This window comes from Amycolatopsis sp. VS8301801F10 (assembly GCF_046195355.1).
In the GTDB taxonomy this organism is placed as follows: Bacteria; Actinomycetota; Actinomycetes; order Mycobacteriales; family Pseudonocardiaceae; genus Amycolatopsis.
This window is the reverse complement of the sequence record NZ_CP176065.1, coordinates 5,390,650-5,445,851: the sequence shown is the minus strand read 5'-3', so window position 1 is coordinate 5,445,851 and position 55,202 is coordinate 5,390,650. Positions and strand designations below refer to the sequence as shown.

General features: G+C 71.1%; 58 protein-coding genes (2 of these 58 only partly in view). 21 read left to right on the top strand and 37 right to left on the bottom strand.

All coding sequences use genetic code 11. The annotated features are described in order from the left end of the window. Window positions 1-519 carry the 5' portion of a S41 family peptidase gene (locus F9C11_RS25735; protein ID WP_409179917.1) on the bottom strand. It extends 432 nt beyond the left edge of the window, so only the first 519 of its 951 coding nucleotides appear in the window; it begins with the start codon at window positions 517-519; its stop codon lies beyond the left edge, outside the window. After that, a complete protein-coding gene (locus tag F9C11_RS25730; protein WP_409179916.1) occupies window positions 516-881 on the bottom strand; it encodes a VOC family protein in 366 nt (121 codons plus the stop codon). Before F9C11_RS25730 ends, F9C11_RS25735 begins: the two co-directional genes overlap by 4 nt. 98 nt (window positions 882-979) lie before the next feature. Between F9C11_RS25730 and F9C11_RS25725 the strand changes: the two genes are divergently transcribed. The 3 genes from F9C11_RS25725 (at window position 980) to F9C11_RS25715 (ending at window position 5,389) form a co-directional block, all read left to right on the top strand. Then, a complete protein-coding gene (locus F9C11_RS25725; RefSeq protein WP_409179915.1) occupies window positions 980-1,603 on the top strand; it encodes a TetR/AcrR family transcriptional regulator in 624 nt (207 codons plus the stop codon). Between the two features lie 46 nt (window positions 1,604-1,649). Further along, complete coding sequence (locus tag F9C11_RS25720; RefSeq protein ID WP_409179914.1) at window positions 1,650-3,383, top strand: ABC transporter ATP-binding protein; 1,734 nt, start codon at window positions 1,650-1,652, stop codon at window positions 3,381-3,383. Between the two features lie 101 nt (window positions 3,384-3,484). Continuing rightward, window positions 3,485-5,389: an ABC transporter ATP-binding protein gene (locus tag F9C11_RS25715; RefSeq protein WP_409186978.1), complete on the top strand. Its 1,905-nt coding sequence runs from the start codon at window positions 3,485-3,487 to the stop codon at window positions 5,387-5,389. Between the two features lie 324 nt (window positions 5,390-5,713). Here the strand turns inward: F9C11_RS25715 and F9C11_RS25710 are convergent, their stop codons facing one another. Continuing rightward, window positions 5,714-7,462 (bottom strand): pyruvate dehydrogenase, encoded by a 1,749-nt coding sequence (locus F9C11_RS25710; RefSeq protein WP_409179913.1) that lies wholly within the window; start codon window positions 7,460-7,462, stop codon window positions 5,714-5,716. A 127-nt stretch (window positions 7,463-7,589) separates the two neighbouring features. On the opposite strand from F9C11_RS25710, the gene F9C11_RS25705 reads away from it, so the two are divergent. Then, on the top strand, window positions 7,590-8,336 hold the full coding sequence (locus F9C11_RS25705; RefSeq protein ID WP_409179912.1) for an SRPBCC family protein: 747 nt from the start codon (window positions 7,590-7,592) through the stop codon (window positions 8,334-8,336). A 2-nt stretch (window positions 8,337-8,338) separates the two neighbouring features. On the opposite strand, the gene F9C11_RS25700 is transcribed toward F9C11_RS25705, so the two are convergent. The 3 genes from F9C11_RS25700 to F9C11_RS25690 form a co-directional block, all read right to left on the bottom strand. Beyond that, window positions 8,339-8,707, bottom strand: a complete 369-nt coding sequence (locus tag F9C11_RS25700) for an SPW repeat protein (RefSeq protein ID WP_409179911.1) — start codon at window positions 8,705-8,707, stop codon at window positions 8,339-8,341. Between the two features lie 60 nt (window positions 8,708-8,767). Further along, window positions 8,768-9,112: an STAS domain-containing protein gene (locus tag F9C11_RS25695; protein WP_409179910.1), complete on the bottom strand. Its 345-nt coding sequence runs from the start codon at window positions 9,110-9,112 to the stop codon at window positions 8,768-8,770. Window positions 9,113-9,188: 76 nt separating this feature from the next. Beyond that, window positions 9,189-9,887, bottom strand: a complete 699-nt coding sequence (locus F9C11_RS25690) for a DJ-1/PfpI family protein (RefSeq protein ID WP_409179909.1) — start codon at window positions 9,885-9,887, stop codon at window positions 9,189-9,191. Window positions 9,888-9,985: 98 nt separating this feature from the next. Between F9C11_RS25690 and F9C11_RS25685 the strand changes: the two genes are divergently transcribed. From F9C11_RS25685 to F9C11_RS25675, 3 genes are all read left to right on the top strand, one after another. Further along, window positions 9,986-10,963 carry a GlxA family transcriptional regulator gene (locus tag F9C11_RS25685; protein ID WP_409179908.1) on the top strand — a complete coding sequence of 326 codons (978 nt, stop codon included), beginning with the start codon at window positions 9,986-9,988 and terminating at the stop codon, window positions 10,961-10,963. 59 nt (window positions 10,964-11,022) lie between these two features. Beyond that, window positions 11,023-12,735 carry a YibE/F family protein gene (locus F9C11_RS25680; protein ID WP_409179907.1) on the top strand — a complete coding sequence of 571 codons (1,713 nt, stop codon included), beginning with the start codon at window positions 11,023-11,025 and terminating at the stop codon, window positions 12,733-12,735. A gap of 69 nt (window positions 12,736-12,804) precedes the next feature. Next, the gene (locus tag F9C11_RS25675; RefSeq protein WP_409179906.1) at window positions 12,805-13,053 is read left to right on the top strand and encodes a hypothetical protein; all 249 of its coding nucleotides are present in this window, start codon (window positions 12,805-12,807) and stop codon (window positions 13,051-13,053) included. 178 nt (window positions 13,054-13,231) lie between these two features. Here F9C11_RS25675 and F9C11_RS25670 read toward each other — a convergent pair whose 3' ends face one another. Together F9C11_RS25670 and F9C11_RS25665 are read right to left on the bottom strand one after the other, a co-directional pair. Beyond that, window positions 13,232-13,870, bottom strand: a complete 639-nt coding sequence (locus F9C11_RS25670) for a hypothetical protein (protein ID WP_409179905.1) — start codon at window positions 13,868-13,870, stop codon at window positions 13,232-13,234. After that, window positions 13,867-14,451: an MBL fold metallo-hydrolase gene (locus tag F9C11_RS25665; protein ID WP_409179904.1), complete on the bottom strand. Its 585-nt coding sequence runs from the start codon at window positions 14,449-14,451 to the stop codon at window positions 13,867-13,869. The genes F9C11_RS25670 and F9C11_RS25665 overlap by 4 nt, the downstream gene beginning before the upstream one ends. 137 nt (window positions 14,452-14,588) lie before the next feature. Between F9C11_RS25665 and F9C11_RS25660 the strand changes: the two genes are divergently transcribed. After that, window positions 14,589-15,470 (top strand): peptidylprolyl isomerase, encoded by an 882-nt coding sequence (locus F9C11_RS25660; RefSeq protein ID WP_409179903.1) that lies wholly within the window; start codon window positions 14,589-14,591, stop codon window positions 15,468-15,470. Between the two features lies 1 nt (window position 15,471). Beyond that, window positions 15,472-16,257, top strand: coding sequence for an aminotransferase class IV (locus F9C11_RS25655; RefSeq protein WP_409179902.1), 786 nt, complete (start codon window positions 15,472-15,474; stop codon window positions 16,255-16,257). A 211-nt stretch (window positions 16,258-16,468) separates the two neighbouring features. Here the strand turns inward: F9C11_RS25655 and F9C11_RS25650 are convergent, their stop codons facing one another. Further along, window positions 16,469-17,248 (bottom strand): enoyl-CoA hydratase/isomerase family protein, encoded by a 780-nt coding sequence (locus tag F9C11_RS25650; RefSeq protein WP_409179901.1) that lies wholly within the window; start codon window positions 17,246-17,248, stop codon window positions 16,469-16,471. 55 nt (window positions 17,249-17,303) lie between these two features. Next, entirely contained in the window at window positions 17,304-18,326 is a 1,023-nt protein-coding gene (locus F9C11_RS25645; protein ID WP_409179900.1) for a LuxR C-terminal-related transcriptional regulator, read from the bottom strand. Between the two features lie 88 nt (window positions 18,327-18,414). On the opposite strand from F9C11_RS25645, the gene F9C11_RS25640 reads away from it, so the two are divergent. Continuing rightward, window positions 18,415-18,864, top strand: coding sequence for a cupin domain-containing protein (locus tag F9C11_RS25640; RefSeq protein WP_409179899.1), 450 nt, complete (start codon window positions 18,415-18,417; stop codon window positions 18,862-18,864). Continuing rightward, window positions 18,861-19,262 carry a DUF1304 domain-containing protein gene (locus F9C11_RS25635; protein WP_409179898.1) on the top strand — a complete coding sequence of 134 codons (402 nt, stop codon included), beginning with the start codon at window positions 18,861-18,863 and terminating at the stop codon, window positions 19,260-19,262. The genes F9C11_RS25640 and F9C11_RS25635 overlap by 4 nt, the downstream gene beginning before the upstream one ends. Before the next feature lies 1 nt (window position 19,263). Here the strand turns inward: F9C11_RS25635 and F9C11_RS25630 are convergent, their stop codons facing one another. The 8 genes from F9C11_RS25630 to ruvC all read right to left on the bottom strand — a co-directional run bounded on the left by F9C11_RS25630 (window position 19,264) and on the right by ruvC (window position 28,481). After that, window positions 19,264-21,603: a RelA/SpoT family protein gene (locus tag F9C11_RS25630; RefSeq protein WP_409179897.1), complete on the bottom strand. Its 2,340-nt coding sequence runs from the start codon at window positions 21,601-21,603 to the stop codon at window positions 19,264-19,266. 312 nt (window positions 21,604-21,915) lie between these two features. Beyond that, window positions 21,916-22,434: an adenine phosphoribosyltransferase gene (locus F9C11_RS25625; RefSeq protein ID WP_409179896.1), complete on the bottom strand. Its 519-nt coding sequence runs from the start codon at window positions 22,432-22,434 to the stop codon at window positions 21,916-21,918. A gap of 5 nt (window positions 22,435-22,439) precedes the next feature. Then, complete coding sequence (gene secF / locus F9C11_RS25620; RefSeq protein WP_409179895.1) at window positions 22,440-23,690, bottom strand: protein translocase subunit SecF; 1,251 nt, start codon at window positions 23,688-23,690, stop codon at window positions 22,440-22,442. Window position 23,691: 1 nt separating this feature from the next. Further along, a complete protein-coding gene (gene secD / locus F9C11_RS25615) occupies window positions 23,692-25,422 on the bottom strand; it encodes a protein translocase subunit SecD (RefSeq protein WP_409179894.1) in 1,731 nt (576 codons plus the stop codon). A 218-nt stretch (window positions 25,423-25,640) separates the two neighbouring features. Next, entirely contained in the window at window positions 25,641-26,072 is a 432-nt protein-coding gene (gene yajC, locus F9C11_RS25610) for a preprotein translocase subunit YajC (protein WP_409179893.1), read from the bottom strand. Window positions 26,073-26,190: 118 nt separating this feature from the next. After that, the gene (gene ruvB / locus F9C11_RS25605) at window positions 26,191-27,279 is read right to left on the bottom strand and encodes a Holliday junction branch migration DNA helicase RuvB (protein WP_409179892.1); all 1,089 of its coding nucleotides are present in this window, start codon (window positions 27,277-27,279) and stop codon (window positions 26,191-26,193) included. Between the two features lie 6 nt (window positions 27,280-27,285). Continuing rightward, a complete protein-coding gene (gene ruvA, locus F9C11_RS25600) occupies window positions 27,286-27,882 on the bottom strand; it encodes a Holliday junction branch migration protein RuvA (protein ID WP_409179891.1) in 597 nt (198 codons plus the stop codon). Then, the gene (gene ruvC, locus F9C11_RS25595; RefSeq protein WP_409179890.1) at window positions 27,879-28,481 is read right to left on the bottom strand and encodes a crossover junction endodeoxyribonuclease RuvC; all 603 of its coding nucleotides are present in this window, start codon (window positions 28,479-28,481) and stop codon (window positions 27,879-27,881) included. The genes ruvA and ruvC overlap by 4 nt, the downstream gene beginning before the upstream one ends. Window positions 28,482-28,633: 152 nt before the next feature. Here ruvC and F9C11_RS25590 point away from each other — a divergent pair, with 152 nt between their 5' ends. Continuing rightward, entirely contained in the window at window positions 28,634-29,083 is a 450-nt protein-coding gene (locus F9C11_RS25590; protein WP_409179889.1) for a cupin domain-containing protein, read from the top strand. Between the two features lie 5 nt (window positions 29,084-29,088). Here the strand turns inward: F9C11_RS25590 and F9C11_RS25585 are convergent, their stop codons facing one another. From F9C11_RS25585 to pdxT, 3 genes are all read right to left on the bottom strand, one after another. Continuing rightward, window positions 29,089-29,610, bottom strand: coding sequence for a DUF4262 domain-containing protein (locus F9C11_RS25585; protein WP_409179888.1), 522 nt, complete (start codon window positions 29,608-29,610; stop codon window positions 29,089-29,091). Window positions 29,611-29,768: 158 nt separating this feature from the next. Beyond that, a complete protein-coding gene (locus tag F9C11_RS25580; protein WP_009079324.1) occupies window positions 29,769-30,524 on the bottom strand; it encodes a YebC/PmpR family DNA-binding transcriptional regulator in 756 nt (251 codons plus the stop codon). 59 nt (window positions 30,525-30,583) lie between these two features. Beyond that, window positions 30,584-31,219: a pyridoxal 5'-phosphate synthase glutaminase subunit PdxT gene (gene pdxT, locus F9C11_RS25575; protein WP_409179887.1), complete on the bottom strand. Its 636-nt coding sequence runs from the start codon at window positions 31,217-31,219 to the stop codon at window positions 30,584-30,586. 401 nt (window positions 31,220-31,620) lie between these two features. On the opposite strand from pdxT, the gene pdxS reads away from it, so the two are divergent. Together pdxS and F9C11_RS25565 are read left to right on the top strand one after the other, a co-directional pair. After that, complete coding sequence (gene pdxS, locus F9C11_RS25570; RefSeq protein ID WP_009079327.1) at window positions 31,621-32,532, top strand: pyridoxal 5'-phosphate synthase lyase subunit PdxS; 912 nt, start codon at window positions 31,621-31,623, stop codon at window positions 32,530-32,532. Between the two features lie 206 nt (window positions 32,533-32,738). Continuing rightward, entirely contained in the window at window positions 32,739-32,909 is a 171-nt protein-coding gene (locus tag F9C11_RS25565) for a hypothetical protein (protein ID WP_409179886.1), read from the top strand. 53 nt (window positions 32,910-32,962) lie between these two features. On the opposite strand, the gene F9C11_RS25560 is transcribed toward F9C11_RS25565, so the two are convergent. Together F9C11_RS25560 and F9C11_RS25555 are read right to left on the bottom strand one after the other, a co-directional pair. After that, a complete protein-coding gene (locus tag F9C11_RS25560) occupies window positions 32,963-33,688 on the bottom strand; it encodes an alpha/beta fold hydrolase (protein WP_409179885.1) in 726 nt (241 codons plus the stop codon). Between the two features lie 87 nt (window positions 33,689-33,775). Beyond that, window positions 33,776-34,759: an AraC family transcriptional regulator gene (locus F9C11_RS25555; RefSeq protein WP_409179884.1), complete on the bottom strand. Its 984-nt coding sequence runs from the start codon at window positions 34,757-34,759 to the stop codon at window positions 33,776-33,778. Between the two features lie 136 nt (window positions 34,760-34,895). Here F9C11_RS25555 and F9C11_RS25550 point away from each other — a divergent pair, with 136 nt between their 5' ends. Next, window positions 34,896-35,744 (top strand): NmrA family NAD(P)-binding protein, encoded by an 849-nt coding sequence (locus F9C11_RS25550; protein WP_409179883.1) that lies wholly within the window; start codon window positions 34,896-34,898, stop codon window positions 35,742-35,744. A gap of 570 nt (window positions 35,745-36,314) precedes the next feature. Here the strand turns inward: F9C11_RS25550 and F9C11_RS25545 are convergent. The 3 genes from F9C11_RS25545 to F9C11_RS25535 form a co-directional block, all read right to left on the bottom strand. Further along, window positions 36,315-37,211, bottom strand: a complete 897-nt coding sequence (locus F9C11_RS25545) for a phosphotransferase (RefSeq protein WP_409179882.1) — start codon at window positions 37,209-37,211, stop codon at window positions 36,315-36,317. 41 nt (window positions 37,212-37,252) lie between these two features. Then, window positions 37,253-38,461 (bottom strand): SEFIR domain-containing protein, encoded by a 1,209-nt coding sequence (locus F9C11_RS25540; protein WP_409179881.1) that lies wholly within the window; start codon window positions 38,459-38,461, stop codon window positions 37,253-37,255. A 196-nt stretch (window positions 38,462-38,657) separates the two neighbouring features. Then, a complete protein-coding gene (locus F9C11_RS25535) occupies window positions 38,658-38,975 on the bottom strand; it encodes a helix-turn-helix domain-containing protein (protein WP_409179880.1) in 318 nt (105 codons plus the stop codon). A gap of 134 nt (window positions 38,976-39,109) precedes the next feature. Between F9C11_RS25535 and F9C11_RS25530 the strand changes: the two genes are divergently transcribed. The 3 genes from F9C11_RS25530 to F9C11_RS25520 all read left to right on the top strand — a co-directional run bounded on the left by F9C11_RS25530 (window position 39,110) and on the right by F9C11_RS25520 (window position 41,744). Then, window positions 39,110-39,388, top strand: coding sequence for a hypothetical protein (locus tag F9C11_RS25530; RefSeq protein ID WP_409179879.1), 279 nt, complete (start codon window positions 39,110-39,112; stop codon window positions 39,386-39,388). Between the two features lie 367 nt (window positions 39,389-39,755). Further along, window positions 39,756-40,187: an Hsp20/alpha crystallin family protein gene (locus tag F9C11_RS25525; RefSeq protein ID WP_409179878.1), complete on the top strand. Its 432-nt coding sequence runs from the start codon at window positions 39,756-39,758 to the stop codon at window positions 40,185-40,187. 315 nt (window positions 40,188-40,502) lie between these two features. After that, on the top strand, window positions 40,503-41,744 hold the full coding sequence (locus F9C11_RS25520) for a flavin-dependent oxidoreductase (RefSeq protein ID WP_409179877.1): 1,242 nt from the start codon (window positions 40,503-40,505) through the stop codon (window positions 41,742-41,744). A 6-nt stretch (window positions 41,745-41,750) separates the two neighbouring features. Here F9C11_RS25520 and F9C11_RS25515 read toward each other — a convergent pair whose 3' ends face one another. Next, on the bottom strand, window positions 41,751-42,227 hold the full coding sequence (locus F9C11_RS25515; RefSeq protein ID WP_409179876.1) for a cupin domain-containing protein: 477 nt from the start codon (window positions 42,225-42,227) through the stop codon (window positions 41,751-41,753). Window positions 42,228-42,321: 94 nt separating this feature from the next. Beyond that, window positions 42,322-42,885 carry a helix-turn-helix domain-containing protein gene (locus tag F9C11_RS25510; protein WP_409179875.1) on the bottom strand — a complete coding sequence of 188 codons (564 nt, stop codon included), beginning with the start codon at window positions 42,883-42,885 and terminating at the stop codon, window positions 42,322-42,324. A 70-nt stretch (window positions 42,886-42,955) separates the two neighbouring features. Here F9C11_RS25510 and F9C11_RS25505 point away from each other — a divergent pair, with 70 nt between their 5' ends. Then, a complete protein-coding gene (locus F9C11_RS25505) occupies window positions 42,956-43,651 on the top strand; it encodes an AzlC family ABC transporter permease (protein ID WP_409179874.1) in 696 nt (231 codons plus the stop codon). Beyond that, a complete protein-coding gene (locus F9C11_RS25500) occupies window positions 43,651-43,971 on the top strand; it encodes an AzlD domain-containing protein (protein ID WP_009079357.1) in 321 nt (106 codons plus the stop codon). The genes F9C11_RS25505 and F9C11_RS25500 overlap by 1 nt, the downstream gene beginning before the upstream one ends. A 136-nt stretch (window positions 43,972-44,107) precedes the next feature. Here the strand turns inward: F9C11_RS25500 and F9C11_RS25495 are convergent, their stop codons facing one another. After that, window positions 44,108-45,700: a M4 family metallopeptidase gene (locus F9C11_RS25495; protein WP_409179873.1), complete on the bottom strand. Its 1,593-nt coding sequence runs from the start codon at window positions 45,698-45,700 to the stop codon at window positions 44,108-44,110. Window positions 45,701-46,144: 444 nt separating this feature from the next. On the opposite strand from F9C11_RS25495, the gene F9C11_RS25490 reads away from it, so the two are divergent. Beyond that, window positions 46,145-48,256 carry an elongation factor G-like protein EF-G2 gene (locus F9C11_RS25490; RefSeq protein ID WP_409179872.1) on the top strand — a complete coding sequence of 704 codons (2,112 nt, stop codon included), beginning with the start codon at window positions 46,145-46,147 and terminating at the stop codon, window positions 48,254-48,256. 95 nt (window positions 48,257-48,351) lie between these two features. On the opposite strand, the gene F9C11_RS25485 is transcribed toward F9C11_RS25490, so the two are convergent. The 8 genes from F9C11_RS25485 to thrS form a co-directional block, all read right to left on the bottom strand. Next, a complete protein-coding gene (locus F9C11_RS25485) occupies window positions 48,352-48,864 on the bottom strand; it encodes an XdhC family protein (protein ID WP_409179871.1) in 513 nt (170 codons plus the stop codon). Between the two features lie 15 nt (window positions 48,865-48,879). After that, window positions 48,880-49,365, bottom strand: coding sequence for an NUDIX hydrolase (locus tag F9C11_RS25480; protein ID WP_409179870.1), 486 nt, complete (start codon window positions 49,363-49,365; stop codon window positions 48,880-48,882). Then, window positions 49,362-50,504: a glycosyltransferase family 4 protein gene (locus F9C11_RS25475; protein WP_409186977.1), complete on the bottom strand. Its 1,143-nt coding sequence runs from the start codon at window positions 50,502-50,504 to the stop codon at window positions 49,362-49,364. Before F9C11_RS25475 ends, F9C11_RS25480 begins: the two co-directional genes overlap by 4 nt. Window positions 50,505-50,521: 17 nt before the next feature. Next, complete coding sequence (locus F9C11_RS25470; RefSeq protein ID WP_409179869.1) at window positions 50,522-51,424, bottom strand: phosphatidylinositol mannoside acyltransferase; 903 nt, start codon at window positions 51,422-51,424, stop codon at window positions 50,522-50,524. Next, window positions 51,421-52,068, bottom strand: a complete 648-nt coding sequence (gene pgsA / locus F9C11_RS25465; RefSeq protein ID WP_409179868.1) for a phosphatidylinositol phosphate synthase — start codon at window positions 52,066-52,068, stop codon at window positions 51,421-51,423. The genes F9C11_RS25470 and pgsA overlap by 4 nt, the downstream gene beginning before the upstream one ends. A gap of 100 nt (window positions 52,069-52,168) precedes the next feature. Next, on the bottom strand, window positions 52,169-52,699 hold the full coding sequence (locus F9C11_RS25460) for a MarR family winged helix-turn-helix transcriptional regulator (protein WP_409179867.1): 531 nt from the start codon (window positions 52,697-52,699) through the stop codon (window positions 52,169-52,171). Window positions 52,700-52,749: 50 nt separating this feature from the next. After that, a complete protein-coding gene (locus tag F9C11_RS25455) occupies window positions 52,750-53,292 on the bottom strand; it encodes an HIT family protein (RefSeq protein WP_409179866.1) in 543 nt (180 codons plus the stop codon). Then, window positions 53,289-55,202 carry the 3' portion of a threonine--tRNA ligase gene (gene thrS, locus F9C11_RS25450; protein WP_409179865.1) on the bottom strand. The gene runs 114 nt beyond the window's last position, so the window shows 1,914 of its 2,028 coding nt (coding positions 115-2,028); its start codon lies off the right edge, out of view — the gene reads right to left on this strand; its stop codon occupies window positions 53,289-53,291. Before thrS ends, F9C11_RS25455 begins: the two co-directional genes overlap by 4 nt.

The window sequence follows — 55,202 nt, the reverse complement described above, 5'->3', positions numbered from 1 at the left end:
CAACGGGGCCAGCACCGTCAGCATTGGCCACATGTCGCCGCCATTGTCGTCGCGGAGGTCGACGATCCATCCGCACGAGGCCCGCGCTTCGACCGCCCGCAGCGCCGCCACGCCCGCCTTGACGTAACGACGCTCGCCCGTCGCGTCGGCGATGAGGCCGGGAATGGTCAGCACTGCGACGCCGTTCTCGGCGCGGCTCGACGGCACCTCTATCGTCTCCGCCGCTGGGGGCCGCGCTTGCGCCGGGCTGAGCAGTTTGGTGTGCGCATTGCCCAGTTCGGCGATCACTGTCTGGATCGCTGGATAGGTCTCGGAGAAGGTCGAAGCCCCCTCTGCGGCACGCAACGCCTCGTCCTCCGCGCTCGGCCAGTCCACCCGGTCCCGGTCGATCGAATGCGCCCAGAGGAGATTCAGCGCGCCGAGGAGGTACGTCCGCGGCGTCGGCGCCGACGGCTGAGCCGCGACCAGTGCGGCGCCGAGCAGCACCAGCCCGACGGCCGCGGCGAGCGCTCTTCTCAAGCCGGGGTCCCCGGGAAGTGCGGGTTTTCGATCACGCCGACCAGGTTTCCGTCCGGCGCGCGCACCAGCGCGGTCCGGATTCCGCCGCCGAAATCGGTCACCGGCGCGTGTTCTGCCGCGCCCTCCCCGACCAGCTTCGCCAAAGCGGCTTCCACGTCGGGCACTCCCCAGTACGTCACCGGTCCGTCGCCGTTCTCCGCGCGGCCGTTCGGATCGAGCGCGAGTTCGTAGCCGTGCACGCTGTACCCGACGTAGAACGGCTCATCGAAGTACGGCGGCACGCCGAGCACCCGGGTCCACCACTCCTTGGCTGCCGCCAGGTCGCCGACCGGGTACACGATCGTGCGTAGTCCCTCGAACATGTGTTCATCCTGGCATAGACTGGACTTACGAGAACGAAACTTTTCGCGGTCCGCATAATTTTTCGCATCACGCAACTTTCGCTGCTACCCTCGCTCGGGTGACCTCCACCGCACCCCTGGGCCTGCGCGAGCGCAAGAAGCGAGCCGCGCGGCGGGCGCTCGCCGAAGCCGCGCTGCGTATCGCACTGGAGCGGGGCCTCGACCAGCTGCGGGTGGAGGACATCGCGAACCAGGTGGGCGTGTCCCCGCGCACCTTCAACAACTACTTTTCCAGCAAGGAGGAAGCTGTCTGCGCGTTCCTCGTCGAACGGCAGGAGCGCGTGCGCGAAGCGCTCCTGGCGAGGCCCGCCGACGAACCGTTGTGGGACGCGGTCGTCAACGCCTCGGTCACCTTGTTCGCCGAGGACAGCCGCCCGAAGCGCGAGGAGGTGCGGCGGGTGCGCGCGATGATGGAGAACGGCGGCCTGTTCGCCGAGATGCTGCGCGCGTTCGCCACTGTCGAGCGCGTGCTGGCCGACGCCATCGCCGAACGAGCGGGCGAGCACGCAAATCCGTTGCACGCGCGGCTGATGGCGAGCATTGTGCAGAGCGCTTCGCGCCTCGCTTTCGAAACCTGGCTCAACGCGGACTCCGACGAAGAGTTCGTAACGGCCTTCACCGGCCTCCTGCGGGAGGCCGCCGCCGGGATGCCGGCACTGGCCGCGCCCCGCGCGGCCCGCTAGACCCGAACCGACGCCATTTCTTTTCTTGGGGGGAGTACCGGACACCGTGCTGGTCAAACTGTTGCGCAGTCATCTGCGCCCGTACCGGGCCGCGCTGTGGCTCGTCGTCGCGCTGCAGCTGGTGCAGACGATCGCCGCGCTGTACCTGCCCACGCTCAACGCCGACATCATCGACGGCGGCCTCGTCAAGGGCGACACCGGCTACATCGTGAAGATCGGCGGCGTGATGCTGCTGGTCACGCTGGTGCAGATCGCCGGGTCGATCGGGGCCGTCTACTACGGTTCCCGCATCGCCTCGGCCGTCGGCCGCGACCTCCGCGCCGGGGTCTTCCACCGCGTGCAGGATTTCTCCGCCCGCGAGATCGGCAAATTCGGCACTCCGTCGCTGATCACCCGCACCACCAACGACGTCCAGCAGATCCAGCTGCTCGCCGCGCTCACCTTCACGCTGATGGTGTCCGCGCCGATCATGTGCGCCGGCGGCATCCTGCTCGCGCTGCAGCAGGACGTCCCGCTGTCGGCGCTGCTCGTCGTCATCGTGCCGGTGCTGGGCATCGCGATCGGCCTGATCGTGCTGCGGATGCGCTCGGCCTTCCGGCTCATGCAGGAGCGCCTCGACCGGATCAACCAGGTCATGCGCGAGCAGATCATGGGCATCCGGGTGATCCGCGCGTTCGTGCGCGACCGGCACGAGCGCGAGCGCTTCGGCCGCGCCAACGACGACCTGTACGCCGTGTCGCTGCGGGTCGGCAGGCTGATCGCGCTGATGTTCCCCACCGTGATGCTGGTGGTGAACCTGTCGAGCGTCGCCGTGCTGTGGTTCGGCGGGCAGCGGGTCGACAGCGAGGCCATGCAGATCGGCGCGCTGACCGCGTTCCTGTCGTACCTGATGCAGATCCTGATGGCGGTCATGATGGCCACCTTCATGTTCATGATGGTGCCGCGCGCGGAGGTCAGCGCCGAGCGGGTCGCCGAGGTGCTGGACACCGAGCCGAGCGTGCGGCCGCCGGACGAGCCGCTGCCCGCCGGGGCGGAGCACGGGCGCCTCGACCTGACCGGCGTCGGCTTCCGGTACCCCGGCGCGGAAAAGCCGGTGCTGCAGGACGTTTCGCTGGTCGCCCGGCCCGGGGAGACCACCGCGATCATCGGCAGCACGGGCAGCGGGAAGACGACGCTGCTCAACCTGATCCCGCGGCTGATGGACGCCACCGAGGGCACGGTCCGGATCAACGGCGTGGACGTGCGCCGGCTCGACCCGGCGGTGCTCTCGTCGGCGGTCAGCATGGTGCCGCAGAAGCCGTACCTGTTCGCCGGGACAGTCGCGAGCAACCTCCGCTACGGCAATCCGGACGCCACGGACGAAGAACTGTGGCACGCGCTGGAAGTCGCGCAGGGCAAGGACTTCGTGGAACGGATGGAACAGGGGCTCGACTCCCCCATCGCCCAGGGCGGCACGAACGTCTCGGGCGGGCAGCGGCAGCGGCTCGCGATCGCGCGGATGCTGGTGCACCGGCCGCAGATCTACCTGTTCGACGATTCGTTCAGCGCGCTCGACTACGCCACCGACGCCGCGCTGCGCCGCGCGCTCGCCGAGGAGATCCGCGACGCGACCGTCGTCATCGTCGCGCAGCGGGTCAGCACGATCCGCGGCGCGGACCGGATCATCGTGCTCGACGACGGCCGCGTCGTCGGCACCGGAACCCACCACGAGCTGATGGACACCAACGAAACGTACCGGGAAATCGTGCTTTCGCAGCTGACCGAACAGGAGGCGGCGTGAGCGAGGAAACGAGAACCGCCGCCGCGCCCGACGAGGACGAACCGGCCGCCGTCGCCCGCGACAAGACCCGTCCGGACCCGACCGCGGGACCCGCCGCCCGGATGATGTCCGCCGGGGCTCCCGCGGAGAAGCCCCTCGATTTCAAGGGTTCGCTCGCCCGGCTGCTGCGGCTGCTGCGCCCGCAACGGGCGGCGCTGGCCGGAGTGCTGGTGCTCGGCGCGATCGGCGTCGCGCTGACCGTGCTCGGGCCGAAGGTGCTGGCACGGGCGACGGACCTGATCTTCGCGGGCGTGACCAGCAGGCATCTGCCGCTGGGCGCGACCAAGGAGCAGGTGATCGAGGGCCTGCGGGCACGCGGGGAGAACACGCTCGCCGACATGTTCACCAGCGTCGACCTGATGCCCGGCCACGGCGTCGATTTCACCGCGGTCGGCCAGGTGCTGATGATCGTGCTGGCGCTGTACGTCTTCGCGTCGTTCCTCGGCGTCATCCAGGCGCGGCTCACCACGAACATCGTGCAGGGCGCGGTGTTCCGGCTGCGCCAGGACATCGAGGAGAAATTCGCGCGGCTGCCGCTGCGCTATTTCGACCGCCAGCCGCGCGGCGAGGTGCTGAGCCGGGTCACCAACGACATCGACAACCTGGCGCAGTCGCTGCAGCAGACGCTGTCGCAGATCGTCACGTCGCTCTTCACCGTGCTGGGCGTGCTGGTGATGATGTTCGTCATCTCGCCGCTGCTGGGCGTGCTCGTGCTGCTGACGGTCCCGCTGTCGGTGTTCGTCGCGGCCAAGATCGGCAAACGCGCGCAGCCGCAGTTCATCCGCCAGTGGGGGACGACCGGGAAGCTCAACGCGCACATCGAGGAGATGTACTCGGGCCACTCGCTGGTGCACGTCTTCGGCCGCCGCAAGGAGGCCGAGGAGGTCTTCCGGCAGCAGAACGAGGCGCTGTACGAGGCGAGCTTCAAGGCGGCCTTCATCTCCGGCACGATCCAGCCGGGGATGATGTTCATCGGCAACCTGAGCTACGTGCTGGTCGCGGTCGTCGGAGCCCTGCGGGTCGCGTCGGGAACCCTGACGCTGGGCGACGTGCAGGCGTTCATCCAGTATTCGCGCCAGTTCAGCCAGCCGGTCACGCAGATCGCGAGCATGGCGAACCTGCTGCAGTCCGGCGTCGCGTCGGCCGAGCGGGTGTTCGCGCTGCTGGACGCCAAGGAGCAGGAACCGGAGCCGGAGCACCCGCAGCGCCCCGAGGTCGTGCGTGGCAAGGTCGAGTTCGAGCACGTGTCGTTCCGCTACCTGAAGGACACGCCGCTGATCGAAGACCTGTCGCTGTCGGTGGACCCCGGCCACACCGTCGCGATCGTCGGCCCGACCGGCGCGGGAAAAACCACGCTGGTGAACCTCTTGATGAGGTTCTACGAAATCGACGGCGGCCGGATCACCCTGGACGGCGTGGACATCAAGGCGATGAACCGCGAAGAACTGCGCTCGAAGACGGGCATGGTCCTGCAGGACGCCTGGCTGTTCGGCGGCACGATCGCGGAAAACATCGCCTACGGAGCGGACAACGTCACCCGGGAACAGGTCGTCGAAGCCGCGAAGGCAACCTACGTGGACCGCTTCGTCCGCACCCTCCCAGACGGCTACGACACAGTGCTGGACGACGAAGGCGGCACGGTCAGCGCGGGCGAGAAACAGCTGATCACCGTCGCCCGGGCTTTCCTGGCCAAACCAGCGATCCTGATCCTGGACGAAGCCACGAGCTCGGTCGACACCCGCACCGAAGTGCTGATCCAGCACGCGATGAACTCGCTGCGCACCGGCCGCACGAGCTTCGTGATCGCCCACCGCCTCTCCACCATCAGGGACGCGGACGTAATCCTGGTAATGGAAAACGGAAACATAGTGGAACAAGGAAACCACGAAACGCTCATCAACGCAGGCGGCGCCTACTCCCGCCTCTACGCAGCACAATTCGCCGAAGCAATGGCGGAAACAGAATAACCACACCACGCCAAAAACGTGAGGGGAGCCCTGAGGGAATCACCTTCCCTCAGGACTCCCCTCACGACCAAAACCGCCGCCGCCGCACCCAAACAGCGCGGCACCCAGCCCTAAAACAGGCACCCCCGCACCCAAACAGCGAGGCACCCAGCCCCTCCCCCGCACCCCGATACGAAGCCTCCCTGCGGGCGGTGGGTGCTTGTCAAGGCATCTTTCCCGCCTTGACAAGCACCCACCGCCCGTCAGCACAATCAAGCTTCGGGGTGCCCCACGCAGCCACTAACCGGCAATGTCGCCCGCCAGGGCGACGAGCCGCCCGAGACCTCAAAGCCGAGGAATATTCCGCAAATTAGACCGAGCCAACTCCAGCATCTTCCCCACACCCCCACTCAACACAGTCTTGCTCGCCGCCAACGCAAACCCCTTAACCTGCGCCGCAGTAATATTAGGCGGAATAGACAACGCATTGGGATCCGTCACCACATCCAGCACCGCGGGCCCGTCGTGCGCCAAAACATCCCGAATCCCGTCCCGCACCTCCCCAGGCTTCTCCACCCGCCGCGCATACAGCCCAGCCGCCCGGGCAATCCCCGCGAAATCCACCTGATCGTGGTCGGTCCCGAACTCCGGCAGCCCGTCCACGAGCATCTCCAGCTTCACCATCCCGAGCGACGAATTGTTGAACACCACCGCCTTGACCGGCAAAGCATGCGTCTTGAGCGTCAACAACTCCCCCATCAGCATCGCGAGCCCGCCGTCCCCGCACATCGCCACCACCTGCCGCCCAGGCGCGGCAGCCTGCGCCCCGATCGCATGCGGCAGCGCATTAGCCATGCTCCCGTGCACGAACGACCCGAGAATCCGCCGCCGCCCATTGGGCGTCACATACCGAGCAGCCCACACGTTGCACATCCCAGTGTCCACAGTGAACACGGCATCGTCCGCGGCTTCCTCGTCCAGCACATCCGCCACATACTCCGGATGCAACGGAATGTGCTTGGACACCTCGTTCGTATAAGCGTCGACCACCCGCTGCAGCCCGCGCTCGTGCTTGCGCAGCATGGCGTGCAGGAACGACCGGTCGCTGCGCTCCCGCAACCGGGGCAGCACCGCCCGGATCGTCGCCCCGACATCGCCCTGCACCCCGAACTCCAGCACCGACCGGCGTCCCATCCGGGCCGGATCGATGTCCACTTGCACGGTGTTGCGCTGCGGCAGGAAGTTGTCATACGGGAAGTCCGTGCCGAGCAGCAGCACAAGATCAGCCTCGTGCATGGCCTCGTAACAAGCGCCGTACCCGAGCAGCCCGCTCATCCCGACGTCGAACGGGTTCTCGTACTGCACGAACTCCTTGCCCCGCAGCGAATGCCCCACCGGAGCGCCGACCGCCTCGGCGAGCGCCAGCACGTCGTCGTGCGCGTCCCGGCACCCCGCGCCGGCCATGATCATCACCTTTTCCGCCCGGTCGATCCGGTCGGCGAGCCGGGCGACGTCGGCCTCGGCGGGCACCATCGCGGGCGGGCTGCCCAGCGGCGCCGATTCGCCGGTGGCGTGCGCGGCGGGCTCGTGCGACACGTCGCCCGGCAGCACCAGCACCGCGGCCCCGCGCCGGCCGACCGCGTTCTGCACCGCGATCCGGGCGAGCCGCGGCATCTGCTCGGGCGAGCTGACCATCTCGCAGTAGTGCGAGCATTCGGCGAACAGCTGCCGCGGATGCGTTTCCTGGAAGAACCCGGTGCCGATCTGCGCCGACGGGATGTGCGAGGCGATCGCCAGCACCGGCGCTCCGGACCGGTGCGCGTCGTAGACCCCTTGCAGCAAATGCAGATTGCCCGGCCCGCAGCTGCCCGCGCACACCGCGAGCCGTCCGGTGAGCTGCGCCTCGGCCGCGGCGGCGAACGCGCCCGCTTCCTCGTTGCGCACGTGCACCCAGTCGATCCCGCCGCGCGCCGAACCGCCGGTGCGGCGCACCGCGTCCACCACGGGGTTGAGGCTGTCGCCCACCACCCCGTAGATGCGGTGCACCCCGGATTGCAGCAGAACGTCGATCAACTGGTCGGCCACCGTCGCCATGCTTCCGCGTCCCTTCGTGAGAGTCCCCTCGCAGTCTGTCACCGATCGGGCGAACCGCCACCGCATTGACAAGTATTGTTGTCAATGGCACCGTGGACCGTACCGACCCCGAGGAGGAACACCGCCCATGCCACGCGAGTTCGAGGTGCGCAAAGAGGTTCAGCTGCCCGCGGACCCGGAGGCCGTGTGGGAGGCGGTCGCGACCGGGCCCGGCATCGATTCGTGGTTCATGGGCCGGCACGAGGTCGACGCGGCGGCCAAGCGGATCCGGTTCAGCCTGGGGGAAATGCGCACCGAGGCGGAGATCACCGCGTGGGACCCGCCGCGCCGGTTCGCCTACCGCGGCGAGCCGGCCGAGGACGGCACGTTCGACGCGATGGAGTTCCTCGTGGAAGCGGCCGAGGGCGGCACGTCGGTGCTGCGGTTCGTGCACCGGGGCTTCGTCGAGGACGGCTGGGACGACGAGTACCACGAGTCCTTCGCCGTCGGCTGGGAAATGTACCTGCACACGCTCGCCCAGCTGCTGGCCCACTTCCCCGGCCGCTTCGCGACGTACGTGACCGCGGACGGCCCGGCGTCGTCGGCGAGCCGGGACGCGTGGCCGAAGCTGCTGGCCGCGCTCGGCCTGCCCGAGGAAGCCTCAGCCGGGCAAGCCGTCCGGTTCTCTGTCGGCGGCGAAACGGTCGAGGGCGTCCTCGACTACTCGACCCCGAACTACGCCGGAGTCCGCACCGAGGACGCCCTCTACCGGTTCCACGAACGGTCGCTGCTCGGCATGCCGGTCGCGGTCGGACATCACCTGTTCCGTCCGGACGTCGACGAGACCGCCGAAAGCGCGACCTGGAGCCGCTGGCTCGCCGAAGCGCTCAGCTGACGTCAGCGGCGGCGCAGCAGCAACGCCGCGCCCGCGGCCGCCGCCACGACGCCGGCGATCACGTTGCCGGTCACCGCGCCGGCCGACGGCAGGGTCTCGTCGCCGTAGCGAAGCAAGAACGGCGACACCGCGGCCCACGCCCCGAGCACCGGCAGCACCCAGGCCAGCGCCTGCGCGCCCGAATCCCGCGCGCGCATGGCCGCGAAGACGACGATCGCGAGCCCGGCGACCGTGTTGCTCACCGCGAGTTCGGCGGCCCCGCCGAAGCGCAGCAGCCACGGAGCGGCGATCAGGTACAGCCCGGCCAGCACAGCGAGGCTCGCTGCGCCCCCGGAGACCGCGGTCTTGCCGGACATCGTGCTGGTGGACATCTCAGATCACCTCAGCAGATCTCGGTTCCACCCCCACGGGTACCCAGATTCCGCCCGGGATCACGCCCCCGCCGCGGCGCACGCCTCGCGCAGGCCGCCGCGCACCGGCGCGGTCAGGCCGGAAACGGCGAAAACGCGCAGCACGAGCGGCCTGGTCGCCACGATCGAAAACGCCGGCCGGGCGCGGCTCGCCTCTTCGAGCGCGCGCAGCCCGGCACAGCTGAGATAGCCGACCCGCGACAGGTCGACCACGAGTTTGCCGCCGGCTCCGGAGGCGGCCGACAGCGCGGAGCGGAACTGCCCCACCGACGCGACGTCGATCTCGCCCGCCGCCGTGACCAGCACGAGGTCGCCGTCCCTCCGGCTGGTGAAGACGGTCAGACCGGAAGCCCCGCGCGCACCCATTGGCGGAACGGTACGCGCCGGCGCGGCCCCGGCAAACCGTCCCTGCCTCAGCCGGGTGGGGCAGTTCACCGGAGGTTCACCGAGGCGCGAGCAGTTTCTCCCGCAGCTCCGGCTGGCCGGCGAGCCCGTCCCGGACCATGCCGTCGACGAACGGCCGCATCTGCTCGCGCGGCGCGCGCGACCAGTCCAGCGGGCCGAGCGGCGGCTGCGGGTCGTATTCGATCCCGAACTGGACCAGCCGCGCGGCGTCCTCCCCGCTCATCCGCTCCACCAGGTGCAACGCCAGGTCGATGCCCGCCGATACCCCGGCGGCGGTGATCACCGGGCCGCTGTCCGCCCAGCGCCGCCGGACCGGTGTGGCCCCGAACGCGCGCAGGTTTTCCAGGAAGGTCCAGTGCGTGGTCGCCTCGCGGCCTTCGAGCAGCCCGGCCTGGCCGAGCAGCAGCGAGCCGGTGCACACGGACGTCATCAGCTCGGCGGAGGCCGCGGCCTGGCGGAGATAGCCGATGAGAGTCTCGTCGCCGAGCGCGCGCAGCGTCGGCGCGCCGCCGCCGGGGACCAGCACCCACGACGGGTCCGGGACCTGGTCGAAGGTGTGGCTCGGCGCGATCCGCAACGGCGTGTCGGTGTCGGTGGTTTCCAGGGTTTCGCCCACGACGGCCACGCGGACCGAGGGGTCGGCCGCCGCGAAGGAGGCGAGCACCTGCAGCGGGCCGACCAGGTCGAGGACCGTCAGGCCGGGGTACACGACGAACGCGAAGGTTTTCCGGGTCATGCCGCCACCGTCCCGGATGCGCGGGCGGGCCGGGACACGCGTGTCCGAAATCCTGCGAAGCCGGTTGATCCGGCCGGGCGAGCTGCTACGGTGCGGCCATGCCGAGTACCGCCCGGCAGGTCGTGATCCTCGGGTACCCCGACGCCGAACTGCTCGACATCGCCTGCGTGTCCGATGTTTTCGACGCCGCGACGCGGCTGGGCGCGGCCCGGCCGTACGAGGTCCGGCTCGCCACCGTCGACGGGCTCCCCTTCGCCTGCCAGTCCGGGCTCACGCTCGCCCCGCACGTCCGGATCGACCAGGTCCGCGGCCCGCTCGACACGTTCGTCGTCGCGGGCGGCCTCGGCCACCTCGCCGCGGCCGAGGACGAACGGCTGCTGGCCCACGTGCGGCGGCTGTCGCAGCAGAGCAGGCGCACCGCGTCGGTCTGCACCGGGGCGACCGTGCTCGCCGCCGCCGGGCTGCTGAGCGGCCGGCGCGCCACCACGCACTGGTCGCACGCGGCGCGGCTCGCCGAGCAGTACCCGTCGGTGACCGTGGACCCGGTGCCGCTTTTCGTGCGGCACGGCGACGTCTACACCTCCGCGGGCGTCACCAGCGGGCTCGACCTCACCCTCGCCTTCGTCGAGGAGGACCACGGCCCGACGCTCGCCCGCGAGGCCGCCCGGTCGCTCGTCACCTACCTGCAGCGGCCCGGGAACCAGGCGCAGGTGAGCATGTTCCTCGCCGGCCCGCCGCCGGAGCACCGGCAGGTCCGCGACCTCACCGCCTACGTCGCCGAGCACCTCGCCGACGACCTCGGCGCGCACGCGCTCGCGAAGCAGGCCGGCATCAGCACCCGCCAGCTGACCCGGCTGTTCGACGCCCACCTGGGCACCACGCCCGGGAAATACGTGCGCACCGTGCGCGCCGAGCACGCCGCCCGCCTGCTGTCCGGCACCGACCTCCCGCTGACCGCGATCGCGCGACGCTGCGGTTTCGGCTCCACCGAGACGCTCCGGCAGGCGTTTCTGGACCATTTCGACACTCCGCCCTCGGCGTACCGGCGGGTGCACCTGCGTTCTGCGCACGCCTGAACGAAACGCCCGCTTCCTCCCCCACCCGGTACGGGCGAACCCGGAGCCGGGAGGGCAGGATGTCCGCCGTGGCACCGCACGACTACCCCGACCAGGACCCCGACGACACCGGCCCGCTGCCGCGAGTGCCGGGGGAATCGGCGTCCCCCGTGCCACCTCCCGTCCCCCCGCGCGCCCGTCCGGACGGTCCGCGCCGCGTGCGCCGCGCCGAGGACCGGGAACCCGGACGGCCCGCCGAACGGTCCGGCGATCCCCGGCGCGCCGGCGAACCGGGACGGCGGCCCGAACGGCCCGGCGAGCCTCGCCGTCCGCGCGCCGCCGCGCCGCGGCCCGCTCAACCCGGCGCCCCGCGCCCGGCCGATTCCCGCGGCGGCGGGCAGTCCGGCGAACTGCGGCTGCCCCGCCGCCCAGGCGACACCCCGCCTCCCGGGACCCGCCGCCGCCCCCCGCCCCGGCCGGCACAGTCCGAAAAGGACACTCCCACACCCGTTGCGGCGAAGGAAATTCCGCCGCCGGCCGGGCACGGCCACGGACACGGTCATGGCCACGGCCCGGCCGCCCCCGCGTCGCAACGAGTCCGCAAACTCCTGATCTGGCTGCTCGCGCCGCTGGCCCTGGCGACCGTCGCCGGCATGATCGTCCTGTACCCGTGGGGCAGTTCCCTGCCGAAGAGCGCGGTGCCGCAGGGCACGCCGGTCCAGGCGGCGATCACGACCGCGACGTCCGGCCCGTGCCTGCAGCCCGGCCAGGTGCAGGTCGGCTCGCAGCCGGATCCGGACGCGAAACCGTGCCTCACCGTCGACCTGCGGATGTCCGACGGCCCGGCCGCGGGGAAACCGGTGCGGCTGACGGTGCCGATCGAACCGAGCACGCCGAGGTTCGCCGCGGGCGACAAGGTGGTGCTCGCCTACAACGGAGGCAATCCGCTCGATCCGCAGTCGTTCACGCTCGTCGATTTCCAGCGCGGCACGCCGCTCGTGCTGCTCGCCGCGCTGTTCGCGATCGCCGTGCTGGTGCTCGGCCGGTGGCAGGGGCTGGCCGCGCTGGTCGCGCTGGTGCTGAGTTTCGTGGTGATCGTGCTGTTCGTGCTGCCCGCGATCCTCGCCGGGGAAAATCCGCTGGTGGTGGCGATCGCCGGGGCGGGCGCGATCATGTTCCTCGCGCTGTACCTGACGCACGGGCTGTCCGCGAGAACCTCGGTCGCGGTGCTGGGAACGCTGGTCAGCCTCGCGCTGATCGGGATCCTGTCGGCGATTTTCTCCGCCGCCGCGTCGCTCACCGGGCTCGACGACAGCACCACGACGCTGATCGGTTCGCTCGGCCACGGCATCGACGCGCGCGGCCTGCTGCTGGCCGGGATCGTGATCGGCGCGCTGGGCGTGCTCGACGACGTGACGATCACCCAGACCAGCGCGGTGTGGGAGCTGCGCCGCGCGAACCCGTCGCTCAGCTGGCGCGAGCTGTACCGCTCGGGCCTGCGGATCGGCCGCGACCACGTCGGCTCCGCGGTGAACACGCTGGTGATGGCCTACGCCGGGGCCGCCCTGCCGGTGATGCTCTACTCCGCGATCTCCGGCGTCGGCCTCGGCGCGCTGCTCGGCAGCGAGGACATCGCCGCGGAAATCATCCGGACGCTGGCCGGCTCGGTCGGCATCGTCGCGGCGGTGCCGGTCACCACCGTCTTGGCCGCTCTGATCGCCGCCCGCGAGCCGGTGGAACACCTCATCAGCACCACGAAACCCGCTGAAGCACAGCAGCCACACGCCGGCTGACCCGGCCGGGCGCGGGCGTCGCGGATGAGGTACGAAGACCGCGATCCCCGCGACCCGAGGAGGGGCCCTGTGTTCTCAGCCGTCCTGGCCGGACCCCGAGTCACCGTGCACCTGATCCGCCGCCTGTTCGCGTCGGTGCTGGAAGCGGCCGAAACGATCCCGCGGATCGCCACCGCACTCGACGAGGCCCGCGCGACGCTGCACCACCTCGAACGGCTGCTCTCCTACGTCGCCGAGGAACTTCCCGAACTAGCCGACCAGCTCGACCGCATCCGCGCCCGCATGGACCAATGGGAAGAACGCCCCCCACGCACGTAACCCCCGAGCGCAACTCCACTACCCCCCTGGGCTCCGCTACCCGAAAGCCGCCCGCCCCGCGGGATCGCGTCGGCGTGCGGAGGGGCAATGCGCACGGCCCCCCAGGGCCGGGCGGATTGCCCCTCCGCACGCCGACTTGAAGGCGATCCCGCACGCGCCGGCGAAGCCGGCGCCAAAATCACAGCGTGGCCACGAACCGGCTGACCGCTTCCATCGGGAATCGCTGCAGGTACTTCCCCGCTGGCGCCGCCGAAGCCAGCCGGTACAACGGCCTTTCCGCTACCGCGTCCCCGCGTGCCTCCGCGCGCAATTCCGCCACCAGCAGCTCCGAGAACACCAGCCCGTTCGCCTCGGTGTTGTTCAGCACCGCGTCCGCCAGCCGTCGCAGCTGGAGCGCTCCCAGCTCGCGGCCGCCGGTTCCGGAGAACACCGCCAGGTCGAGTTTCACCGCCCGCCGCCGGTGTCCCGCGTTCACCAGCAGCGCGACCGTCCGGGTGCCGCGGACGTCGCTGATCACCACGTCCAGCCGCGGCGCTTCCAGGAGGTCCACTCGGCGGACGCCCCACGTGCGCACCACCAGCGTCGTGCCCTCGAGCCAGATCCGGCGGCGGTATGCGTAGAGCACCACGTAAATCAGCGGCAGCGCGACGACCGCCGCCACGATCAGCCCGGTCAGCTGGCCGCCGATCAGCCCGGCGATCCCGCCGAACGCCGCGGCCAGGATCAGCACTCCGAAGACACCCGACCACGCGCGGCGGCGGCGCAGCTTCGGCTCGTCGGCGAACAGCGGCAGGCGTTCGTCCGGTTTCCCGGTCACTGCGCGGCTCCCGGCACGAAGGGGTTGGCGACGCGCTCGCGGCCGATGGTCGTGGCCGGTCCGTGGCCGGGCAGCACGACGGTGTCGTCGGCGAGCATCAGCAGTGTGCGCAACGAATTCTCCAAATCGGCGCCGGATCCGCCGGTGCGCCCGACCGATCCGGCGAAAAGCGTGTCCCCGGTGAACACCAGCCTGCCACCCTCGCCGGTCTCGACGGCGAAGGCCACCGAACCCGGCGTGTGCCCGGGCAGCGCGAGCACCCGCACCGCCAGCCCGGCGGCCTCGATCTCTCCCGGTTCCAGCGGTTCGAACGGCCCGTCGTACCACTCGGCGTCGCCCGGATGCAGCCGCAGCGGCGCTTCGTGCGCCCGCGCCAGTTCGGCGGCGGCGCCGACGTGGTCCGGATGGCCGTGCGTGGCGAGCAGCGCGACCGGCGTCAGCTCGTGCTCCGCCAGCGCTTCGGCCAGCGGCCCGGCGGCTCCCTCGCCCGGGTCGACGACGAGGCACGGACCCCCGGCGGCGGGAGCGAGCAGATAGCAGTTCGAGCGCAGCGGACCCGCGGCGAACCCGGCGACGAGCACCGAACCCCTCCTCCCCGGATGCGGCCTTGATCACGACCCGGTGAAGACTAGCCGCCCCTGTACGGAGTCCTCACAGGCTGTGCCCATACACTGCCGCTACCTCAGACGTGTGACTTCGAGCGGAAACTGGAGGGCGGGTGGCGACCAACCAGCAGCGCCGAGAAGCCGCAAAGCGCAAACTCGAGCGGCAGCTCGTGCGCCGGGCGGAACAGGCGAAGCGACGCAAGATCGTGGGCGCTGGAGTGGTCGGCGGTGCGGTCCTCATCGTCGCCGGTCTCGTGGTGTGGATCGTGAACAGCGGCGGCAGCGGCGACCAGCAGGCCGCGACGCCGCCGTCGAGTTCCGCGCCGCCGGTCCCGAGCGTCACGAACATCCCCACCGAGCGCACCGCGCTCCCCAAGCGCCCCAAGGCGCTGCCGAACCCGACGACGTGCTCGTACCCGGCCGACCCGAGCGGCAAGCCGCCCTCGGGCAAGAAGGCGACCGCGCCGGACGGCAAGAACGTGTCCTCGAGCGGGACCGTGAACATCACGATGAAGACCACCCAGGGCGACATCCCGATCACGCTCGACCGCGCGCTCGCCCCGTGCACCGTGCAGGCGTTCGAGGCGCTGGCGAAGCAGGGCTTCTACACCGACACGATCTGCCACCGGCTCGGCGTCACCGACCTGCAGATGCTGCAGTGCGGCGACCCGGACGCGAAGGGCGATGCGGCGAACGACGGCCGCGGAGGCCCGGGATTCACCGTGCCGGACGAGTTCGTCGACACCGCGAAGTACGGCCGCGGCATCCTCGCGATGGCCAACACCGGTCAGCCGAACAGCGGCGGCAGCCAGTTCTTCATGGTCTACGGCAACGCGCCGCTTCCGCCGCAGTACACGATCTTCGGCAGCATCTCCGACGAAGGCCTGAAGGTGCTCGACAAGATCGCGAAGAACGGCATCGGCGCGGTCGGCCCGGACGGGTCGACCGGCGAGCCCAAGCAGCAGGTCAAGTTCACCGCGGTCACGGTTTCCTGACGTGACGGTGCGAGTCGAGATCGGCGGCGCCGCTCCGGGCGCCGCCGATCTCGCCGCCGCGGCGACCAGCTACGGCCATTTCACCGCGATGCAGGTCCGCGACGGACGGGTCCGCGGCCTCCGCTTCCACCTCGACCGGCTCGCGGCGAGCACCCGCGAGGTGTTCGGCAGCGAACTGGACACCGACCTGGTCCGCCGCTACGTCCGGCGGCTCGTCGCCGGGCAGGGCGCGCTGTCGGTGCGGGTGATCGTTTTCTCGCGTTCCTCGCCGCACGACCCCGCGATGACGCCCGAGATCCTCGTCCGCACCGCGCCGCCCGCCGCCCGCGCGGCCACGCCGATGCGGCTGCGATCCGTTGCGTACCAACGGGATCTGCCGCACGTGAAGCATCTCGGCGGCTTCGGCCTCGCCTACCATTCGCGCGCCGCCGCCCTCGCCGGTTACGACGACGCCGTGTTCCTCGCCGCCGACGGCCGGATCAGCGAGGCCACGATCTGGAACGTCGGCTTCCTGCGCGGCGGGACGATCGTGTGGCCGGAAGCCGAGGTGCTGCCGGGGATCACGTACCTCGTGCTGGAGGAACAACTGCGCGCGGCCGGAGTGCCGCAGGAAACCCGGCCGGTGTACCCGGCGGAGCTTCCGGAATTCGACGCCATGTTCGTCACCAATTCCGCGACCGTCGGCCGCCTGGTCGCCTCCGTGGACGACGTGCCGCTGCGCACCTCCCCCGTCGCGACGAAACTGCTGACCGAGGCGTACGAAGCCGCGCCCTGGGACGAGATCTGACGCGGCTTCAGGGCCTGCGGTGTTCCGCCCAGGCATCAGGCTCGGCGCGCCTTTCACGAGCACGGGCAGACCTTCACGATCCACCCGCCGGAAGACCGGCCGCGACCGATCGAAATCGGCGTGGCCGATCGTCCGGGACAACTCCGGATCCTGGCTTGTCAGCGCCGCCGGGCCGGGTCTCGCCGCACCGTCGACTACGTGAGCACGCCGGTCAGCGGTAGGTGAACTCCGGCGCGCGCCGGTTCAGGAACGCGTCCACGCCCTCCGCGTAGTCCTCCCCGTGCAGCGCGGCGAGCCGGATCTCCTCCACCTCGTCGTCGGTCTTCTCCTGGCCCGCCACGATTTTCTCGATGATCCGGTTCATCCCGCGGATCGAGGCCTGCGAACGCGCGCACAGCGTCTCGGCGAACCGGGCGGTCGCCGATTCCAGGTCCGCGGCCGGGAAGACGTCGTTGACCAGCCCGATCTCGCGCGCCCGGGTCGCGTCGACGAGTTCGCCGGACAGCAGGAAGTACTTGGCGTGCGCCGGGCCGACCAGCGAGACCAGCTGCCGCGTCGAGGCGAAGTGGTAGACGATGCCGAGTTTGGCCGGGGTGATGCCGAAGCGCGCGTCGTCGGCGGCGAAGCGGAAATCGCAGGCGACCGAGATCTGGCAGCCGCCGCCGATGCAGTTGCCCTGGACCATCGCGACCGTCGGCTTGCGCAGCGCGGTCAGCGCCGCCACCGCGCGGTCCACCGCCTCGTCGTACTTCGCGGCGGCCTCGGCGGTCGAGCGCAGCTCGCGGAACTCCCCGATGTCCGCGCCCGCGGAGAAATGCCGGCCGGCCCCGGTCAGCACGAGCACCTTCAGTTCGGGATCGGCCTCGACCTCGGCCGCCACGCCCGGGATCGCCGCCCACATGCCGTGGGTGATCGCGTTCATCTTTTCCGGGCGCGAGAACGTCAGCCGGGCCACGGCGCCTTCGCGGGTGAACTCGAGTCCGTCCGTCATGCCCAGCACCCTAATGCGCGCCCCCGGCAATTCCGCTGTGGGACAGATAACCGGCCTACCCGGACAGCCGCGCCGTCAGCTCGCCCCGGCTGCGCACGCCGACCTTGCCGAACACCGACTTCAGGTGGTCCTGAACCGTGTTCGCCGAGATCCCCAGCCGCGCCGCGATGTCCGAAGTGGACAGTCCAGAGAGGACTTCCCGGCACACGTCGCGTTCGCGCGCGGTCAGCCGGTAGGCCGCGAGCAGCACGTCGAGCAGTTCCCCGCCGGTGGCGCGGCGGATCGTCACGACGATGTCGCGGGCGTCGTCGTCCGAGACCAATCGGCTGGCCTGCAACACAATCCAGCCGCCGCGCGCGTCGCGGACCCGCGCCCGGAACGTTCCGCTCGCCGCCGCTTGCGCCCCCACCGCGACCGCGCGCAGCAGCACCGCGAACCGGCCGTCGGCAATCGAGTCCAATTCGGACTCCCACGCGCCGACCCCCTCGGTCGCCCCGCGACGGCGGCCGTCCGGACCGACCACGACAATCGCCGGTTCCGCCTCCGGAGCCACGCCCCGCGCCAGCGCCGCCACCCGCGTGGCAGCAGCCAAGGTCGGCCCGATCGAGGTCAGGAACTCCACCTCGCGGTCGCTGAACTCGCCGCGGCGCACCAGACCCGCCGCAGCCCAGCAAACGCCGTCCGCGCGAAACCCGACGCGCAGCTCGCTCTCCAGCCCGAGCGGCCGCCACACCTGCGCCCATCGGCCGCTGCGCTCGCGTTCGCGGCGCGGCAGGTCGGAAAGCCGCGCGACCGGCACCGAACGCCGGGCGAGCTGCGCGAAGGTGTGCGGCTCCGCGCCGTCGTACTCATACGTCGCCAGCAACGGCTCGTACTCCCCCGGAATCCGGGCCCGGCCGCTGGTCATCGAGCTGATCACGGCCGTATCCGGATCCAGCGACGCCCAGCAGGTCAGCTCCGTGGGCACGATCCGGTCGACCAGTTCGATGGCCGCGGCGTGCAGCTCGGCGACGCCGCAACCGGCCGTGGCGAGAGCCGCCAGCTCCCGCCGCACGCTCTGCGCTCGGCCTTCCCACACCCGACGAAGTATGCGCCCGCTCGTCCGGCGCCGGTATCCCTGATTTCCGGGATGGCTCCGCCCTCGCCGCGTTCCTACCTTCGGCGGCATGACCATTCACCTCAGCACCTCGGGCGAAGGCCCGGAACTGGACACGAAAGACGCGATCGCGACGGTGAAAGCGTCCGCCGCGGACACCGGCGGCTACGAGCTGTTCGAGATCGACGCTTCGCGCGGCCCCGCCGTCCCGCCGCACGCCGACCCGTGGACGAAGGGCTTCTACGTCCTCTGCGGCCGCATCACCGTCTGCCTCGCCGGGGAACTGCACGACCTCGGCCCGGGTTCCTTCGTGCACATCCCGGCGGGCACCCCCAACACCTTCGCCGTGCACACCCCGCACGCGAAATTCCTCGTGCTCACCCCGGACGACGCGATGGGCCGGTTCTTCCGCGAAATCGACGCCACCGTCCCGTCCCACGCCCCGTGGCCGGAAGCGGTGCCGCTGCTCGGCGAAATCGCCGCCCGGCACGGGGTCTCGTTCGAAGAGCCAGCGGCGTGAACGTCGCGGCGCAGGTTCTCGCCGGGATCGCCGTTCTGGTGCACCTGCTGGCTTTCGCGTGGGAAGTGCTGCTGTTCGAACGGCCGGGCGTGCACGCGGGCATCTTCCGGATCCCCTCCGAGAACCTGCCCGCCACCCGGCTCTGGTCGTTCAACGTCGGCTGGTACAACCTGTTCCTCGCCGGCGGACCGGTGACCGGCCTGGTGCTGCTGCACACCGGCGAGGCCGCGGCCGGACGCGTGCTCGTGCTCTACAGCTGCGCGTTCATGACGCTCGCCGGGATCGCGCTCGGCGTGTCCGACCTGCTCGCGCTCAGCCGCCCGCGCGGCGCGGGACGAGCCGGGGCGCTCGCCCAAGCACTCCCGCCGCTGGCCGCGCTGGTCGCGACGGCGTTCTGACCTACGAAGCCGAAGTCACCCGGTACACGTCGTACACGCCCTCGACCCCGCGCACGACCTTCAGCACGTGCCCGAGGTGCTTCGGGTCGCCCATCTCGAACGAGAACCGGCTCACCGCCACCCGGTCCCGCGAGGTCGTCACCGAGGCGGACAGGATGTTGACCTTCTCGTCCGCCAGCACCTTCGTAACGTCGGACAGCAGCCGGTGCCGGTCGAGCGCCTCGACCTGGATCGCCACCAGGAACACCGAGGACGACGACGGCGCCCACTCCACCTCGACCAGCCGCTCCGGCTGGGTCCGCAGGTCGTCGGCGTTCGTGCAGTCCGTCCGGTGCACGCTCACGCCGCCGCCGCGCGTCACGAAGCCGAGGATCTCGTCGCCCGGCACCGGCGTGCAGCAGCGCGCCAGCTTCGCCCAGACGTCGCTCGCGCCCTTCACGATGACGCCGACGTCGTTCGAGCCGCGGCGGCGCGTGACCGTGGACGGCGTGGCCCGTTCGGCCAGCTCCTCCTCGGCCTCCTCGACCCCGCCGATCAACGCGACCAGCCGCTGCACCACGTGCTTCGCGCTGGTGTGGCCCTCGCCGACGGCCGCGTACAGCGACGAAATGTCGCCATGCCGCAATTCCGTGGCCACCGAGCCCATCGACTCCGCCGACACGAGCCGCTGGATCGGCAGCCCGACCTTGCGGATCTCCTTGGTGATGGCTTCCTTGCCCGCGTCGATCGCCTCGTCGCGGCGTTCCTTCGCGAACCACTGCCGGATCTTCGCCCGCGCCTTCGGCGAACCGGCGAACTGCAGCCAGTCGCGGCTCGGCCCGGCGCTTTCCGCCTTGGACGTGAAGATCTCGACGACCTCGCCGTTCTCGAGCTTCCGCTCGAGCGCGACCAGCCGGCCGTTCACGCGGGCGCCGATGCAGCGGTGGCCGACTTCGGTGTGCACCGCGTACGCGAAGTCCACCGGCGTCGAATCCGCGGGCAGCGTGATCACGTCGCCCTTCGGCGTGAACACGAAGATCTCGCGCGCGGCCAGTTCGTAGCGCAGCGATTCGAGGAAATCGCCCGGGTCCGCGGCCTCGCGCTGCCAGTCGAGCAGCTGCCGCATCCACGCGATCTCGTCGAGCTCCATCGCGTTGTTGCTGGCGTGCGTGCCCTTGGTTTCCTTGTACCGCCAGTGCGCGGCGATGCCGTACTCGGCGGTGCGGTGCATGTCGTAGGTGCGGATCTGCACCTCGAGCGGTTTGCCGTCCGGCCCGATCACCGTGGTGTGCAGCGACTGGTACACGCCGAACCGCGGCTGCGCGATGTAGTCCTTGAACCGCCCCGGGACCGGCTGCCACAGCGCGTGCACCACGCCCATCGCGGCGTAGCAGTCGCGCACGTCCTCGACCAGGATCCGCACGCCGACCAGGTCGTGGATGTCGTCCAGGTCGCGGCCGCGGACGATCATCTTCTGGTGGATCGAGTAGTAGTGCTTCGGCCGTCCCTCGACCTTCGCGGTGATCCGCGACGACACCAGGTTGTTCGTCAGGTCCGCGATCACCTTGCGCAGGTAGGTGTCGCGCGAGGGCGCGCGGTCGGCGACCAGCCGCACGATCTCGTCGTACTTCTTCGGCTGCAGGATCGCGAACGCGAGGTCTTCCAGCTCCCACTTCACCGTGGCCATGCCGAGCCGGTGCGCCAGCGGGGCGAGCACCTCGAGCGTCTCGCGCGCCTTGCGGGCCTGCTTCTCCGGCGGCAGGAAGCGCATCGTGCGCATGTTGTGCAGCCGGTCGGCGAGCTTGATGACCAGGACGCGCGGGTCCTTCGCCATCGCGATCACCATTTTGCGGATGGTCTCCGCTTCGGCTGAGGTGCCTAGTTTGACCTTGTCCAGCTTCGTGACGCCGTCGACCAGTTCGCCGACCTTGTCGCCGAAATCGGCCTTCAGCTGTTCCAGGGAGTAGCCGGTGTCCTCCACCGTGTCGTGCAGGAGGGCTGCGACGAGGGTGGTGGTGTCCATGCCCAGTTCGGCGAGGATGGTGGCGACGGCGAGGGGGTGGGTGATGTACGGGTCGCCGGATTTGCGGCGTTGTTCGCGGTGGAGTTCTTCGGCTACGTCGTAGGCGCGTTGGAGCTGGCCCAGGTCGGAGTTCGGGTGGAGTTCGCGGTGGATGACGGCCAGGGGTTCCAGGACCTGCTTGACCGGGGCCGCTCGCTGGGCGGTGATGCGGCGGGCCAGGCGCGCGCGGACGCGGCGGGTCGCGGAGGGGTTGGGCGCGGCTCCGTTGGCCCGGACCCCGGCATCCGCGGCGGTCGCGCCGCCCTTCGCGGGGACATTGGCGTCGAGCTCTTGGCTCACCCGCACCTCCAGCTGCTTCGTGCGGCCTCGAACCTTCAGGGTAACCGGTTGGTCCGGTGGCTGGTCTGGTGACGTGCCGTTGCGGCTCGTCGCCTGGCGGCGACATTGCCGTCCCTTGGTTGCGTGGGGCACCCCGATTTTTCATTGTGCTGACGGTTCGGGGGTGCTTGTCAAGGCGGGAAAGATGCCTTGACAAGCACCCCCGAACCGCAGGGAGGCTTCGTATCGGGGTTGGGGCAGGGGCTGGGTGCCTCGCTCTTTGGGTGCAGCGGTGCGGTTTTAGGGACGTGCTGGGAACCCAGCACAGACCGGTCAGACGGTGCGGAGTGCGTGGACGGGGCGGGCGTCCAGGGCGGAGCGGCCGTTCAGGGCTTCCAGTTCCAGCACTACCGATATTCCGGTGACTGTGGCGCCTGCGTCTTCCAGGAGTTTCGCGGTTGCCGCCACTGTGCCGCCGGTGGCCAGGACGTCGTCCATGATCGCGATGCGCTGGCCGGTTTTTACTACGTCTGCTGGGAGTTCGACGCTTGCCGTGCCGTACTCAAGCGCGTAGTCCACTCGGCCTGCTACGGACGGGAGCTTGCCGGGTTTGCGGACCAGCACCACGCCCATGCCCCGGGAGTAGCCGACTGCCGCGGCCAGCAGGAAGCCGCGGGCCTCGACTCCGGCCACCAGGTCGGCGGCCGGGTCGAGGGTGCCCGCCAGGGCGTCGGCGACTTCGGCGAAGCCGGGGCCGTCGGCGAACAGCGGGCTCAGGTCGCGGAACAGGACGCCTGGCTCCGGGAAGTCCGGGACCTCGGCGATCAGGTCCAGTGCCTCGTCGAGCTTCATCGGGGTCAGCGCTTCTTCTTCCCCGACGGGCGCTGCTTCGGGTGCCGTGCCGGGACGCCCGCCGCGGCGGCCATCGCCTTTTCCTTGCGGAGTTCGGCGGCCAGCTGGTCCTCGTCGTTCGCGTCGAAGTCGTTGTCCGCCTCGCGCTTCGCGGCCTTCGCCCGGCGGGCCGCCACGCGTTCGGCCTGCTGGCGGTACTGCGGGTCGCGCATCTTGAAGTCGACCAGCAGCGGCGTCGCCAGCGCGACCGACGACAGGACGCCGACCAAGGTGCCGGTGAGCTGCACCAGCGCCAGGTCCTGCAGCGTGCCCGAGCCGAGCAGGAGGTAGCCGACGATCAGCAGGCCCAGGATCGGCAGCAGGGCGATGAACGCGGTGTTGAACGACCGCATCAGGGTCTGGTTCAGCGCCAGGTTCGCCGCCTCCGCGTACGTGCGCCGCGACAGGCCGAGCAGGCCGCGGGTGTTCTCCCGGACCTTGTCGAACACCACCACGGTGTCGTACAGCGAGAACCCGAGGATCGTGAGCAGGCCGATCACCGTCGCGGGCGTGACCTCGAAGCCCACGAGCGAGTACACGCCCGCGGTCACCACGATGTCGTGCAGCAGCGAGACGAGCGCCGCGAACGCCATCCGGGTGTCGAAGTAGATCGCCAGGAAGATCACGACGGCGACCAGGAACACGGCGAGCGCGATCAGGGCCTGGCGCGAGATCTCGTCGCCCCACGACGCGCTCACCGCGCTGTCGCTGATCGCCTGCTCGCTCGACTTGCCGTTGCTGCCGATCGGGCCCAGGTCCTCGAAGATCTGCTTCTTGACCTTCGCCACCTGGTCGGCGGTCAGCGTCTCGGAGCGGGTCTGGATGGTCGAGGCGTTGCCGGTGCCGACCGTCTGGGTCTCCGCCGGAGCCTCGCCCAGCGCGGCGTTGAACGACTTGATCACCTGGTCCTGGGTGATCTGGCCGTGCGTGCCGTGCGCGGGCAGCTGGATCTGCGTGCCGCCCTCGAACTCGATGCCCACGTTGAAGCCGCGGAAGATCATCGAGCCGATGCACACCAGGAGCAGCAGCGAGAAGAAGATGTACCAGCGCTTGCGCGCGCCGACGATGTCGACCGCGCCGGTGCCGACGTAGAGCCGGTGGAAGAAGCTCTCCTTCTTGGCCGGCTTGGCCGCCGCGCTCGCGGTGCTGCCGGTGCCGCCCGGGCTGTTCGAGCCTTCGGGGCTGTCCGAGGTGACGCCTGCGGTTTCGTCGCTCACGTCAGGCCTCCTTCACGTTCGCGCGACGGCCGGGAGCGGGGCGCGTGGACTTGCGCTGCGAGCCGAGCTTCTGGACGGCGCCGAGGCCGAGATTCCGGGGATTGGACAGGAACTTCGACTTCGAGGTCGACACCATCGCCACGAGCGGATGCGTGACCAGGTAGACGACCACCAGGTCGAGCACCGTCGACATGCCGAGGGTGAACGCGAAGCCCTGCACGTCGCCGACCGCGATGACGTACAGGATCGCGGCGGCGAGGAAGCTGACCGCGTCCGAGGCCAGGATCGTGCGCCTCGCCCGCGCCCACCCTCGCGGCACCGCGGACCGGAACGTGCGGCCCTCCCGGATCTCGTCCTTCAGGCGTTCGAAGTAGATGACGAACGAGTCCGCGGTGATGCCGATCGCGATGATCAGGCCGGCGACGCCCGCGAGGTCGAGCGTGTACCCGATCCAGCGGCCGAGCAGCACCAGCACCGCGTACACGAGCAGGCCGGACAGCACCAGCGACCAGATCGTGAGGATGCCGAGCAGCCGGTAGTAGAACAGGCAGTAGACGAACACGACGGCGAGGCCGATCGCGCCGGCGATCAGGCCGGCCTGCAGCGAGGCGTAACCGAGCGTCGCGGACACCGTGGTGGCGTCGGACGAATCGAACGACAGCGGCAGCGAGCCGTACTTGAGGATGTCCGCCAGGTTCTTCGCGTCGGTCTGGGTGAACTTGCCGGTGATCTGCGTGTTGCCGCCGAGGATGGCGTTCTGCACGGTCGGCGCGGAGACCACGTCCGTGTCGAGCACGAACGCCGCCTGCTTGCCGATGTTGGCCGACGTGAAGTCGCCCCAGGTCTTGCCGCCCGCGCTCTTGAAGCTCAGGTCGACGATCCACTGGCCGCGCTGCTGGTCGTAGCCGGAGTTGGCGTTCGCGATCTCGGTGCCGGGGATGATCTCCGGGCCGAGCACGTACTTGGTGGCGTCCTTGTCGCCGCAAGTGACCAGCGGCTGGTTGGGCAGGTCGTTGCCCTCCAGCGGGTCCGCGGCGTTCGGCGCGCAGGTGAGCGCGGCGAGCGCCTTCTGCTGCGCGGCCTGCGCGGCGGCGGCCTCCTGCTGGTTCTTCGGGTCCTTCGGCATCAGCGCGGGAGCCTGGCGCACGGCGCGGGCTTCCTCGATCGGGTTCTTGCCCGCGTTCTGGCCGCTGGCCGGGGCCGAGGGCGTCGTGCTCGGCGGCTGCTGCGCCGGGGCGCCTTCCGCTCCCCCGCCGCCGCCGGGCTTGCTCGGCGCGGTCGCCGGCGCGCTCGGGGTCCCGGAAGCGCCCGGGGCTCCGGAAGCGGGAGCCGACGGCGGCGCGGCCGGGGCGTTCGGGACCGAGGTGATCACCTCGCGGATCCCGAGCTTGGCGGTCCGGCCCAGGTTCTTCGCCTCGTCGCCCTGCTCGCCCGGCACGGTGATCACGATGTTGTTGCCGTCGAGCACCACCTCGGTGCCGCCGACGCCGATCCCGTTGACGCGGGTCTCGATGATCTGGCGCGCCTGGTTCAGCGAATCGCGGGTGGGCTGGCCGCCGTCGGGCGTGCGCGCGGTGAGCGTGACCCGGGTGCCGCCCTGCAGGTCGATGCCGAGTTTCGGCGTCGCTTTGCCGCTGCCGGTGAAGAACACCAAGGCGTACAGCACGACCACGATCAGGGCGAAGAAGGCGAGATAGCGTCCCGGGCGGAGATGCCCGGCCGATGGTGCCACTGTGCTTCGGTCTCCTCGAACTGGCACGGACTGGATGGACCCCAAGTGGTTCGGGTGCGCGAGCCGGAAGGGGGTCCCCCGGACGCGGCTGGGCGTGAACTATGACGGCGGACACGCACGCAGCACCGAGACAGTACTCGGTGCTGCGTGAGCCCGGCGTTCGCCCGTACCGACTTTCGTAGGCTGTGGGCGGATCACTGCCCGGTGAAGCGCGGAGGCTACTTCTTCCCGTGCTCGAGCGGGGGCGCCACCTGCGCACCGGAGGTCTGCTTCTCCTCGGCGGAGATCGACTCCTGGGCCGGGGCCTCCGACGAGGCCGCGGCGGTCTCCGGGGCCGGCTCGAGGGCCGCGGTCTCGGCCGGGTCCTCGTTCTCCTCGGTCTCGACGACCGGCTCGACCTTCTCGCGCACCGCGAGGCGCAGCCAGGTGGTGACGACGCCCGGCGCGATCTCGATGTCGATCGTGGTTTCGCTGCTCGTGTCGGCGACGGTGCCGTACAGGCCCGACGTGGTCATCACGCGGTCGCCCGGGGCGATGCTGTTCTGCATCTCCTGCTGAGCCGCCTGCTGCTTCTTCTGCTTGCGGGTGCCCATGACGAGCGGCACGGCCACCACGAGCAGCAGCAGCAACGGCAGCAGTAACTGGTTCATGACTCTCCTCGACGGACGCCTTTCTCGGCTGCCCGCGTCCGGTTTCGACGGATGTGCTGTGTTCGAGTGTGCCAGGTACCGGCGGAAACGCCACCACCCGGGCCGCTGTCCGCCCTTGTCAGGCCTGGTCGAACAGCGTGGGACCGCCCTGCTCGGACCGTCCCGCCTCCGGGGGCGGCACGAGTCCGAGGTGCTGCCACGCGGCCGCGGTCGCGACCCGGCCGCGCGGAGTGCGGGCGAGCATACCGGCCCGGACCAGGTAGGGCTCGCACACCTCCTCGACCGTGGTGGCCTCCTCGCCGACGGCGACCGCGAGCGTCGAAATGCCCACCGGCCCCCCGCCGAACGACCGGGTCAGCGCGCCGAGCACGGCCCGGTCCAGCCGGTCCAGGCCCAGCTCGTCGACGTCGTAGACCTTCAGCGCGGCCTGCGCGACCTCCAGCGTCACCTTGCCGTCGGCGCGCACCTCGGCGTAGTCGCGGACCCGGCGCAGCAGCCGGTTGGCGATGCGCGGGGTGCCGCGCGAACGGCCGGCGATCTCGGCGCAGCCGTCGCGGTCGATCTCGATGCCGAGGATCGTCGCCGCGCGGCGGACGACCAGTTCCAGCTCGGCCGCGGAGTAGAACTCCATCTGGCCGGTGAAGCCGAACCGGTCGCGCAGCGGCCCGGTCAGCGAACCGGACCGGGTGGTGGCCCCGACCAGCGTGAACGGGGCAATCTCCAGCGGGATGCTGGTCGCGCCGGGCCCCTTGCCGACCACCACGTCGACCCGGAAGTCCTCCATCGCCAGGTACAGCATTTCCTCGGCGGGCCGGGCGATCCGGTGGATCTCGTCGATGAACAGGACGTCGCCGGGCGCGAGGTTGGACAGCATCGCGGCCAGGTCGCCCGCGCGTTCCAGGGCGGGCCCGGAGGTGATCCGGATGGCCGCGCCCAGCTCGGCGGCGACGATCATCGCCATGCTCGTCTTGCCGAGGCCGGGCGGGCCGGACAGCAGCACGTGGTCCGGCGGCACGTCGCGCCGCCGGGCGCTCTCCAGCACCAGCTCCAGCTGCTCGCGGACGCGTTCCTGGCCGACGAACTCGTCGAGTTTCCGGGGCCGGAGCGACGTTTCCAGGTCGCGTTCGCCGGTCTGCGCGAGCGCGGACAGCGTTTCGTCGCCCGGCTCGTACCCGCCGGTGTCGAACTCGGTCACTTCGTGGTTCATCGGCTGCTACCGCTTGCGGCCCAGCAGCGCCAGCGCCGCGCGCAGCACCGACGACGTGGTGTGCCCGTCGCCCTCGGACAGCACCTTGTCCACCGCCTGCTCGGCCTGTTTGGCCGGGAAGCCCAGCCCGGCCAGCGCTTCCACCACCTCGCCGCGCAGCGCGCCGGGCGCGGTCACCACCGGGGCGTCGGCGGTCCCGCCAAGCGCGGTCACCTTGTCCCGCAGTTCGAGGCTGAGCCGCTCGGCGCCCTTGCGGCCGATGCCGGGCACCTGGGTGAGCACGGTGATGTTGCCTTCGACGAGCGCCGCGCGCAGCTTGTCCGGCTCCAGCACGGCCAGCGTCGCCAGCGCGAGCCGCGGCCCGATCCCGGACACCGTCTGGAGCAGGCCGAACAGCTCGCGCGCGTCCTCCTCGGCGAACCCGAAGAGGGTCAGCGAGTCCTCGCGCACGACCAGCGCGGTGTGCAGCCGCGTCTGCTCGCCGCGGCGCAGCGTGGCCAGCGTCGCCGGGGTGGCCTGCACGGCGAGGCCGACGCCGCCGACCTCGACCACCACGTGGTCGAGCCCGACGGACAGCACTTCGCCTCGTACCGAGGAGATCATCGTCGTGCTCCTGTTTCGTTCCGCTTCGTGGTCGATCCGGCCGCCTTGGCCGCGGCCGCCAGCCGGGCCTTGTGGGCGCGGACCAGCTCGGCCGCGCGGGCCTCGGCCTCGGCGAGCCGGACCCGCATCGGCTCGCGCCACAGGTGGCAGATGGCGAGCGCGAGCGCGTCGGCCGCGTCCGCCGGACGCGGTTTGACCTCCAGCCCGAGCAGCCGCATCACCATTGTGGTGACCTGTGCTTTGTCCGCGCGCCCGGACCCGGTGACCGCGGCCTTGACCTCGCTGGGCGTGTGGAAGACGACCGGCAGCCCGCGCCGCGCCGCCGCCAGCGCCACGACCCCGCCCGCCTGCGCGGTGCCCATCGCGGTGCGGACGTTGTGCTGCGCGAACACCCGCTCGACGGCCACCGCTTCCGGCCGGTACCGGTCGAGCCAGCGCTCCACCTCGTCCGCGACGCCGAGCAGCCGCTGCGCGAGGTCCTGGTCGGCAGGCGTGCGCACGACCCCGACCGCGACTGGGCGCACCGACCGGCCCTTGCCGCCGTCGACCACGCCGAGACCGCACCTGGTCAGACCGGGGTCGACCCCGAGCACCCGCACCGTTTCTCCTCCGCCCGCGCGAACATCAGTTCGAGATGCAGGCTAACGGTCGCAGCGGCTGGCCTCGCGCAGACACGCACTAACACACGTGCACCCGTGCCGGCGCCGGCGACGACCTGGCGAACGGAGCCGTCCGCGAGCACGATGGAGGCATGCCGGGACCGGAGGATTTCGTCGCGCACCTGGGCCTGGAGCCGCTGCCGGTGGAGGGCGGCCGCTTCGCGCAGAGCTGGCGCGCGGGCGAGGGTTCGGCGATCTATTACCTGCTCACCGCGCCGGAGGTCTCCGCGCCGCACCGGCTCGACCGGGTCGAGGTGTTCGTGCATCACGCCGGTGCGCCCGCCCGGATGCTCTTGCTGAGTCCGGACGGAGAGGTGACGCGCCCGGTGCTGGGCAGCGACGTGGCCGCCGGGGAACGCCCGCAGGTGGTCGTGCCCGCCGGCACGTGGCAGGCGACAGTGTCGCTGGGTGCGTGGAGCCTGCTCGGCACGGTGGTGGTGCCGCCCTATACCGACGACTGCGTGGAGTTCGCGGATCCGGCGACGCTGGCCGCGCGGTTTCCCGACGCCGCGGCCGATCTGGCCGCGCTGAGCGCTGGTTAGCCGGGTCAGGGGCCGTCGACCCCGGGCGTCCAGCTTTCCGGGTCTCCGCTTTCGGTGAGCACCGGCTGCCATTCGGCGAAGCCCTCGGGCGCGTCGGCGTGCCACGGGAAATGCCCGTCCGGCGTCGCGACGATCATCTGCAGCGCCGGGAAGTCGCCGTCCGGGTAGACGAGGAACGCGGACCCGAAGTACTCCGGGTAGTGGCCTTTCGCGACGCGTTCGAAGACCACCGGCGCGCCCTCGAAGAAATCCTCGTAGCGTTTGCCGACCTCGAAGATCTCGCCGTTGGCGGAGCGGTCGACGTACGCGTCGAGCAGCACCGGGGCCATGTGGTCGGGCAGCCCGATCACGACGGCCTCGGGCACGTTGTGCAACGCCCACGCGCACGCGGTGAAGCAGTAGCCGGCCCCTTGGTCGTCGGCGGGCACGGCGATGACCGCGTTGCCCCGTTCCCTTGCCTGGGTCTCGATCCAGGCGATCAGGCTCTGCTCTTGCTCGGTGAGGGCGGAGGTCGTCACGGCGGCCATTCTGCCCCACCCGCGCGCCCGAGCCCAGTCCCCGCGCCGGTCATTTTCCGCCCGCCCCAAGGATTTTCGCGTTTTCCCTTGCGCGCCAACGGAAAACTCCGACGAAAACGGCCGCGCCCCGGAGTGCCGGGGCGCGGCCGTGTCGTGTCGCGACGGGATCAGTCCACCGCGGCCATGACTTCGTCGGACACGTCGAAGTTCGCGTACACGTTCTGCACGTCGTCGCAGTCCTCGAGGGCGTCGATCAGCTTGAAGACCTTCTTCGCGCCCTCGACGTCGAGCGGCACGCTCACCGACGGGAGGAAGGTCAGCTCGGCCGATTCGTACTCGAACCCGGCCTCCTGCAGCGCCTTGCGGACCGGCACGAGGTCGGTGCCCTCGGAGACGATCTCGAAGTTCTCGTCGAGATCGTTGACCTCCTCGGCTCCCGCGTCGAGGACCGCCATCAGGACGTCGTCCTCGGTCGCGTCCCCCTTGGGCATGATCACGACGCCCTTGCGGTTGAACATGTAGGCGACCGAGCCCGGGTCGGCGAGGGAGCCGTTGTTGCGCGTGAGCGCGGTGCGGACCTCCATCGCGGCGCGGTTCTTGTTGTCGGTGAGGCACTCGATCAGCACCGCCACGCCGTTCGGGCCGTAGCCCTCGTACGTGATGGTCTGCCAGTCGGCGCCGCCCGCCTCCTCGCCGGCGCCGCGCTTGCGCGCGCGCTCGATGTTGTCCTGCGGGACGGAGTTCTTCTTCGCCTTCTGGATGGCGTCGTACAGCGTGGGGTTGCCGTCCGGGTCCCCTCCCCCGGTCCCGGTGCGGGCGGCGACCTCGATGTTCTTGATCAGCCGCGCGAAAAGCTTGCCCCGCTTGGCGTCGAGGTTCGCCTTCTTGTGCTTCGTCGTGGCCCACTTGGAGTGGCCGCTCATCTTTCCTCCATCTGTTCCCGCGGCCGCGTGCCTCCCGGCGCGGCCGCCGCAATCCTTGCTCAGGCTTTCCGCACGAGCTCGACGAACAGCCGGTGCACGCGCTCGTCCCGGGTGATCTCCGGGTGGAACGCCGTGGCCACCACCGCCCCCTGCCGGACGGCGACGATCCTATCCGCCCTCGGCCCGTCCGGCGGCTCCTCCGGGTCCGGCACGGTGGCCAGCACCTCGACCCCGTCCCCCGCCTTCTCGACCCACGGGGCCCGGATGAACACCGCGCGCAGCGGCCCGCCGTCCAGGCCGGCGAACGGGAGGTCGGCCTCGAAGGAGTCGACCTGCCTGCCGAACGCGTTGCGCCGCACGACCACGTCGAGGCCGCCGAGCTGCTGCTGGTCCGGGCGCCCGTCGAGCACCTGGCGGGCCAGCAGGATCATCCCGGCGCACGAGCCGAACGCCGGAAGGCCGCCGGCGATCCGCTCGCGCAGCGGTTCGAGCAGCTCGAAGGTCTCGAGCAGCCGCGACATCGTGGTGGACTCCCCGCCGGGCAGCACCAGGCCGTCCACTTCGGACAGCTCGGAGGGGCGGCGCACCGGAACCGCGCGGGCCCCCGCGCTCTCCAGCATCGCGACGTGCTCGCGCACGGCGCCTTGCAGGGCGAGCACGCCGACCGCCGGCCGTGCTCCCGTAGCTGTCGCCACCGAACCTCCCGTGAGACGTTCACATCAGCTTAGGGGGGCCGCCCGGAGCGCAACCGGGCAGGTCAGGCGGGCGGCGCCGGGGCCGCCGCCCGCCCGGCGGCCCGTCCTGGACCGACGTGAAGTGGACTGCTGAAATCTGTCGTCAGTGGCCACCTCGAAGGTGGTCTCCACCGAAGCCGGGACCGCCCGTCTTCCGCGGGCCGCTCCCGTCTTCCATGGTAGGCCGTCCCGGAAGGCCCAGGTCAACGCTTCCCGGCGGAAAAGTGACCGAACCCCCGTGGATCTCTGCGCGCGGAAAGTGGCCTTCCGAGATAGCCGCGCAATGGCCTGCCTCAGCGGTCCACCGGCGGCTTACGCTGGAGGAGAAGACCACTTCCGCTCCCCCGAGAAAGGCCCGCAAGGTGTCGCAGCAGCAGAACGCCGAACCCCAGACCGTCACCGGCACCGCGAAGGTGAAGCGCGGCATGGCGGAGATGCTCAAGGGCGGCGTGATCATGGACGTCGTGACCGCCGACCAGGCCAAGATCGCCGAGGACGCGGGCGCGGTCGCCGTCATGGCGCTGGAGCGCGTCCCCGCGGACATCCGCGCGCAGGGCGGCGTCGCCCGGATGAGCGACCCGGACCTGATCGACGGCATCATCGAGGCGGTCTCGATCCCGGTCATGGCGAAGGCGCGGATCGGCCACTTCGTCGAGGCGCAGGTGCTGCAGTCGCTCGGCGTCGACTACATCGACGAGTCCGAGGTGCTCACCCCCGCCGACTACGCCAACCACATCGACAAGTGGGCGTTCACCGTGCCGTTCGTGTGCGGCGCGACCAACCTCGGCGAAGCGCTGCGCCGGATCACCGAGGGCGCGGCGATGATCCGCTCGAAGGGCGAGGCCGGCACCGGCGACGTCTCGAACGCGACCACGCACATGCGCAAGATCCGCGCCGAGATCCGCCGCCTGCAGTCGCTGCCCGAGGACGAGCTGTTCGTCGCGGCCAAGGAACTGCAGGCGCCGTACGAACTGGTCCGCGAAGTGGCCGAAGCGGGCAAGCTGCCGGTGGTCCTGTTCACCGCGGGCGGCATCGCCACCCCGGCCGACGCGGCGATGATGATGCAGCTGGGCGCGGAGGGCGTGTTCGTGGGCTCGGGCATCTTCAAGTCCGGCAACCCGGCGCAGCGCGCGGAGGCGATCGTGAAGGCGACCACCTTCCACGACGACCCCGACGTGCTGGCGAAGGTGTCGCGCGGCCTCGGCGAGGCGATGGTGGGAATCAACGTCGAAGACGTGCCGGAACCGCACCGGCTCGCCGAGCGGGGCTGGTGACGGTCCGCTTCACCCGGTTCTGCTCGCGGGAACGGCGCCAGTGCCCGGCGCCGTTCCCGCGCATTTCCGCCAAGAATATTCCAACCTAGCGCGATGCCGCTCGAACCAGCCTAAATAATCCTCAAGTTTCCCGCCGCCGGCTCCCCTTCGCCTTAGTCTGGCGATACCGGCTCACGAGAAAGAACAGCCGACCGTCAGGGGGAGCCATGCTCGAAGCATTCGTCATCCTGGGTGGAATCGTCATCGTCCTGCTCGCGGCGGGACTGGTCGTGGCCTCGAAGGACGTCGGCCGCAAGGGGCGGCCGGACGTCGCTGACGCACGGCGGCAGGCCGGCGCCCAGCGCGGCTACGTATTCCTCAGCCAGCCGTGGAGCTGACGCCGTAATACGGCGAGTCGCATTTCCTCCGTCAAGCCGGGGGAATGCTCGCGTCAATCCCGTCCGGCGTGGACGAGCTTTTCAGCGAGCAGCCGGGGGTTGGTGAAGAGCGCTTCGTGGCTGCCGGGCAGCTGCACCAGCCGGTGCGGGCCGAGGCGTCCGGACATCCGCGGGTGCCACCCCCATTCGCCGGGCGGGAGCGCCGTGTCGTCGGTGCAGTTCAGGTAGCTCTTGGCGATCTCCAGCCGGGAGAACCTCGACAGGTCGAGCCGGTCGAGGAAAGGCCGGTACGGCGTCGGGGACAACTGCTGGTACACGGCGCTCGCGCGGTCGAAGTCGGCGTCCTGGATGAACGCGTCGCGCCAGATCGGGAACGGCAGCAGCACCGTGTTGTCGGGCGATTCGGAGGCCAGGCGCGCGAACAGTTCGCGATAGTGCGGCGGGAGATCGTCCTCGACGCTGGTGCCCGGCCGCGGCACGAACGCGTTCCAGAAGACCAGGCGGCGCAGCCGCTCCGGGATCTCCTCGGCGACCCGGGCGATCACCGTCCCGCCGAAACTGTGGCCGACCAGCACGACGTCCGCGAGATCGCGGTCCACGACGAACCGCTGGACCGACCGCACGCAGTCGTCGTGGCCGACCGCCTTGTCCACGCCCTTGCCGTGGCCTGCCATCGTCGGGCAGTACGCGGCGTGCCCGAGTTCTTCCAGCCGGGGAACGACCGCGTCCCAGGCCGAGCCGTCGTGCCAGGAACCGTGCACGAGAACGAATGTGAGCATGACCGGACCTCCGTCGATCGGGGTGCGGGACGGCGCGGGGAGCGTAATTCCCGGCCCCGGGGAGCGGTCCCGGATACCTTCGGCGAGTCACCGCCGCGGATCGGCGTCGCCTTCGGTGCGATGGTGCATCGCGCGATAACGGCCGGGGGCGTGCCCGACGACCCGCTTGAAAGCGCGCGCAAACGCGAATTCTGAGTCGTACCCCACCTCCCGGGCGATCTGCCGCAGCGGGGCACGGCCCTCGCGCAGCAGGCGGGCGGCCACGGTCATCCGCCAGATGCCGAGGTACTCCATGGGCGTGTGCCCGGTGGTCGACGCGAACCGGCGGCTGAACCGGGCGCGCGGGACGCCGACGGCGTGCGCGAGCGCCTCCACCGTCCAGGGCTTGCCGGGGTCGTCGTGCAAGAGCGCGAGCGCGGGGCCCACCGCGGGGTCGTGGAGCGCGCGGGCCCATCCGACCAGTTGGTCGGGCTGGCCGAGGAACCAGGACCGCAGGGTGTAGGTGAACAGCAGGTCGAGCAGCGAGGCCACGACGGCAGGCGTGCCGCGGCCGGCTTGGTCGACCTCGGTGGTCAGCAAGTGGACGGCGGCGCCGAGGCAGGTGCCGCGCATCTGGTCCGCCGTGACGTGCACGACCTCGGGCAAGGAGGCCAGGAACGGGTGCTGCGGCGCGGGTTCGAGGAGGTACGCGCCGCAGACCAGCACGGTCTCGGGACCGTCGCCCTCGATGACGAGATCGGTGGCCGACAGCTCCTCCAGGTCCGCGCCGAACAGCTCGCGCACGGTGGGAGCCGGCCGGCCCGCGGCGTCGGAGACGACGTGCCCGGCCCCGGACGGCAGCAACGCGACATCCCCCTGGGCGAGCTGCAGAGCCTCTCCGCCGTCCGGGAGGAGAACGTGCGAACCGGCGATCACGACGTAGATCGTGGCGATCGACCGCGACTCGAACGCGATGCCCCAGGGGGCGCGCAGCAGCGCCCTGCCGTAGACCACGCCGCCGCGCCGGAGGGCGGCGACGATGTCGCCCACGACGTCGGCCACCTGGTCCCGCTCGCGCTCGGCCGCTTTCACCGGTCCCGCCGTCCCCGATTCGCTCCGGCCCGGCGCCGATCGGACATGAATCTGTCGAGAACTGTCATGGCGCGCGTCGATGACCCATTCCTACGGTGATGCTGTTGCCGATTCGACCCTACCTTGCGAGGAACGCGTGCCTGCCACAGTTCTTGTTCTCGGCGCGACCGGCCGCACCGGACGCCGCGTGGTGTCCTTGCTGGCCGAACGGGGGCACGCGATCCGGACGGCGAGCCGGAATCCGGGGAGCCGGCAGGGCCCGGTGACGCCGGTCCGCTTCGACTGGAACGACCCGGCGACCTACCCGCCCGCGCTGGACGGCGTGGACGCGGTCTACCAGTGGTTCCCGATAAGACCCGACGCCGCGGCGGAGGTCGCGGCATTGCTGGACGACGCCAAGGCGGCCGGGGTCCGCCGGGTGGTCCACCTGTCGACCGCGACGGCGCATCTCTCCGGCGAGGACTATCCGATGCAGGAGGCCGAACGCCTCCTCGAGACCGGGCCGGTGCCCTCGACGATCCTGCGCCCCAACGTCTTCGCCGAGAACTTCTCCGAACATCCCGCGATCCTGCAGGGCATCCGCACCGGAGTCGTCGCGGTCCCCGCGGGCGACGGCCGGGTGGCGCCGATCTCCGTCGAGGACATCGCCGCCGTCGCCGCGGCCGCCCTGACCGAGGACGGGCACGAGCACAAGGCCTACTCCCTGACCGGACCCGATTCACTGTCCTTTTCGGACATGGCAGCGATCGTGGGCGCCGCGGCGGGAAAGCCGGTGCGGTACCGGGCGATGGACCCGGCCGAGTTCCGCGAAGCCATGCTGGGCGGAGGGATTCCCGGTCAGGTAGCCGACTTCTACGCCGCCATGTACGAAGGCATCCGCAACGACCGGGCCGCCGAAGTGACCGACGACGTCCAGCGAATCACCGGCCGGCCGCCGGTCTCCTTCGCCGCCTACGCCCGCGCGGCGGCGGCCCTGTGGCGCTGAATCGGGCGGCTCGAATTGCCCGGTCGGATGCGCGCACGCCGCGCCTTGCCATACTCCGCGGCATGGCCGTGACCCAGCAGCTCGCCCGCATTCCCGTCACGCACCTCGCCGCCTGCCGGGATCGGCGGAAGCGCTGGACGAACTCTGCTCGGTTCCGGAGGACTGCCTCGACTTGAACTGGTGGCCAGTCACCCTGAAACCGGCTTGGAAGCTGACCGGGGCCGCCGAATCGACCCTCGCACTGCTGCAGCGCGGCTTCGACGGCGACGAAGAAGTCACTCCGGCCTACCGGGACTTCCTCCCTTCGATCGACGGGCATCCGGTGACCGCGCTGGAACCCCGGCAGGTCGCAGCGGTCGCCGAAGCGTTGCGCGGCATCGCCCCGGAAGCGGTCCGCGCTGTCGTGCCGTCGGAGCCGGATCGGGTCGAGGCCCAGTTGGGCTCGCTGGCGCGGACAGTGCGCGGCGAACTGGCTGGACAGCTGGCCCAGCAGCACGCCGTCCTGCGCGACTTCTCCGCCGGACGCCGCACGTCGCCGGCTGGCCGTCGTGCTGTGGTGGGACTGATCCGTCACAGCCCCTTCAGCACCCGGTCCAGCGCCGCCCGGCCCGCGGGGCCCCAGTGCGGTTTGCCGCCGGGCAGGCCGCGGTCCCCGTTCTGTCCCATGAGGATCAGGAAAAGGCTCTTCATCGCGGCGAGCCCGCGGGCGCGGCGGATCGCCGGTTCGTCCGCCCGCGCGTACCTCTCGAAGAACCGCGCGGCCGTGCCCTCGGGCAGCACCACCCAGGCGGCGGCGAGGTCCCATGCCGGGTCGCCGGCGAACAGGTCGCCGAAATCCACGATGCCCGAGAGAGTTCCTTCTGCGACAACGACATTCGCCGGATGCAGGTCGCCGTGCACCCACCCGGGCGGCTCCTCCCACGCACCGGCCGCGGCGGCGTCGTCCCAGACTGCCCGGACGTCGGCCGCGAGGTCGTCGAGGGCGACCGCCTCGAGGAATTTCTCGAAGCCGTCCGTGCAGTCGCGGGGATGAGCGCCGCGGTCCGCGGAGACCGGCGCGTCGGCGGGGGCTTCGGCGTGGAGTGCCCGGAGGAAGTCCGCCAGCGTGTCGGCCGCGTGCTCGCCCCGGCTGATCGTGCCGTGGTCGAGCGGTTCGCCGGGAACCCAGGTCATCACGGTCCAGTGCTTGGGGAACCGCTCGGAGGGTTCGCCGGACCGCACGGGCACCGGCACCGGGAGCGGCAGGCGCGGGGCCAGGACCGGCAGCCACCGCCGTTCCTTGAGCTGCAGCTGCGGGGTGGGGTCATTGCGCTGCACGCGGACGGCCAGTTCGTCCCCGAGCCGCCACATCTGGTTGCCCCAGCCGCCCGGCACCTCGCGGATCGGCAGGCCGGCGAGGTCCGGATGCTGGTCCCGGAGCAGGTCGCGGACCAGGTCGGCGGTGAGCACGATCTCGGGGGCGGTCACGGGGAGACAGTACCGAGGCGGCGGCAGCCGGGATTTCGCCGTCAGGACTTGCGGAACGCCTCGATCAGGCGTGCGGTGAGTTCCGCGGCCACCGCGTCCGGGGCAGCGGCCAGATCCGCCCAGGGCAGCTTCTCGTCGGCAGGAACCCGGGCATGCTCCGCCGTCCGCAAGGGCATCGAGACCGTCGACTTGTGCCGGTCGGCCAGCGATCCTTCCCAGACCAGCGAGCACGGCTCCAAGCCGATCGCGAGCGCGGCCTCGCCTGGATCAGGAAGTTCCAGCTGGGCAAGCGCGACGAGCGAAGCCGACAACCGCGCTTGGACGTCGTGCTGGTCGAGGACGCTGCCGATAGTGGCTGTCGGCAACGCGAACCACGCACTGCGCTGTCCGCTCCGCAGGACCGCCAAGCCACTGCCGCCGCCGTCGCGTCCAGCCCTCGTCCACGCCGCGGCCAAGCCGTCTGCCCGGTCCTGCACCTCTTCGCCCATGCTGAACAGGCCGTGCGCGCGTCCGGCTGCCGCCAAAGTGCCCGCCACCGCCCGCAGCCGGCCCGCCGTCAGGGGCGCGGTGCCGACCGGAGCCAGGTGGAGTTCGACCGCGGCCGCCGCTTGGGCTGCCCAAGGATCCCGCACCAGCTCCGCACGCCACTGGACTGCCGCGGGCTCGGCGAGCACCGCCCAGCGCGGTTCGACCGCCTGGACGCCAGCCGGCGAGAAGCTGCCAGCCGCTGTCTCGAATGGACGCGGCGGCAAATGCGGCACCTGCCCGAGCGCCGGCGGCACCCGGCTCGGCTGGCCGGTGATGATGCGCAGCAACCCTTCGATCCCGCTTTGGTCCAGCGCCGGGATCTCGTAGCGGTCCGCGGAGAACGGCTGGAGGAAGCGGGGAATCTCGTCGACGGACCTGCCCGGCAGGAGGACCGGCAGGATTTTCCGCACCCAGGTCTCCCGGTGCCCGTGCACCAGGTCGCGGATCAGCGCGGTCTCCGTCTGCGCTCCCCGGTTGCCGGCGGTCTGCGCGGTGCCGTCGCCTACCCGGCGATAGGCGGGCGAGGCCACGACGAGGACGAAGTCGGACGTGGTGATGTGGTGGTTGGCCCACGCGCCCCAGTCCTTGCGCTCGTTTTCGGCCCACTGGTCGAGGACTGCGTCGATCCCGTTGCGCACCAGCAGCTCCGCCAGCTTGCGGACGGCCGCCCGATGCGCTTCGTCATCGTGGGCGTAGGAGACGAATACCTTGAAAGACCTCATCGCGACGTCCTCGACCGACATGCCGTCATTCAACCGGGCCCGCCCCGGGCCAGCGAAGCCACCACGCCGACCTCCGGCGAGCGGGCGCTCCGGCACGATCCTGGCCGACGCCGATTGCCTTGCCGTACAAGGGCAACTCTTCAAGGGAAGCCGCCTCTGCCGATCCGGCACCGCGAGACACCGGGCCCGGCGCGGGTCAGCGATCTTGTTCGTCCAGGCGGGCGCGGAGGCCGGTGATGATGTCGTGGGCGTCGGCGAGCTCGTCCTCCAGGCCGATGATCCGGGCGGCCGACGCCAGGGAATGCCCCTCGTCCAGCTGTTCGCGCAGCCGCACCACCTGGGTCAGCTGGCGGCGCGAGTAGCGGCGGTGCCCGCCGCCGGAGCGTTCCGGCCGGACCACCGCCGCGGAGTCCAGGCTGCGCAGGAAAGCCTGCTGCACGCCCAGCATTTCGGCGGCCTGCCCGGTCGTATAAGCCGGGTAGTCCTGGTCGTCGAGGTTGTCGAGTCCGGTCACGCCCACCTCCTCTCCGGACGAGTCAAGATTATCTCGACCCACTGCTTGACACAATCTCCAGTCCGCGCTATAGAAATTCTAGACGCGAGAACTGACCTGGGTGCCGCACCACCGTAGCCGGGGAGTGATCGACGATGCCGGACACCATCAGCCGCCAGGACGCGGCCGCCCGCGAGTTCGCGGAGCTGATCTGCGCGGATCCGGGCTGGCTGCGCGCCGAGTTCGAGGCGATCGTGTCCGCCGGTTTCGGCGAGGCGCCGGCGTTCCCGCCGTTGCGCGGCAACGGTTCCCGTCCGCAGTATCCAGCAGAGGTCCCCGCCGGGCGGCGAGTGCCGGCGAGCGTGTGGCGGGCGTGGCCGCCCGAACGCCGGGAACGTTCTCCTCCGCCGCGAAGCGGGAACGCGAAATCCTGACTTCGCCTGGGAGGTGATAGCGCGCCGCTGCCGGTCGGGAGGCCTGCCACGACGCTCGGCCGAGGAGGCTCGCACAGCCCCGGCATCGCGTCTCGTGACGTGGTCCCGCGGCCGCCCGCAGCATCCGGCAGCGCTGACTCGGACCTGACTCAGCACGGTTGCTTTTCACCCGAACTGGTACCGGCCCCGCCGCTGCGTCCGGCGGGGCCGGATCTCCGCGAAGACCAGCGATCCGACAGTCCAGACTCGAAAAAATCTGCAGTCGCGGGAACAAGTATTCAGAGCGAGTCGTTAGCGGAGTGGAGAACGAAGCGAGCGCCCGCCGCGCCGGCGGGCACGAGGGAAGGAGAAAGGGAGGCGCATGGTCATGTTGATGCGAACTGACCCGTTCCGGGAGCTCGATCGGCTGACCCAGCAGTTCTTCGGCGGCAACGGCACCGCGACCCGCCCGGCGGTGATGCCGATGGACGCCTACCGGTCCGGCAACGACTACGTGGTGCAGTTCGACCTGCCCGGCGTCGCGCCGGAGTCGATCGACCTGGACGTCGAGCGCAACGTGCTGACCGTGCGGGCCGAGCGCAGGCCCGGCTACGGCGAGGACGCGGAGGTCCAGGTCTCCGAGCGGCCGCGCGGGGTGTTCTCCCGGCAGCTGTTCCTCGGCGACACCCTCGACACCGACAGCATCAAAGCCGACTACGACGCGGGCGTGCTCACCCTGCGGGTGCCGATCGCCGAACAGGCCAAGCCGCGCAAGATCGCCATCGGCGGCGGCAGCGAAGCCAAGCAGATCAACGCCTGACCGCCCGAATATCCGGCCCCGTCCCGCGGCGGGCGGGGCCACGGCTCCCCGAGAGCACTCGCATGACGCCGCGGACCTGTCGGCAAGCTCGCCGCAGGATCCGCTTTTTTCCACCGCGAAGCACCGCACCTGCTCGGCCGCGGTCTGTCCAATCGCTACACCGCCGCCGAACCGAGGCACGCACGGCGAAGCGCAGCCCCCCGCTTTACTCCACTGTGGACAGTCCACGTCCGGGAACGGGAGACGCCTCCGGTCGGCGGTAGCGCGCCCGGCCCGGCTCGGCCACCCTGGGCAGACGAGGACGGGAGGCTGCGGGTGAAGGTCGTCATCGTCGGGGCGGGCATCGGCGGGCTGACCGCGGCCCTGCGGCTGCACCGCGAAGGCATCGAATGTGCCGTCTACGAGCAAAGCACCCGGATCGGCGAACTGGGCGTCGGGATCAACGCCTTGCCGCACGCGGTCAAGGAACTCGCCGAGCTCGGGCTGCTCGACCGGCTGGACGAAATCGGGATCCGCACCCGCGAGCTGTTCTACACCCACCGGCTCGGCCAGGTCATCCTGCGCAAGCCGTGCGGGCTGGACGCCGGATTCGCGCTGCCCCAGTACTGCCTGCACCGCGGCAGGCTGCGGAATATGCTGCTTCAGGCCGTCCAGACCCGGCTGGGCCCGGACTCCGTGCGGACCGGGTGCCGGCTGACCGGATTCGAGCAGGACGAGCACGGCGTCCGGGCGCACTTCGCCGAGCGGGGCCGCGACGAGCCGGTCTCGGTCGCCGCGGAGGTGCTGGTGGCGGCCGACGGAATCCACTCGGCCGCGCGTTCCCTGCTGTTCCCCGGCGAAGGACCGCCCCGCTGGAACGGGGTCCTGATGTGGCGCGGCGCCACCGACTGGCCGGAGTTCGGCGGCGGCGCTTCGATGATCGTCTCCGGCGGGACCGCGGCCAAACTGGTGATCTACCCGATCGGCCCGGGCAAGTCCGCGGGCACCCGGCTCACGAACTGGGCCGTCTGCGTCCGCACCGGCGAACCCGGCTCCCCTCCCCCGGACCGGCAGGACTGGGCCAAACCCGGCGACCGCGAAGAGCTGGCCCGGCACGTCGGGCGGTTCCGGTGCGCGGCGGTCGACCACGCCGCGCTGGTCGAGGCCACCGAGGAGGTCTTCGAGTTCCCGATGTGCGACCGGGACCCGCTGCCCGCCTGGTCGCACGGCCGCGTGACGCTGCTGGGCGACGCCGCCCATCCGATGTACCCGATGGGGTCCAACGGCGCCGGCCAGGCGATTCTCGACGCGTCCAGTCTCGCCTCGCAGCTGAGCCGGCACGCCGATCCCGTCGAGGCGCTGCGCGCGTACGAAGCCGACCGGCTGGCGGCCACCGGCGAAATCGTGCTGCGCAACCGCCAGGGCGGCCCGGAAAACGTGATCGACGAGGTCGAACGGCGCGCGCCGGCCGGCTTCGACCGGCTCGAGGACGTCATCGACGCCGCGGCGCTCGAGGCGATCGTCAGCGGCTACGCGCGGGTTTCCGGGGCGTCCCCGCAACAGGTGAACCGCGCCTGAGCCGGTTCAGGCGCCCTCCACCGAACCGGGCGGCAGGAAGTCGACGTCGTGCAGCGCCGACACCCGGACCACCTCGGCCGGATCGGTCAGGTTGTGCAGCTTGTCGAACAGCGTCGCCAGCTGCCCGGCCGGGCTCACCCAGAACAGGCCGCGGGTCATGCTCTCGCTGCGGTTGTAGTAGGCGTGCGGCAGGCCCTTCGGCATCCGCACGGTGTCGCCGGGACCCGCGGTCTCCCATTTGCCGTCGAGGTAAAGCGTGAAGACGCCCTCCAGGACGTAGATGTGCTCGTCCTGGGTCGGATGGACGTGCGGCGGCACGCCGGTCCCCGGCGGGTCGAGGGTCTCGAACGCGAAGCTCGACTCGCTGGCCGCCTTCATCGAGTAGGTGTGGCCGAGCACGTTCCACACCTTGTCCCGCATGCCCTCGCGGGCGGGCGTGATCCCCTTGGGCAGGGGACCGAGCACGATTTCCTCGCCGGTCATCACACCTCCTGGCCGATGGTCTTCTCCGGCAGAGACTCTGCGCCATCCGGCCGCGGGTGTACAGCCGCCGGTCCGAGGCGGTTTCCGGCCGGATTCAGTGGTATTCGGAAATCTCCACCCCGAACGTCCCCGGCTCCAGCGCCTCGAAGATGTGCGGCACGTCCCCCGGATAGCAGATGTAGTCCCCGGGCAGCAGCTCCACCGGGTCGTCCATGATGCCGATCCGCGCCCGGCCCGCGCACAGCACGGTGTGCTCCACCACCCCGCTCATGTGCAGATCCGACCGCCGAGGGCTGCCCGGTTCCGCGCTGACCAGGTAGATGTCCCGGCGCGCCGCGGACGGGCACGCGGACAGCAGCGTGCACGCGTAGTCGGCGTGTTCGGCGAACACCGTCGGGCCCTTGCCCGCGCGGATCACCTTCACCTCCTGCCGTTCCGGTTCGACCAGCCGGGAGAACGGCACGTCCAGCGCGACGCCCAGCGCCCACAGCGTCTCCACGCTCGGGTTGCCGGACCCCGATTCCAGCTGGGACAACGTGGATTTCGCCAGGCCCGCGCGGCGCGCGACCTCGGTCAGGGAGAGGCCGGCGCGGGCCCGTTCGCGGCGCAGCGACGCCGCGATGATGTCCAGCGGCGCGCCGGTGCTCTCGTTCGGCATGTGTGTTCGCTCCATCAGTCTTCTCGTTCGCCTTGACGAACAGGGTCGGCTGTGTTCAGCATAGGACACTATGCGTTCGATTTGGCGAACACTCGATCGCGGCCTCGTCCGCGACATCGGTCTCGTGTGCCTGGCCGACGCCCTCGTGGGCGTGTCCTACGGCGCCATCGCGGTGGGCTCCGGCTTCCCGTTGTGGGCGCCGATGCTGCTGTCCCTGCTGGTTTTCGCCGGGGCTTCGCAGTTCATGTTCGTCGGCATCGTCGCCTCGGGCGGCAATCCGCTTGCCGCGGTGGCCGCCGGGCTGCTGGTGAACGCGCGGCACGTGCCGTTCGGGTTCGCGGTCGGCGACGCGCTCGGGCGCGGACTGCTCGGGCGGCTGGCCGGGAGCCACCTGATGATCGACGAATCGGTGGCGTTCGCGCTGGCCCAGCGCGACGCGGACCGGCGGCGGGCGGCGTACTGGGCGTGCGGCATCGGGCTGTTCGTGTGCTGGAACCTCGGCGTGGTGGTCGGCGCGTTCGCCGGGTCCGCGATCAGCGACACCGACGCGTTCGGCCTGGACGCCGCCTTCCCGGCGGTGCTGCTGGCGCTGGTGCTGCCGTCGCTGAAGGACCGGGCCTCGCGGCTGCCGGTGCTGATCGGCGTGGTGGTCGCGCTCGCGGCCACTCCCCTGCTCCCGGCCGGCCTGCCGGTGCTGCTGGCGCTGGTCGGCGTCGTCGCCGGCGCGGCGGCGAAGGAGCCGAAGCCGCTGGAAGGAGCGCACTGATGGACGGCGCGGAACTGATCGTCGCGACACTCGTGCTGGCGGCCGGTACGTTCGCGTTCCGGCTCGCCGGGCCGCTGCTGCGCACGAAAGTGCGACTGTCCCCGCGCGCCGAACGGCTGATGACGCTGTCCGCCGTGGTGCTGCTGGCCGCGCTGGTCGCGACCAGCGCGCTGACCCAGGGGCACGAATTCGCCGGAATCGCCCGGCCCGCCGGAGTATTGGCGGGCGGCGTGCTGGCGTGGCGGAAAGCGCCATTCGTGGCGGTCGTGATCGCCGCCGCGGCGACCGCTGCTTTGCTCCGGCTCGCCGGGGTTCCGTAATCATTCCCGGGAAATTGCGCGGCGTCTTTTTCCGGAGGAATTCTCCTCGCCCGGAAAAGCCTGCCGGGCACGAGCGGCCGGGAGGGGGAGACGAGTGCTCGCCGCCCCCTCCCGCCGGGGGGAAATCAGTTCCGGGTCAGCGAGCGGAAATCGCCCGCGAACCGGTCGGGCCGACCGCGCCGCACGTCGGGTCCTCCGGCTGCGCCGGCACGCTCACCGCGTCCCACGCCGCCTTCACCGTGTTGAACTCGGTGCAGCCGTTCGGGAAGAGGCTCTTCGCCGCGGTCAGCGTCCAGGTGCGGTAGCTCTGGTAGGAGCTGCCGCTGGTCTTGAGCAGCATCGCGTTGTAGAAGATCTTCACCGCGGTCTGCACGCCGAGCCCGGTCACCGCGGAGTTGTCGCAGGTCGGGCTGGCCGGCTGGCCGTTGCTCGGGTTCGAACCCTCGGCCAGCAGGTAGAACCAGTGGTTGCCGGGGCCTGCCGCGGCGTGCACCTCGGTGCCGGGGATCGAGTCGTCGTAGCAGTTCGCGTGGCCGAGCTGGGACGGGTCGTACATGTTGCGGATCGGCCCGCTGCCGGTGAGGTTCACCTGGTTGCCGACGAGGAAGTCCGGGACCGCGTACGGCGCGGGCTCGTTGGCGAACCACTCGGAGGAGGCCCCGAACACGTCCGCGACGAATTCCTGGGTGCCGCCGCCGGACATGCTGCCCGGGGTGTGGTCGTCGATGCCGTGGCCGAACTCGTGCCCGATCACGTCGAGCGAGCCGATCCACTGGCCCGAGGTGTTGTTGCCGACCTGGACCTGGGTGCCGTCGTAGTAGGCGTTCTGCTCGTTGAGCCCGACGCGGATCGGCCAGCCGCCGCCGTTGCCGTCGAAGCTGTTGCGGCCCAGCCACTGCGACAGCATCTTGTTCTCCTGCTGGATGCCGTACAGGGCGTCGGCGCAGCCGGTTTCCTTGTCGGTCTCGTCGCCGTTGCCCCAGCTGTCGGTCGACTTGGTGAAGGTCTGCTGGGTGGCCGCGTCCTGGCAGCTGAGGTTCGCGATGTTCGGGTCCGTCATCGAGTAGCCGCCGGCGCCGTCCGAGGAGGTGTCGAGGTGCAGCGGCTCCGGGCCGTTCCACACGCCCTGCGCGTCGCCGTAGGCCACGTGCTCCTGGGTGTGCAGCACCTTGCCGGTCATCGCGTCGACGACGACGTCCAGCTTGCTCGGCCCTTCCGCGTTCCGCCCGGTCACCCGGGTCGTCCAGGCGAGTTTCGGGCTGCCGAGCGCGTATACGGCAAGGGTCGCGGGCCGCACAGTGTCCACAGTGGGCACTTGGGTGCGGGCGATCGCTTCGGCCTGCTTCGCGGTCAGCTTCGGCGAGGTGCCGGGCAGGGCGATCTCGGAAGTCTGCGCGACCGAGGTGGCGAGCACCTTCCCGGCGGAGTTCGCGGCCACGACGAAGTCGCCGCCGATCACCGGAATTCCCTTGTAGGTGCGGTCATACGGCACGTATTTCAGCCCGTCGGTCGACGAGATCACCTTGTGCTGCAGGAAAACGTCGTCCTTGCTGGCGTGCAGCGCGGCGGGCCGGGAGGCGACCAGCGCCTGCGCGGCGGTGGCCGCGACGGCTTCGGCGGCCTGCGGACTCTGCGGTTCGAGAGGTTGCGCGTGGGCGGCGGTGGCCGTGGTGACGGCCCCGGCCAGCACCCCGGCTGCGAGCAGCACGAGCGGTCGGCGCGATTTCATCGGCGGTGTTCTCCTCCGGACAGGCCGGATCAGGCCCGGGGGTGGGGGCCGGATTCGGAAGTGGAATGGGATCGAACCCCGCCCAGAGTCGGGTTTTTCCCAACTCCGGGCAACCGACGAACGTCGTGAAGTTGTCAACTTCGGCGCCGTCTCCCCGATTTCCGGCGCGCGATTTCCGGAATTTCCCCTTTCCGCCCAAGAATCGCCACTCGCCCACTCCGGCAGCAGCCCGGCTTTCCGGATGAATCCGGCGGCAATTCGCCGTGTGCTCCTTTGTGGACGGTCGAATCCGGGTCGTCCACAGTGGAATCGGGCCGTCCGGGAGACTGGCCGGCCGCGGTGAGCGAACGGCTGGTCCCGGGCCGCGCGCCTTGCCTCCCGGCGGGTCGCGGGTGTGTGATCGGGGACACAGTTCTTCCATCCGCCGTCGCTGAGGAGGCCGTCATGGCCGACAAGCAGAACAGGAGTGCCGACCCCGGGGCCGCCGTCGCTGTGGACGACCCCGCCAAGGTGCGCAACGTCGTCCTCGTCGGGCCCTCCGGGTCCGGGAAGACCACGCTCACCGAGGCCTTGCTCGCCGCGTCCGGCACGGTGCCGCGCGCCGGTTCGGTCGTGGAGGGCACCACGGTGTGCGACCACGACCCGGCCGCCGTGCGCCAGCAGCGCTCAGTCGGGCTTTCCGTCGCTCCGGTGTTGCACGCCGGGCACAAAATCAATCTCATCGACACCCCGGGGTACGCCGATTTCGTGGGCGAGCTGCGCGCCGGGCTGCGGGCCGCGGACGCCGCGCTGTTCGTGGTCTGCGCCGCCGAGGGCGTGGACGCCGCCACCGTCGCGGTGTGGGAGGAATGCGCGGCGGTGGGCATGCCGCGCGCGGTCGTCGTGTCGCGGCTCGACCACCACCGCGCCGACGCGCTCGCCGAGATCGCCGCCTGCCAGGCCGCCTTCGGCGCGGGCGTGCTGCCGCTGTACCTCCCGGCGCCGGACGGCCTGGTCGGGCTCGTCACCCAGCGCCGCTACGACTACTCCGCCGGCTATCCGCCGCGCGTGAGCGACCCGGACCCGGCCGTCTCCGAGGAATTCGCCGACGCCCGCAACGAGCTGATCGAGGGCATCATCGCCGAGAGCGAGGACGAGACCCTGATGGACCGGTACCTCGGCGGCGAGGAGATCGCCGAGGACGTGCTGATCGCCGACCTCGAGACGGCCGTCGCGCGCGGTTCGTTCCACCCGGTCATCCCGGTGTGCGCGACCAGCGGGATCGGGCTAGCCGAGGTGCTCGACGGCATCGTGCGGGCTTTCCCTTCGCCGCTGGAGCACACCCCGCCCGGCGTGACGAGCCCCGACGGCGCCGAGCACGCCGCGCTGTCCGCCGACCCGGCCGGCCCGCTCGCCGCCGAGGTCGTGCGCACCGCAGTCGATTCGTACGTGGGTCGAGTGTCGCTCGTCCGGGTGTTTTCCGGGACGCTGCGCCCGGAGAACCCGGTGCACGTCTCCGGCCACGGCCTCGCCGAACGCGGCCACGAAGACCACGACGCGGACGAACGCGTCGCCCACCTGTACTCGCCGCTCGGCGCGAACCTGCGCGAGGTGCCGTTCTGCGTCGCGGGAGATCTGTGCGCGCTCACCAAAGTGGGTTCGGCCGAAACCGGCGACACGGTGTCGTCGCCGGACGATCCGCTGCTGATCAAACCGTGGCGGATGCCCGAACCGCTGCTGCCGGTGGCCGTGGTCGCGAAGTCCCGCAGCGACGAGGACACGTTGTCCCGCAACCTTTCCCGGCTCGTCGCCGGCGATCCGACGCTGCGCTTGGAGCGCAACGCGGAAACCGGGCAGCTCGTGCTGTGGTGCATGGGAGAGGCGCACGCGGAGGTCGTTTTGTCGCGGCTGCGCGCGGGCGGCGCGGACGTCGGCACCGAGCCGGTGCGGATCAGCCTGCGCTCCACGTTCGCGAAATCCGCGCGAGGCCACGGACGGCACGTGAAGCAGTCCGGCGGGCACGGCCAGTTCGCGGTGTGCGACATCGAAGTCGAACCGCTGCCGCGCGGCGCCGGGTTCGAGTTCGTGGACAAGGTGGTCGGCGGCGCGGTGCCGCACCAGTTCATCCCGAGCGTCGAGAAGGGCGTGCGGGCACAACTGGAACGCGGCGTCCAGGACGGCTACCCGGTGGTCGACGTGCGCGTGACCCTGACCGACGGGAAGGCGCACAGCGTCGACTCCTCGGACGCGGCGTTCCAGACCGCCGGCGCGCTCGCCCTGCGGGAAGCCGCGGCGGCCAGCCGGATCCTGCTGCTGGAACCGCTGGACACGGTCGAGGTGAGCCTGCCGGACGAACACCTGGGCACCGTGCTGGGCGACCTGTCCTCCCGCCGCGGCCGGGTGCTGGGCACGGAATCCGGCGAGGGCGGGCACACCGTGGTGCACGCCGAAGTGCCCGCGGCGGAACTGCTGCGGTACGCGGTGGATCTGCGCTCGCTGACCTCGGGGACGGCGACGTTCACGCGGCGGCACGCGCGGTTCGAGCCGATGCCGGAGGGGGCGGCCGTCCCCTCGTGAGCAGTTAGGCCCGAGCTGACAGCGGCAGCGGCGCGGCGAAGGTGGGTGGCTCGTGAGTGGTTGTCCCGGTTAGAACCGGGACAACCACTCACGAGTCAGAACTCGAATCCGCCCGGCCGCCCGTTCCGGTCCGCCACCAACCCGGCCAGCGTCGCCACCGCGATCTCCGCCGGAGTGCGCGAGCCGATGTTCAGCCCGACCGGCCGGTGCACCCTCGCGATGTCCGGTTCCGGCACGCCCAGCGCGCGCAGCGCTTCCACGTGCGGTCCCGGATGGCGCGGGTTGCCCAGCACGCCGATCCACCGCGTCGGCGTCGCCAGTGCGGCCTGCAGGACCGGGCCCAGTTCCGGGCGGTGGTGGTCGGTCACCACGACGTCCGCGTCCGGGCCCGGAGCGGGGGCGGTCGTGCGGACCTCGACTCCCTCGGGGGCGTCGGTGGCCCGTGCCTCGTCCGGTTCGAACAGCACGGCGCGATAGCCCAGGTCGGTCGCGTAGCGCAGCAGGTGCTTCGCGACCGGCGAGGCGAACACGGCCACCAGGGTCCGTTCGGCGGGCGGCTCTTCGACCTCGCCGTGTGCGACGGCGCAGGCATCGGGTTCGGTCGTCATGCGGCTCAGTCTGCCTCAGAGGTCCGGCTCGGCGAATTCGAAGTACTCCGGCAGCGGCGCGGTCCCGGCGAGCTTGAAGTACCGCACCTTCCGGCGCCGCCGCAGGGCCAGCGTGTCCCGCACCGCGTCGTTGTGCACGCGGCGCGCGATGACGACCCGGTGTTCGGCGTCGGTCAGTTCCTCGGAGAGCACCTCCGGCAGCCGGGACCGGTCGATCCGCGCCAGGACCAGGGTCAGCTCGTTCTCCGCTGCCTCGCGGTCCGGCCGCGCGGCAGCCTCGGCGCGCGCGGCCGCGGCGTGGAGAGCCGCCCCGTCGGGCAGCACGGCGGCGACGGCGCGGGCGACCACGGCCCGGCGGGCGAGCGCGGCTTCCAGCGCGGCCCAGCCCGCGTCGGTCCGGACGTGCAGCCGGTCCAGCCGGTTCGCGGTCGCGACCAGGAACAGCCCGCCGAGCACCACGACCGCGGCCGCCGCCCCGAGCAGCCACCCCAGCACCGTCACGCCGGCTCCCGCTCGCCCGCCGCGACCAGCCGGGGGTCCGCCGCGATGGCCGTCTCGTACACCCGCAGCACCTGCGTGACCACGACCCCCCAGTCGTAGGCCGTCACCCGCTCGCCCGCGGCCGCCGCCAGCGACGCCCGGTGCGCCGGGTCGCCCAGCAGTTCGCGCAGGCCGTCGGCCAGGGAGGCCGGGTCGCCGGTGGCGTGGAGCATTCCGGCGCGGCCGTCGTCGAGGACGCGGCGGAACGAGTCGAGGCCGCTGGCCAGCACCGGAGTGCCCGCGGCCATCGCCTCGGTGAGGATCATCCCGAAGCTCTCGCCGCCGGTGTTGGGCGCGCAGTAGACGTCCACGCTGCGCAGCGCCCGGGCCTTCGTCTCGTCGTCGACCTGGCCCAGCAGGTCGACGTGGGGCCACAGGTCCGGTCCGGCCATCTTCCGCAGCTGGTCCGGCTCGCCGCGGCCGACCACGAGCAGGCGCAGGTCCTCGAACTCCGGCAGCAGCTGCCGCGCGGCCTCCAGCAGCACGTCCATGCCCTTGCGCGGTTCGGTGAACCGGCCGACGAACCCGATCGTGCCGCCCGCGCGCGGGTAGCCGTCCAGCGGCAGCGCACGGGAGAAGAACTCGACGTCCACGCCGTTCGGGATTTCCACCGCGTCGCCGCCCGCGTGCTCCACCTGCACCCGCCGGGCCAGCGCGGACACCGCGATCCGCGCGGTGATCTTCTCCAGCAGCGGCCGCAGCACCGGCTGGAACGCCGCCAGCGTCCGCGAACGCGTCGTCGCGGTGTGGAAGGTGGCCACGATCGGCCCGTCCGCGACCTTCAGCGCCAGCAGCGACAGGCTCGGCGCGGCGGGCTCGTGCAGGTGCAGCACGTCGAACCCGTTGTCCCGGATCCACCGCCGCACCCGGGTGTAGGAAACCGGGCCGAACTGCAGCCGCGCGACCGAGCCGTTGTACGGGATCCCCAGCGCCTTGCCCGCCGGGTGCACGAAATCCGGCAGCTGCGCGTCTTCGTCCGCCGGTGCCAGCACCGACACCCGGTGGCCGCGTTCGAGCAGCGCTTTCGCCAGGTCGATCACGTGCCCCTGGACCCCGCCCGGAACGTCGAACGAGTACGGGCACACGATCCCGATCTTCAACCCGCGCGCCACCCGGGTCAGCTCGCTTCTTCCAGCGCCGCCGCCGCCGAATCGGCGGGCCAGAACGGCTGCAGCATGTGCCAGTCGGCCGGATGCGCGGCGATGTCGCCGGCGAACACGTCGGCCAGCGCCTGCGTCGCGGCGGGCACCTCGGCCCGCGCGGTGACGCGGATGCGCGGGTGGATCCGGATCTCCCAGCCGTCCTCGGTGAACCAGCAGCCGGTCGGCAGCAGCGCGGCCCCGGTGGTGGCGGCGAGCCGCGCCGGGCCGGGCGGCAGGTGCGTTTTCTCGCCGAAGAACCGCACCGGGATGCCGGACGACGTCAGGTCCCGGTCCCCCAGCAGGACCACCAGCTTGTTCTCGCGCAGCCGCCGCAGCAGCAGCCGCATCGCCGCGCTGTCGCCGGTCAGCGGCACGATTTCGAAGCCGAGCGACTCCCGGAACGACACGAACCGGCGGTACAGCGACTCGGGTTTGAGCCGCTCCGCGACGGTGGTGAAGGTGCCCGCGTAACTGGCGAGCCAGACGCCGGCGATGTCCCAGTTCCCGCTGTGCGGCAGCGTCATCACCGCGCCGTTGCCCTCGGCGAGCGCCGCGTCGATGTTCTCCGCGCCGGTCACCGTCACCTGCTTGGCCACCGCCGCGTGGTCCATCGCCGGGAGCCGGAAGGTCTCGAACCAGTAGCGCGCGTACGACCGCATCGCGCGCCGGACCAGCTCGTCCAGCTCCGCTTCCCCGGCCTGCGGGACGACGCGGGCGAGGTTGGCGCGCAGCTGCCGCACTCCCCCGCCGCCGCGCCGGGCGGCCATGTCGGCGCCGAAGGCGAACGTCGCCGCCCCGAACGACCTCGGCACCCGCCGGACGAGCCGCCAGCCCGTCGCGTAGCCGAACTCGCTGAGCCGCTGGGACAGTGTGCTCACGGTTGCGCCCCGCCCGCCGAGGTGCCGGCCTGTTTCGCCGCGGCCGCACGCGCCGCGCTCGCCACCGCCGCCGCCCGCTGCAGCAGCGTGACCACCGACAGCACGGCGAGCAGCCACAGCGAGATCTCGACGGTCCAGGGCACGCCGAGGCCGTGCAGCCCGGTGCCGACGAGGGCGATGATGAGCCGCTCCGCGCGTTCCACCAGCCCGCCGTCGGCTTCGAGGCCGGACGCTTCGGCGCGCGCCTTCACGTAGGAAATGACCTGGGCCAGCACGAGGCAGATCAGCGCGGCAGCCGCGGCCCGGTTGTTGTGGTCCTGCACGAAGCACCACCACGCGATCGCGGCGAACAGCGCGCCGTCGACCAGCCGGTCGCAGGTCGCGTCGAGGACCGCGCCGAAGGGGGTGCCGTACCCGCGGGCGCGGGCCATCGCGCCGTCGAGCAGGTCGAGCATGGCGAAGCCCCACACGGTGAACGTGCCCCACAGCAGCAGGCCCTGCGGGAAGAACGCCAGCGCGCACGCGACCGCGCCCGCGGTGCCGAGCACGGTCATCGCGTTCGGGGTCAGTCCGGCGCGGACCAGGGCGGCGCCGATCGGGTCCGTCACGCGGGAGACCGAGGCACGGGCGAAAATGTTGAGCATCTTCCTCGTCTGTGCACCTGATTCGGGGGCGGGTGGGCGACGAAAGCCTATCGACCCCGCTGTCCGAACCGGACCCGCCCGCCCGCGACCCGCCGGAGCGTCAGCCGGATTTCGGCAGTTCGACGACCGGCGCGGCGAATTCCGCGGCCTCCTCGGCCTCGCGGACGGCCTGGCATTTCGGCCGCAGCCCGGCCAGGATCGCCTCGGAAATCTCGCCCAGCTGGCGCACCTGCTCGGCGCTCAGCTGGTCGAACAGCGTCTCCCGGACCGCCTCGACATGCCCGGGCGCGGCCTCCTTCAGGGCCGCGAACCCGGCGTCGGTGAGCACCGCCCACGACCCGCGCTTGTCCGTCGGGCAGGACTCGCGCCGGACCCAGCCCTTCGCCTCCAGCCGCGCGACCGCGTGCGACAGCCGGCTGCGCGACGACCCGCGCACCGACGCCAGCTCGCTCATCCGCAGCCGCCGCCCCTCCGCCTCGGACAGCGCGACGAGCACCTCGTAGTACGTGTGCGGCATGCCCGAATCGTGCTGCAGCTGTCCTTCGAGGTGCGCGTGCAGCTGCGAACTGGCCTGGGCGTAGGCGCGCCAGACCCGCTGCTCGTCGTCGGTCAGCCAGCGTGGTTCGGACATATCGTCATCATACGCTGGTTGAGCACTCAATCACCGTCGCGCGACGGGCCTCACCACGCGTCCGCGAGCAGGTCGCGGGTTTCGCCGAGCAGCTGCGGCAGCACCTTCGTGTGCCCGATCACCGGCATGAAGTTCGCGTCGCCGCCCCAGCGCGGCACCAGGTGCTGGTGCAGGTGCGCGGCGATGCCCGCCCCGGCGATCACGCCCTGGTTCATCCCGATGTTGAACCCGTGCGCCGCCGAGACCGCCCGGATCACGCCCATCGCGTGCTGGGTGAACTCGGCCAGCTCGCGCGTCTCCTCGGGGGTGAGGTCCGGGTAGTCCGCGACGTGCCGGTACGGGACCACCATCAGGTGCCCCGGGTTGTACGGGTACAGGTTCAGCACCGCGAACACGGTTTCGCCGCGCGCGACGATCAGCGCGCGCTTGTCGTCGCCGAGGCCGGGCAGGCGGCAGAACGGGCAGCCGTCGGACTCCTCGCCCTCGGGCTTGTCCTGGCCGCGGATGTAGGCCATCCGGTGCGGGGTCCACAGCCGCTGCAGCGCGTCCGGGACCCCGATCCCGTCCTGTTCGACGAGTTCCGGCCCGGTCACTTCAGGATCTTCTCCACGGCCTCGGCCGACGGCGACGCGTTCTCCCGCCGGGCGACCCATTCCGCGATCGCCTCGACCGCCTGCTCGACCGGGACGCCGTTGATCTGGCCGCCGTCGCGGAACCGGAACGACACCGCGCCCGCCTCCGCGTCCTTCGCGCCGGCCAGCAGCAGGAACGGCACCTTCTGCGTGGTGTGCGTGCGGATCTTCTTCTGCATCCGGTCGTCGCTCGCGTCGACCTCGACGCGGATCCCCTTGGCGCGCAACGCCTTCTCCACGCCGCGCAGGTACTCGACCTGGTCGGCGGTGATCGGGATGCCGACCGCCTGCACCGGCGACAGCCACGCCGGGAACGCGCCCGCGTAGTGCTCGGTCAGCACGCCGAAGAACCGCTCGATCGACCCGAACAGCGCGCGGTGGATCATGATCGGCCGCTGGCGGCTGCCGTCGGGCGCGGTGTACTCGAGGCCGAACCGCTTGTTCTGGTTGAAGTCCAGCTGGATGGTCGACATCTGCCAGGTGCGGCCGATGGCGTCCTTGGCCTGCACCGAGATCTTCGGGCCGTAGAAGGCCGCGCCGCCCGGGTCCGGCACCAGTTCGAGGCCGGAGTCGACCGCCGCCTGGCGCAGCGTCTCGGTGGCCTCCTCCCACTCCCAGTCCTCGCCGATGAACTTGTCCGAGTCGCCCCGGGTCGACAGTTCGAGGTAGAAGTCGGACAGGCCGTAGTCGGCCAGCAGGTCCAGCACGAACTTGAGCAGCGACCGCAGCTCCGACGGCATCTGCTCCTTGGTGCAGTAGATGTGCGAATCGTCCATCGTCAGGCCGCGCACGCGGGTGAGGCCGTGCACGACGCCGGACTTCTCGTAGCGGTAGACGGTGCCGAATTCGAACAGCCGCAGCGGCAGTTCGCGGTAGGACCGCCCGCGCGAGCGGAAGATCAGGTTGTGCATCGGGCAGTTCATCGCCTTGAGGTAGTAGTCCTCTTCCTCGAACTGCACCGGCGGGAACATCGTGTCCGCGTAGTACGGGAGGTGCCCGGAGGTGTGGAACAGATCGCCCTTGGAGATGTGCGGGGTGTTCACGAACTCGTAGCCGGCTTCCTCGTGCCGGCGGCGCGAGTAGTTCTCCAGCTCGCGGCGGATGATGCCGCCCTTGGGGTGGAACACCGGAAGGCCGGAGCCGATCTCCTCGGGGAAGGAGAACAGGTCCAGCTCCGCGCCGAGCTTGCGGTGGTCGCGCCGCTCGGCCTCGGCGAGGCGCTCGAGGTGGGCGTCCTGCGCCTCGGCCGATTCCCACGCGGTGCCGTAGATCCGTTGCAGCTGCGGGTTTTTCTCGTTGCCGCGCCAGTACGCGGCGGCCACCCGGGTGAGCTTGAAGGCCGGGATGAACTTGGTGGTGGGCACGTGCGGGCCGCGGCAGAGGTCGCTCCACACGCGTTCCTTGGTGCGCGGGTCGAGGTTGTCGTAGATGGTCAGCTCTCCCCCGCCGACCTCCATCACCTCGGTGGTGTCCACATCGGACTTGAGGTCCACCAGTTCGAGCTTGAACGGCTCGTCCTTCAGTTCTTCCTTGGCCTCGTCGGCGGAGGCGAAGACCCGGCGCGAGAACTGCTGCGCACCCTTGACGATCTGCTTCATCCGCTTCTCGAGCTTCTGCAGATCCTCGGGCGTGAACGGCTTTTCGACGGCGAAGTCGTAGTAGAAGCCGTCGCGCACCGGCGGGCCGATGCCGAGCTTGGCGTCCGGGAATTCCTGCTGCACGGCCTGGGCGAGCACGTGCGCGGCGGAGTGCCGGATCACGCTGCGGCCGTCCTCGGTGTTCGCCGCGACGGCTTCGACCTGCGCCTCGGCCTCGGGAGCCCACGCGAGGTCGCGCAGCTTCCCGTCGGCGTCGCGGACGACGACGATCGT

Excerpts from the sequence above, each read along its gene's own strand:
- F9C11_RS25730 (WP_409179916.1), bottom strand. The coding sequence starts at position 881 with ATGTTCGAGGGACTACGCACGATCGTGTACCCGGTCGGCGACCTGGCG.
- F9C11_RS25715 (WP_409186978.1), top strand. The coding sequence starts at position 3,485 with ATGATGTCCGCCGGGGCTCCCGCGGAGAAGCCCCTCGATTTCAAGGGT.
- F9C11_RS25710 (WP_409179913.1), bottom strand. The coding sequence starts at position 7,462 with ATGGCGACGGTGGCCGACCAGTTGATCGACGTTCTGCTGCAATCCGGG.
- F9C11_RS25705 (WP_409179912.1), top strand. The coding sequence starts at position 7,590 with ATGCCACGCGAGTTCGAGGTGCGCAAAGAGGTTCAGCTGCCCGCGGAC.
- F9C11_RS25700 (WP_409179911.1), bottom strand. The coding sequence starts at position 8,707 with ATGTCCACCAGCACGATGTCCGGCAAGACCGCGGTCTCCGGGGGCGCA.
- F9C11_RS25695 (WP_409179910.1), bottom strand. The coding sequence starts at position 9,112 with ATGGGTGCGCGCGGGGCTTCCGGTCTGACCGTCTTCACCAGCCGGAGG.
- F9C11_RS25690 (WP_409179909.1), bottom strand. The coding sequence starts at position 9,887 with ATGACCCGGAAAACCTTCGCGTTCGTCGTGTACCCCGGCCTGACGGTC.
- F9C11_RS25685 (WP_409179908.1), top strand. The coding sequence starts at position 9,986 with ATGCCGAGTACCGCCCGGCAGGTCGTGATCCTCGGGTACCCCGACGCC.
- F9C11_RS25680 (WP_409179907.1), top strand. The coding sequence starts at position 11,023 with ATGTCCGCCGTGGCACCGCACGACTACCCCGACCAGGACCCCGACGAC.
- F9C11_RS25650 (WP_409179901.1), bottom strand. The coding sequence starts at position 17,248 with ATGACGGACGGACTCGAGTTCACCCGCGAAGGCGCCGTGGCCCGGCTG.
- F9C11_RS25640 (WP_409179899.1), top strand. The coding sequence starts at position 18,415 with ATGACCATTCACCTCAGCACCTCGGGCGAAGGCCCGGAACTGGACACG.
- F9C11_RS25625 (WP_409179896.1), bottom strand. The coding sequence starts at position 22,434 with ATGAAGCTCGACGAGGCACTGGACCTGATCGCCGAGGTCCCGGACTTC.
- yajC (WP_409179893.1), bottom strand. The coding sequence starts at position 26,072 with ATGAACCAGTTACTGCTGCCGTTGCTGCTGCTGCTCGTGGTGGCCGTG.
- ruvB (WP_409179892.1), bottom strand. The coding sequence starts at position 27,279 with ATGAACCACGAAGTGACCGAGTTCGACACCGGCGGGTACGAGCCGGGC.
- ruvA (WP_409179891.1), bottom strand. The coding sequence starts at position 27,882 with ATGATCTCCTCGGTACGAGGCGAAGTGCTGTCCGTCGGGCTCGACCAC.
- F9C11_RS25590 (WP_409179889.1), top strand. The coding sequence starts at position 28,634 with ATGCCGGGACCGGAGGATTTCGTCGCGCACCTGGGCCTGGAGCCGCTG.
- F9C11_RS25585 (WP_409179888.1), bottom strand. The coding sequence starts at position 29,610 with ATGGCCGCCGTGACGACCTCCGCCCTCACCGAGCAAGAGCAGAGCCTG.
- F9C11_RS25580 (WP_009079324.1), bottom strand. The coding sequence starts at position 30,524 with ATGAGCGGCCACTCCAAGTGGGCCACGACGAAGCACAAGAAGGCGAAC.
- F9C11_RS25565 (WP_409179886.1), top strand. The coding sequence starts at position 32,739 with ATGCTCGAAGCATTCGTCATCCTGGGTGGAATCGTCATCGTCCTGCTC.
- F9C11_RS25560 (WP_409179885.1), bottom strand. The coding sequence starts at position 33,688 with ATGCTCACATTCGTTCTCGTGCACGGTTCCTGGCACGACGGCTCGGCC.
- F9C11_RS25540 (WP_409179881.1), bottom strand. The coding sequence starts at position 38,461 with ATGAGGTCTTTCAAGGTATTCGTCTCCTACGCCCACGATGACGAAGCG.
- F9C11_RS25530 (WP_409179879.1), top strand. The coding sequence starts at position 39,110 with ATGCCGGACACCATCAGCCGCCAGGACGCGGCCGCCCGCGAGTTCGCG.
- F9C11_RS25525 (WP_409179878.1), top strand. The coding sequence starts at position 39,756 with ATGTTGATGCGAACTGACCCGTTCCGGGAGCTCGATCGGCTGACCCAG.
- F9C11_RS25515 (WP_409179876.1), bottom strand. The coding sequence starts at position 42,227 with ATGACCGGCGAGGAAATCGTGCTCGGTCCCCTGCCCAAGGGGATCACG.
- F9C11_RS25510 (WP_409179875.1), bottom strand. The coding sequence starts at position 42,885 with ATGCCGAACGAGAGCACCGGCGCGCCGCTGGACATCATCGCGGCGTCG.
- F9C11_RS25505 (WP_409179874.1), top strand. The coding sequence starts at position 42,956 with ATGCGTTCGATTTGGCGAACACTCGATCGCGGCCTCGTCCGCGACATC.
- F9C11_RS25500 (WP_009079357.1), top strand. The coding sequence starts at position 43,651 with ATGGACGGCGCGGAACTGATCGTCGCGACACTCGTGCTGGCGGCCGGT.
- F9C11_RS25495 (WP_409179873.1), bottom strand. The coding sequence starts at position 45,700 with ATGAAATCGCGCCGACCGCTCGTGCTGCTCGCAGCCGGGGTGCTGGCC.
- F9C11_RS25490 (WP_409179872.1), top strand. The coding sequence starts at position 46,145 with ATGGCCGACAAGCAGAACAGGAGTGCCGACCCCGGGGCCGCCGTCGCT.
- F9C11_RS25485 (WP_409179871.1), bottom strand. The coding sequence starts at position 48,864 with ATGACGACCGAACCCGATGCCTGCGCCGTCGCACACGGCGAGGTCGAA.
- pgsA (WP_409179868.1), bottom strand. The coding sequence starts at position 52,068 with ATGCTCAACATTTTCGCCCGTGCCTCGGTCTCCCGCGTGACGGACCCG.
- F9C11_RS25460 (WP_409179867.1), bottom strand. The coding sequence starts at position 52,699 with ATGTCCGAACCACGCTGGCTGACCGACGACGAGCAGCGGGTCTGGCGC.